A 56,553-nucleotide genomic window follows, 5' to 3' on the forward strand; every position below is an offset into this window, starting at 1 on the left:
TTTTGGTGTTCTCCGGGTGGGTGTTCACCGCCCCGGCCGGCGCCCCGTGGAGCCCCCCCACCACCCCCGCCCCCCCAATCGGTCGCTTTTCGTGCGCTAAGCCGTGCGTTTCTCTGTGACGTTCGCTACGCGGTCTGATGCGCCAGCAGCGCCACGGCGGCGATCAGTACCGCCAGCAGCCCGATCAGCGCCATCGGGTTCAGCCCGCCCAGGAAGTTCTCCTGCTGCAGACGCTCGCGGTTGGCGCGGCACACGGGGCACCGGCCTTCGCTCACGGGCGCCGCGCAGTTCGCGCACACCAACCGGTCGTACGTCATGCGCTCGCCCTCCTTGCACCGGCCATTACCTACACAACGCTCAGCGGAACGAGAACGTTCCCCCTCCACTGTGCCAGGTTCCCCCGGAAAGGGCGCGGCCGTCCGTAGACCTCGCCCCGGCGTTCCGGAAAGACTGCCCCGGAACAAAAGCGCACAAGCCTCACCCAACCGTGACCGGCGCCTGCGCTTCCTCACCCGACTCGCGTATGGTCACGCTCATCTACCCCCGGCGACCCGTGGTGCATCCGTGATCCGATTCGACAATGTCTCCAAGGTCTACCCCAAGCAGACCCACCCCGCACTCAGGGATGTGTCCCTGGAAGTGGAGAAGGGCGAGTTCGTGTTCCTCGTGGGGTCCTCCGGCTCCGGGAAGTCCACCTTCCTGCGGCTGATCCTCCGAGAGGAGCGGTGCAGTCACGGCCAGGTGCACGTCCTGGGCAAGGACCTCGCCCGTCTCTCCAACTGGAAGGTGCCGCAGATGCGCCGCCAGCTCGGGACGGTCTTCCAGGACTTCCGCCTGCTGCCCAACAAGACGGTCGCCGAGAACGTGGCCTTCGCCCAGGAGGTCATCGGCAAGTCCAAGGGCGAGATCCGCAAGTCGGTGCCGCAGGTGCTCGACCTCGTCGGGCTCGGCGGCAAGGAGGACCGCAGGCCGGGCGAACTCTCCGGTGGTGAGCAGCAGCGCGTGGCCATCGCGCGGGCCTTCGTCAACCGGCCCAAGCTGCTGATCGCCGACGAACCGACCGGCAACCTCGACCCGCAGACCTCCGTCGGCATCATGAAGCTGCTCGACCGGATCAACCGGACGGGCACCACTGTGGTGATGGCGACGCACGACCAGAACATCGTGGACCAGATGCGCAAGCGCGTCATCGAGCTGGAGAAGGGTCGACTCGTCCGCGACCAGACCCGCGGCGTCTACGGCTACCAGCACTGACACCGATGCACACGTTCCCGACGCATCACGCGCTCCACGACGGAAAGGCATAACCCGACGCCATGCGCGCCCAGTTCGTACTGTCGGAGATCGGAGTCGGTCTCCGCCGCAATCTGACGATGACCTTCGCGGTCGTCGTCTCGGTCGCCCTGTCCCTGGCGCTCTTCGGTGGCTCGCTCCTCATGAGCGACCAGGTCACCACCATGAAGGGCTACTGGTACGACAAGGTCAACGTCTCGATCTTCCTCTGCAACAAGAGCGACGCCGAGTCCGACCCCAACTGTGCCAAGGGCGCGGTCACCGAGGACCAGAAGAAGCAGATCCAGGCGGACCTCGGCAAGATGTCGGTGGTCGAGAAGGTCACCTACGAGTCGCAGGACGACGCGTACAAGCACTACAAGGAGCAGTTCGGCGACTCGCCGCTGGCCGACTCCCTCACGCCGGACCAGATGCAGGAGTCGTACCGGATCAAGCTGAAGGACCCGCAGAAGTACCAGGTGGTCGCGACGGCGTTCGACGGCCGTGACGGCGTCCAGTCCGTCCAGGACCAGAAGGGCATCCTGGACAACCTCTTCGGGCTGCTGAACGGTATGAACTGGGCGGCGCGCGCGGTCATGGCGATGATGCTGGTGGTCGCCCTGATGCTGATCGTCAACACGGTGCGCGTCTCCGCGTTCAGCCGTCGGCGCGAGACCGGCATCATGCGCCTGGTCGGCGCCTCCGGCTTCTACATCCAGGCCCCGTTCATCGCGGAGGCCGCCGTCGCCGGCCTGATCGGCGGCACGGTCGCCTGTGGATTCCTGGTGATCGCCCGCTACTTCATCATCGACCACGGCCTGGCCCTCTCCCAGAAGCTGAACCTGATCAACTTCATCGGCTGGGACGCGGTGTTGACCAAGCTCCCGCTCATCCTCGCAACGAGCCTCCTGATGCCCGCGCTTGCGGCGTTCTTCGCCCTGCGCAAGTACCTGAAGGTGTGACCGCTCCCCTCCCGGGAGGGAGGGGAGTCCAGGCTCGGGCCGCCTCCTGGAGCGGCGCTCCAGGAGATCTTGCGGCGATCTCCGAACATCTGGGCGCAGTTGAGTCGCCGCAACTCTCACGAGTGAATGCTTGATCGTCCGGTGGACGCCGTGTTCCCCAAGGGGCTGCGACGCGTGACGGATGCCACGAGGGCCGTACGGACAACCTCCCGTACGGCCCTCCGGGTTGTCCTAGACTCACCGGCATGTCAGGCCGAGAGCTGTTCTGTCAGCCCCGCCGGGTTCGCCGGGGGGCGGCTCTGACGTTGGTGTTCGCAGGGTTGTTGGTGACCGGGGCGGCCACCGGGGCGTTTCCCGACCCGGGGCAGGCCGACCGGAAGACGTCGGACGGAGCCGCTCGTGCGGCCGCCGGGCACGACGAAGTCGCCAGGGCGGCCGCCGAGGCGATGGCCGACGGCAAGTCGCCCATGGAGGCGGCGGAACGAGCCGTGAGCCGCAGCGGGGACCGGTGGGCCGCGGTCTACTCCGAGGGCGAGTACCAGGAGTTCGAGGAAGCGCTCGACGGCCAGTACACCGGCGTCGGGCTGTGGGCCCGGCGGGAGCGGGACGGCCGGATCGAGGTGACCAAGGTGCAGGCCGGGTCGCCCGCGGCCACCGCCGGCATCAGGAAGGGCGACCGGCTGCGCAGTGTCGACGGGGCGGACGTCGACGGGCGGCCCGTCACCGACGTCGTCTCGTTACTGCGCGGTGACGCCACCGACGCCCGCGCCGGTACGACCGTCACCCTCGGCCTCGAACGCGGCACGCACGCGTGGACCGAGACCCTGCGCCGGGCGCTGCTGTCCACCGACTCGGTGACCGCCCGCAAGCTGTCCGCCGGTATCACCGTCATCAGGATCTCCGCCTTCACCAAGGGCTCCGGCGAACTCGTCCGCGACGCCGTACGGCAGGCCCCCGCCGACGGCGGGATCGTCCTCGACCTGCGGGGCAACTCCGGCGGCCTGGTCAGCGAGGCCGTCACCGCCGCCTCCGCCTTCCTCGACGGCGGCCTGGTCGCCACCTACGACGTCGACGGCGCCCAGCGCGCCCTGCACGCCGACGCCGGCGGCGACACCGCCAGACCCCTGGTCGCGCTCGTCGACGGCGGCACGATGAGCGCGGCCGAGATGCTCACCGGCGCCCTCCAGGACCGCGGCCGTGCGGTCGTCCTCGGCTCCCGCACCTTCGGCAAGGGCTCCATCCAGATGCCCACCCGGCTCCCCGACGGCTCCGTCGCCGAGCTCACCGTCGGCCACTACCGCACCCCCTCGGGCCACACCGTCGACGGCCGGGGCATCACGCCCGACCTGGAGGTGGGCTCCGGGGCGCTGGAGCGGGCCGAGACGGTCCTCAGCGGCCTGGGCGACCCGTCGTAGCCCGCCGTGGGTGCCCCTGTGGGACCCGCCGCTAATCCGCTTCCCTCGCACCCCCTCCGTAGTGCGAAAATGGAGGGCACTATGGCCAAGGGAATGTACGTACCGAAAGAGTCCCAGCAGAAGCAGCAGGGGACGGCCGCCAAAGCCAGGGACGGCGAGAAGGGCGGCAAGCGCAAGATCGTCGCGCAGAACAAGAAGGCGCGGCACGACTACGCGATCATCGACACCTACGAGGCCGGCATCGTGCTGTCCGGCACCGAGGTGAAGTCGCTGCGTCAGGGCCGCACCTCGCTGGCCGACGGCTTCGTGCAGATCGACGGGAACGAGGCGTGGCTGCACAACGCCCACATCCCCGAGTACAGCCAGGGCACCTGGACCAACCACTCGGTGCGCCGCAAGCGCAAGCTGCTGCTGCACCGGGAGGAGATCGACAAGCTGGAGGCCAAGTCCCAGGAGACGGGCCACACGATCGTGCCGCTCGCCATCTACTTCAAGGACGGCCGAGCCAAGGCGGAGATCGCGCTCGCCCGCGGCAAGAAGGAGTACGACAAGCGGCAGACCCTGCGCGAGCAGCAGGACCGGCGGGAGTCGGACCGAGCGATCGCGGCGGCGAAGCGGAAGCAGCGCGGCCAGTAGGGCGAAGCCGCCGGGAATACGGTGGCATCGGCGTGCGTTGGTCGCGTACGATGGCACCAACACTTGGGGAAGCCCGGGTGGGCGCATTGAAAAATCAACATGGGGATGATCGGTTTCGACAGCGGATGTTGAAACAGGGGAAGCGTGTCGAGGAAGCGGCAATGATCTCGTTAACCATATGTCGCAACCAATAATCGCCAATTCCAAGAGCGATTCCCGCGCCTTCGCCCTCGCTGCCTAATAAGCAGTGAGTGAAGGCCCTTAACGGGTGTCAGCCCGGGGATGTTCCCGACCCGGACCCTGGCATAATCTAGGGGACTAAACCATCGAGCCCGGTCACGGGGTCCGATGGGAAATCAAACAGTGACTGGGCCCGTCGGCGACTTGTTCGCGTGATCGCCGGGGCCGAGAAAATCACAGCGAACTGCACACGGAGAAGCCCTGCTTTTGCACCGTTGGACGCGGGTTCGATTCCCGCCATCTCCACGATCAGGAGGTCCCCGGACCTCCATATCCCATGTGGGCGAAGGCCCCGACGCTTCCGAGCGGCGGGGCCTTCGTCATGCCGCCGGTGGAGTACGCGAGGCCGCGCCGGTCCCCGAGGCCGTCCGCGCCGACAGGACCGTGGCCGGCGACGGACACGTGATCGGAGTGAACCCCGGATGACCCACCACGAACCGCGGGACCTGCTCGTGCAGGCCCGCGGCGAGCCGTCTCCGCTGTACGTGCCGCAGGACTCCGGGACTCACGAGGATCCCGCCGCCTTCACCCGCAACGTCCCGCTGGACGACGGCCGGCTGGCCCTTCCGGCAGAGCTGGCGGACGCGCTGGGCTCCTGGTCACTGTCGCGCCCGCCGGAGGGCTTCACCTCCCGCCCGGAGCTGCGCAGGCACGTCGCGCGGGGTCTGGTGAACGCCCGGCGACTGGCCGTGCGGCTCGGGCCGTCGTGGCCGGTGCGCTTCTGGGACGAGCGCCACCGGACGTCGAAGTGGGTGTGCTGGAGCTGCGACCGCCTGCACTGGGAACGCGACAGCCACGGCGCACCCGCGTACCCGGTCGACCTCACGGTCGAGGGCGAGTTCCGGTTCGGCCCGCTGCGCGCCGAGGGATTCGGGGACTTCTTCCCCGACGATCCCGCCGCCGGGCTGGACCTGTCCGAAGAACTCGTAGCCGACCTGTACGCGTGGGCGGAGGCCATCGACACCACGCTGAACCTGGACCTGCGGGACCGGGAGGAGGGCAGGTACGACGACGCGTGGCAGCGGCTGTTCCACGACGGGAAGGAGCTGGCCGGACGCGTCGCCCACGAGGTCGGCCCCGCTCGGAGGGTGACCTACCGGGGCCTGGCCCATGGCGGCCTGTCCATGATGACGGCCCTCACCTGGCAGGGCGAAAGGAAGTTGTAGGCGATAGGGGGGCACGCACCCGGGTGCGGGCCTTACCTTGTCCCAGCACCGGTACGAGTCCGTGGTCCGGTGGCGTTCCCACTGCCCTCGTTGGCCGACTCCGTGAAGGACCCGTCCGCCCATGTTCCTGCTCCGCCTCCTGCCTCCGCTGCCCCGCGAGATATCCCTCGCCCTCGTCGGGCTCGTCTTCGGGCTGTTCCTGACCGTGCACGGTGTCCAGCAGGCCTACGCCGAGGCGACCGGCGTCCCCGGCACGGTCACCGTCACCGACTGCACGCCCGCGACCGGCGGCCTGAGCGACCTGTGGCAGGACGGCTGGGCCTGCGAGGGCTCGTTCGCGGCCACCGACCGCACCGTCAGCGTCAGCGGCGTCACCGTCGACGGGGTCGTCGACACCCGCCCCGCCGACGGGACCCTGGCCGCCCTCGTCGACGGCCCCGGCGACCACACCGCCACCCGTGACGGCTCCGGCAGTTGGAAGATCCCGACCCTCACCGGCGTCGTCATCCTCGGCTTCACCGCCTGGCGGACACGTACCGTCAGGAACCTGCTGCGCGGACGCAGGCGCCGGGCCGTGCCGACCGCGGGGCCGGCGCTCTGACCGGGAAGGGGAGGCGGCGGCCATGACGGGACGTCAGGAACCGTATTACGTGGACTTCGGGCTCTCCCACCTCGCCGGCACGGCCCACCAGGACTGGTCCGGAAGCCGGGAGGAGATCCACAGCGCGGCCGACAGCGACTCCATCGGGCAGACCCCGGGCTCCGCGGCGGCCGTCCTCCTGGAGGACACACTCCGCCTGCTGCGGGGAGCGGCTGGCGGAGGCCGCACCCGTGTGCCTCCTACTTGACGGCGCCCACGGCGATGCCCCTGGTGAGCGTGCGCTGGAAGGCGAGGAAGAAGACGATGGCCGGGAGGACGCCGAGGGCGACGGACACCGTCTGCTTGTCGTTGGAGATCAGCATGACCAGCGGGAGCAGGAACTCGTTCCAGGTCCAGATGAAGAAGAAGACCAGCAGGACGCCCAGGGTGGGCCGGCTCACCGGGACGACGATCCGGACCAGGATCTGCCACGTGTTCGCGCCGTCGATCCGGGCTGCCTCGACGATCTCGCCATGTTCGCCGTTCGGCCGGCCGTGTTGACCAGAAGGGCTGTGACGGCCGCCGCGGCCGGGGCGGCGAAGGCGGCCGTCGGCGAGACGTGTTCCGCCGCCCAGCCGCCGAGTGCGGAGCCGGCCGCGATGCCGGTCAGCAGGGCGGTCACGACCAGGCTCATCCCCTCGTTGAGACGCTCCTCGGGAGTGCGGTCCTGGACCAGGGTCATCGCGGTCACCATGGTCGGTGCGGTCGCCATACCGGCCACGAGCAGGGCGGCCGCCAGCGCCCACAGGCTGTCGGCGGTGCGGGCCGCGAGGAGGGGGAGGAGCATCAGGGCCGCCATCGACAACAGGCAGACCGGCAGCCGCCGTTCGGCCGGTCCGCTCGGCCTGATCGCCCCGTACGCCAGTCCCGCCGCGCAGGAGCCGGCCGCCTGGAGGGCGAGGACGGCACCGGCGGCCGCGCGGTGGCCCTGAGCGTCGGCGTAGGCGATCGTGACCACCTCCATCGAGCCGAACACCGCGCCGGTCGCGACGAAGCAGGCGAGCAGGGACGGGATGGGCAGGGGGCCCTTTCCGGTGCGGGTGGGCCGGGGCGGCGGCTCAGTGGCCCGCTGGGCGGTGAACAGCAGCATGCCGGACAGCAGCAGGACCGCGCCGACCAGCGTGCCGGCCTCCGGGAAGAAGGTGCCGGTCAGGAAGGACGCCAGCACCGGGCCGAGCATGAAACAGAGCTCGTCCGCGGCCTGTTCGAAGGAGTTCGCGGTGTGCAGGGCGTCCGGGTCCGCGCGCAGCAGGTGGGCCCAGCGGGCACGGGACATGCCGCCGAGGTTGGGCGTGGTGGCGGTGGCCGCATAGGCGGCGAAGAGGGTCCAGTCCGGGGCGCCGAAGCGGACGCAGAGCAGCAGGGCGAGGCTGCCGAGCACCGCGGTGACGGTGGTGGGTACGGCGACCCGCGCCTGGCCGTACCGGTCGACCAGCCGTGCCACCCAGGGCCCGGCCACCCCGGTCGCCGCGAGGCCGGTCGCGGTGACGGCACCGGCGAGGGCGTACGAGCCACGGGCACCGGCGATCATCACGACCGCGCTGACACTGAACATGCCCATGGGCAGCCGGGCCAGCAGGTTCCCGGCGGTGAAGGCACGGGTGCCGGGGAGGGCGAAGAGCCGGCGGTAGGGGCCGGGTGGGCGGCGGGGACGGCGGGAGAGGGCGGTGGTGCGGGAGCCGGAGCGACCGCCGGTGCGGTCGCGGGTGCGGGGGCTGAAGTCGACCGCGACGAGGATGTCGGCGGTGACGGTGTAGAGGACGTGCGGAGGGTCCTGCGGGTGCGGCCTCGGAGGGGTCTGTGGGCGGGGCTTCGGGTGGGCCTGCGGGTGGGGCCTCGGGGGAGTCGGCTCGGTCGGATGCGGCATGTCCATCACCGTCGCCCAGGGCCGATCAAGGGGTCCAACACCTGCTCGGTGCCGATTCACGCACCCGTGTTGTAAGTTCGCGTGATGTCAGCGCCCGCCCACATCGATCCCCGGTTGCTGCGTGTCTTCGTGACCGTCGCCGAGGAGCTGCACTTCACCCGCGCCGCCACCCGGCTGTACGTCGCCCAGCAGGCCCTGAGCCGTGATGTACGGCGACTGGAACGGGAGTTGGGCGCCGAGCTGTTCCTCCGGACCACCCGGCAGGTCGCCCTGACCGCCGACGGTGTCCGGCTGCTGCCGTACGCCCGCCGGGTGCTGGCCGCCCAGGACGCGCTGCTCGCCGCGTTCGGGCAGGCCCGGCCGCTGCTGGTGGACCTCAACTCCCCGGGTCTGGAGACCGGCCGCCGGGTGCTGCACCGCGCCCGTGAACTCGCCCCCGACGGTGAGCTGATGGCCCGCTACGAGAGCGGGCTGACCGGAGCGGCGGCCGAACTCCTCGCCGGGCGGCTCGACGCGTCCTTCGGACGGTTCGCGGGACTGGATCCGGCACTGCGCTCCGGGCTCGAACAACAGCCCGTACGGCTCGAACGAATGGCCGTAATCATTCCCTCCGATCACCGGCTGGCGGGCCTGGCGGAGGTGCCGTTGGCCGCGCTGGCGGGCGAGACGGTGTACGCCGGCGCGGGGAACGAGCGCACGCTGGAATGGACTGACCTGGCGTTCTGTCTCTTCGAGGGGCGGGATATCGCGGTCGCCCCGCCCCTGCCGCTGGCCGTCGGGGAGGAGGAGTTCGAGCGCATCATGGCCAAGAACCGGAATCCGATCCTCGGGGTAGTGGGATTTCCGGCCATACCTGGGACGGTCTCGCGGCCCCTGGTCGATCCCGTCCCCTTGTCGCCCGTGTCGCTCGTGTGGCGAAAGGGGCTGGTCCATCCGGGAGTGGACGCGCTGCGGCGGGCGGCCGCCGAGATCGGGCAGGCGGAGGGCTGGCTTCGGTGGCCGTCCGATGGATGGATTCCAGCCAGTGATCAAGATGTGATGGACGACCACAAATGACACATCGGGAACGTGGCCTCCCCCCGTGCGCTAGCTTCATGGCCCCGAGTGCGGAGAGCTAGAAGGGGGCGTTCGGAACCGGGTGGGGGTCCGGATCCGGTGACGTGTGCTCGGGTTCGTCAGCGCGCCCGGAACACTCCCGTGGGGGGATGCGTGCGCGTGAAAAATTGGCGAGAAGAAACCCAACCGGAATTGCCCCAGGTGGCCCTGGATGCCCGGGACGTGCCACTGGCGGGAGGAGACACACCGGAGGAGGCCGCTCAGGGAGCCGACGGCTCCGGGGCGACCGGGACGACCGGGGCGACCGGGGCGCCCAGGGCGCCCGGGGCGCCCGGGGCGCCCGGGATGAGCGGGACGACCGAGGCGACCGGGATGACCGAGGTGCTGCGGGTCGGTGCGCTGCGGGATCCGTGGGGCGTGGTCCCCGACGGCGTGGCTCGCACGGTCCCGGCCGGTGCGGAGGCCCCGTTCTTCGCGGAGGACCCGTTCTCCGTCGAGGACCCGGACTCCGTCCAGGGCCCGGACCGGGCGCCCGGCCCGGTCGACGTCGGTGCGGTACGGATACGGCCCACCGGTGCGGCGGAGGTCTCCGACGCGCCGGTCTTCGTCGACGAGTCGGGGCGCCGCAGCCGCCGGTTCCGCCGGATCGGGATGGCCGTCGGCCTCGCCTGCGCGGTCTACGCGGTCGTCATCGTCGTAACCCTGCTGTCCGGCAGTTCCGACGCGCCCTGGCTGCCGGTGCCCGGGCAGAACCACGACCGGCCGGCCGGCAAGGTCGACGACTCGCCGCAGCCCGCCCCGGGCGCCCGGTCCTCGGGGGACGGCGCCTCGGTGGCCGGTCCGGCCGTGAGCGGCGACGGCAGGACCCCGTCGGCCCGCGCCTCCTCCCGGGCGCCCGGGGCGGGGAAGAAGGGGGCCGGCGGGCCGAGCGCGTCGACGTCCGCGCAGCCGACGTCGTCCGCCGGGACGGCGGGCTCCTCGCCGAAGCCCGGGTCGTCGTCCGTGCCGCCCTCGCCGTCCGCCTCGGTGCTCACGTCGGAAACCCCGACCCCGCCCGCGTCGTCGGCCCCGCCCTCGCCCAGCGATTCGGCCGGGCCGACCGGTGGCCCGGTCGCGGAGGGCGCGGCCCCCCGGACCGGGACCGGCACCTCTCCCACCCCCGTCCTGTGATGGCGCCCCGCACCCGCAGCGGTACCCGGACCGGCACCCGTACCAGCAGTACCCGGACCGGCACCCGTACCCGTCGTCATGGGACCGCCCCCGCACCACTCACCGAGGGCTCCCGGCGCCGCCGCCTGTCCATGCGCCTGACGCTGCCCGTGCTGGTGCTCGGCGCCGTGATGGCGATGCTGATGCTGCGCGGCTACGTCCACAGCGAGATCCTCGCCGACCACCGCGTCCGCCCCGAGGCCTCCTCCGACAAGGTGCCGGAGAAGATCCTGGACGGCGGCCCGGTCATCGACACCCGGGGCGGCCGTACGACGTCACTGCGCATCCCCGACCACCACCTGGTCCTCACCTTCGACGACGGCCCCGACCCGACCTGGACCCCGAAGGTCCTGGACGTCCTGAAGAAGCACCACGCGCACGCCGTCTTCTTCGTCACCGGCACCATGACCTCGCGCTATCCGCAGTTGGTCCGGCGCATAGTGGCCGAGGGCCACGAGGTCGGCGTGCACACCTTCAGCCACCCCGACCTGTCGTACCAGTCGAAGAAGCGCATCGACTGGGAGCTGTCCCAGACCCAGCTGGCGATCACCGGCGCGGCCGGCATCCGGACGTCGCTGTTCCGGCCGCCGTACTCCTCCTTCGCCGACGCCATGGACAACCGTTCCTGGCCGGTGACGCGGTACATCGGCAGCCGCGGCTACATCACGGTCGTCAACAACACGGACAGCGAGGACTGGCGCAAGCCGGGCGTCGCCGCCATCGTCCGCAACGCGACCCCGCACGACGGCAAGGGCGCGATCGTCCTGATGCACGACTCGGGCGGCGACCGCCACCAGACGGTCCAGGCCCTGGACCGCTTCATTCCACAGCTCCAGCACCGCGGCTACACCTTCGGCAGCCTCACCGAGGCCCTGAACGCGCCGAGCGCCCACACCCCGGTCACCGGCCCCGACCTCTGGCAGGGCAGGGCGTGGATCTCCCTGGTCCAGGCGGCGGACGGCGTCACGAACGTGCTGGTGGCCGGGCTTGCGGTGATCGGCGTGGCGGTGCTGGCCCGGTTCGCCCTGATGCTCTGGCTCTCCTTCGTGCACACCCGCAGGGTCCGCCGCAGGGGCTTCAGCTGGGGCCGGCCGGTGACGGAGCCGGTCTCCGTCCTGGTCCCCGCGTACAACGAGGCCAAGTGCATCGAGAACACGGTCCGTTCACTGACCGCGAGCGAGCACCCGATCGAGATCCTCGTCGTCGACGACGGTTCGACGGACGGCACGGCGGGGATCGTGGCGGACCTGGACCTGCCCGACGTCCGGGTGATCCGCCAGGTGAACGCGGGCAAGCCCGCCGCCCTCAACAGGGGCCTGGCCAACGCCCGTCACGACATCGTCGTGATGATGGACGGCGACACGGTCTTCGAACCGGCCACGGTACGGGAGCTGGTCCAGCCCTTCGGCGATCCGCGGGTCGGCGCCGTCGCAGGCAACGCGAAGGTCGGCAACCGGGACTCGCTGATCGGCGCCTGGCAGCACATCGAGTACGTGATGGGCTTCAACCTGGACCGCCGGATGTACGACGTACTGCGCTGCATGCCGACGATCCCGGGCGCGGTGGGCGCGTTCCGCCGTACCGCCCTGGAACGGGTCGGCGGCATGAGCGACGACACCCTCGCCGAGGACACCGACATCACGATGGCCATCCACCGGGACGGCTGGCGGGTGGTGTACGCGGAGCGGGCACGGGCCTGGACCGAGGCCCCGGAGTCGGTCTCCCAGCTCTGGTCCCAGCGCTACCGCTGGTCGTACGGCACCATGCAGGCGATCTGGAAACACCGCGGGGCGCTCCTCGACCGGGGCCCGTCGGGCCGCTTCGGCAGAGTGGGCCTCCCCCTGGTCTCGCTCTTCATGGTGGTGGCCCCTCTCCTGGCCCCTCTGATCGACGCGTTCCTCCTCTACGGCATCGTCTTCGGCCCGACGGAGAAGACGATCGGCGCCTGGCTGGGCGTACTGGCCGTGCAGGCGGTCTGCGCGGCCTACGCCTTCCGCCTGGACCGCGAACGCATGACCCACCTCGTCTCGCTCCCCCTCCAGCAGATCCTCTACCGCCAGCTGATGTACGTCGTACTCCTCCAGTCCTGGATCACCGCCCTCACCGGCGGCCGGCTGCGCTGGCAGAAGCTGCGGCGCACGGGGGTGGTGGAGGCGCCGGGCGGCGGAGCCGGCGGCCAGGCGAAGGGGAGGCAGGCGGCATGACACAGGCCGAGGCGGCCCCGGTCGGAACGGGGAAGCGGTCCGGAACCGGCGGCCGGGACCGCTACCTGGACCTGCTCCGCTCCCTGGCCCTGCTCCGCGTGGTGGTCTACCACCTGTTCGGCTGGCCCTGGCTGACCATCCTCTTCCCCTCCATGGGCGTGATGTTCGCGCTGGCCGGCTCGCTGATGGCGCGCAGCCTGGACCGCCCGGCGGCGAACGTGATCCGGAGCAGGCTCCGCCGCCTCCTGCCCCCGCTCTGGCTGTTCAGCGCGGTCCTGCTGACCATGATGCTGACGGCCGGCTGGCACCCGCTGAACGACCCTGACGTGGGGAGCGGTTGGGCCGGCTGGGGCAGGCTGATCGACTACTTCCTGCCGATCGGCGCCCCGCCGTACCCCGAACACCTCGGCTCGGCCTCGGGCCTGCTCGACGACACGTGGGCGGAACAGGCGGCGGGACCGCTGTGGTACCTGCGCGCCTACCTCTGGTTCGTGCTCCTGTCCCCGCCCCTCCTGTGGGCGTTCCGCAGGGCGCCGCTGCCGACGGTGCTGGCGCCGCTGGCGCTGACGGCGGTGCTGGGCACGGGAGTGGTGTCCGTCCCCGGCGAAACGGGCGACGCGGTGACCGACTTCGCGGTGTACGGCGGCTGCTGGATCCTGGGCTTCGCCCACCACGAGGGCGCCCTGGCGCGGGTTCCGCGGTACGCGGCGGTCTCGCTGTCCTGCCTGGTGATGGCGGTGGGCCTGTGGTGGGCGTCGGGCCACCCGGGCCCCGAGGGCTGGGACCTGAACGACATTCCCCTGGCACAGGCGTGCTGGTCGTTCGGGGCCGTGGTGCTGCTGTTGCAGTACTCCCCGTCCTGGCGGGAGCTGCCGGGCCGGCTGCGCCGCTGGGACAGACCGATCACCCTCGCCAACAACCGTGCGGTGACCATCTACCTATGGCACAACATGCTGATCATGGCAACGTTCCCGATCATCGACGAGGCCTACAACCTGCCGTTCATGGCCTCCGACCGGGCGGCGTCCCTGCTGGACTCGACGTACGGCTTCTGGACGTTCGTGGTGGTCTGGCCACTGCTCGCGGCGGCGGTGCTGGCCTTCGGGTGGGTGGAGGACGTGGCGGCGGGGAGGCGGGCGCGGGTGTGGCCGGACGGGAGGCAACGGGGGCGGGCTCGCCGACGGGCGACCTGAGAAGCGGCGGCCTCAGGGCTCTCTCAATGCCATTCCTCGGGATTGAGCGCGGCCCCCACGAAGCCGTCCCCTGTGGTGACGATCAGGTCGGACTGTTCGACGCGGGCGGCGATCTTCTCGGGGTCGAAGTCACGGAATTCGAGGACGAAGTGTTCGACGACGGCGGGTCGGTTCTTGGACCAAGGTCGCGGCGATCAGCTCCCCGGAACGAGCGATGAAAAGGAGTTCTCCTCCCTTGAGTGATCACTGAAGTGAGGCAGTCCTCCGGGTCCCACTCGTACTGCCACGTCGCAGGCTTGCGGGATGGCCGGGGCTTCTGACGCAAGGTCATGCGACCGAGAGCGTCGTGTTCGTATCGGACCCGGCCCGCAGGGACGATGCGAGTGCCTTCGTATTCACGGGTGCCCACAGCTTCCTGGCCGGGATGGCTCTCCGGCCAAGAAGCCGCCACCTGGCGTCGAAGCCGCCGACGACGGTCAGGAAGTGGCCCTCGGTGATCAGCTCCGACTCGTGCGCGTGGGCGAAGGCCAGGACCGCACCCGCCAGCGCATCGTCGCGCCGACGCACCTGGTTCATCTGGAGAAGCCGGGTGCCGTCGCCGGTCAGCGCCCCCGCGAAGTTCAGCACCGGGTTCAGCCGCCACGTCCAGGCACGGTCGAGGCCGTCGATCGGCGTGGCCCGCGGGAACGCGGTGACGGTGGCCCGGAGATCCATGGTCCCTTGTTTGTGGGGTGTCCGGGGTCGGTTACGAGTCGTCCGGACCGTCGGGCCGCATGCCACTCGATCAGTTGCCTCCCATGTGCGCCTTGAGGAAGGGCGGTCAGGTCCCGAGCGTCCAGTAGGGCGAGTCCGTCGGAGGCGCGGGGCGGACGCGCAGGGCGGACATGTCGAAGCCCTCGTCGTCGTCCTCGTCACCGGTCGGCAGGCGTCCGGACTCGTTCGGGTAGTAGTACAGGCCGTACGACCAGTACTCCGGGAACTCGTGGCACATGAGATCGGGGTACGCAGAGATCTCCGAGTCGTGATACCGCTCGTTGATCCTGGCCACCGCTTCCGCCCGAGAAATACCGAACCGCGAGATCATCTCGTTCGCGATGTCGCGGAAGTACTCGACCATTCCCTCGTCGAGATCCATCAAGAATTCCGTTGTCATGGTGTCGGAGGTCCTACTCGTCGGAAAACGGAGCCAGTGAAGAGCTCGGCGGCCCTGTCACCGAAGATCGCGATCTGGTGCCCGTTCAGCACGGGGGGCTTCCCTTCCCTCAGGAATCCCTTGAGGTTACGCAGCATCGGCCCCTCAACCAGCTCGTAGTTGTGCATGGCGCCACCGTTGCGGTTATGCCGGATGAACTCGGCCACGTCGTCCCCCGGCCCGCTGAAGATCTTGCTCCGCAACCCCTCCAGCTGAGCCTTGGGTACCTTGAAGTGGATGACGGCCGGCACCCCGCCCCTGTCGTTCGCCAGCTTCTTCGCCCAGTCCAGGGCCTGCCGGGCATCGTTCGTGACGTAGAAGCCGCCCCTCCCGAAGTCCATCTTGCGGGCCGAGGCCGTCATGTCGATCCCGTTCGCCATGATGCTGTCCGCGTGCTGGCCGAGCGTCCCATGGTAGAGATCGACGAGACACGGAGCCTTGAGCCCCAGCGGGTCCTTCCACTGGAGCGGGTTCTTCACATAGGCGTGAGGGTTTGGGGCCGGGGTCCGCCCCAGCGGGTCAGGGCTGAGGTAACGGGCGGTGCCGGGCTCGTAGTAGCGGTGGTGGTTGTAGTGGAGCCCCGTCTCCGCGTCGACGTACTGCCCGGGAAAGCGCAGCGGGCAGTCGACCTGCGGGGCTGCCGTCGAGACGACGGGGACCCCCCAGAGCGTGGACGACTGCGTCCATACGACACCGCCCTCGGTGTCCACCATTTCCGTCGGGGTGCCCAGAAGATCCGTGACGATGGCGTAGAAGCGCTCGTCGATCTCCTCCTGGGACGTCCCAGGGCCGAGCGGACGGGCCTCACGCACGCGCTGCCCCACCGGCGCCGGGCCACCGGCCCAGTCCCAGACCGTACTGACGGTCCCGACGGCCTGCTCGGCGAGATCGTCCTCGTCCCAGTAGAACCGCGTCTCGTCGAGGACGGTCCCATCGGCGGCGAGCATCTGTTTCGCCACCCGCCTGCCGACGGGGTCGTAGACGTAGTGCCAGCGACGGCCGTCCGGTGTCAGTACGTCCGTGAGCTGGTCCTCGGCGTTCCACGCGTAGTGCCACTCGCGCCTGCCGCCGGAGATGAGCCCGGTGACCCTGCGGACGACCCGGCCCTGATCGTCATGGTGATAGCGGGTTCGGCCGGCACGCTCGATGAGGGTGCCCGAGTAGCTGCGATCGCCGGGCCCCGTCTCCTCGTCCCGGACGGCTGCCGATGTGGTGAAGGCGGTGAGGTTGCCGACCGCGTCGTATCGGTAGGTCTCCTCCCGGCCGACGCCGGCGTGCACCGCTGTCACCCTTCCGGAGCGGTCGAAGGTGAAGGTCCGCGGGCCATGGCGGGAGTCGTGGATCTCGGTGAGCGCGCCGTCGGCACGGTGCTGGAAGATCCGCTGCCGGGTGTCACCGGCTGCGGTCAGTATTCGCTGGGTGGTACGCAGCCCCTCGCTGTCCCAGTCCTGTGTCAAGCGGGCGGCCTCCCCCATCACCCGCTCGATCTCACGCCCCGCGACGTCGTACCGGAAGGTGAGATCGTGTTCCCCGATCCGCTGGACGACCTCTCGCCTCCCGAGCTGGTAGGCCCATCGGGTGACCGCGCCGCTCGGCGTCCTGCGCAGTACCCGGCGGCCCGCGGCGTCGTACTCGGAGCGGACCTCCCGGCCGTTCCACGACTCGGCGAGCAGACGGCCCGCCGCGTCGAGTTCCCGGCGCAGCTCGACCTCGGTGTTCCTGGCCCCGACGAGTCTGCCGCGCAGGTCGTACTCGTACGTGGTGGTGGCGCCGTCGGCATCCATGGCGACGACGTTTCCGAGGACGTCGTGGCGCAGACGCGTGATCTCACCCGCCCCGTTGGTCCGTTGGACGAGCCGCCCCGCCGCGTCGTAGCCGTAGCTGAGGGCACGACCGTTGAAGTCCGTCTCGGCGACCAGCCGGCCGACCCCGTCGTACTCGTAACTCCAGCTCATCCCCGCGCCGTTGGTCACGCTGCGGAGTCTGAGCTCGCTGTCGTACACGAAGCGTTCGACGCTCCCGTCCTCGTCCTCCCGCAAGGTGCAGAGATCGAAGTGGGTGTTCTCGTACCTGGTGTGCCTGCCGTTCGAGGAGCGGTATTCCAGGGGGTTGCCCTCGGCGTCGTACGTCCACTGCTCGGTGCTCCCATTGGGGAGGTGGCGCCACGCGAGCTGCCCTTCCAGGGTCCAGCCCACTCGCGTGACCGCGCCGAAGCCGTCAGTGAGTTCGGTGATACGGCCGAAGGCGTCCCGAGAGAGTCTCTCGGTCGCCCCCAGGACGTCGGTGACGCCGACGACCAGGCCCGCGGCATCGTTGACGAGCGTCTGCTGGCGCTCGCCGAGTGCGTCGACGATGCCGGTGAGGCCGCCTCGTTCGTCGAAGGTGAAGGCCGTCGTGGCGCCCAGGGGGTCGATGACCGCCACCCGGTTGCCCCACTCGTCGTAGACCGACTCCCACACGCTGCCGTCGGGCTGCGTCACCTTGGTGACGTGGCCGAAGTCGTCGTACTCCAACGACACCACGGCGCCGTCCGGGCGCACGGTCCGAGTCAGGTTTCCAGCAGCGTCGTAACCGTGGCGCGTGGTGTGACCGAGCGGATCGGTCTGTGCCACGAGCCGACCGAGATCGTCCCAGTCGCGCAGGGTGCTGTGCCCCAACGGGTCGGTCTCGCGCAGGGGACGGTGGTTCTCGTCGAACACGTAGGTGATCGAGTGGCCCAGGGAGTCCGTGGCCATCGTGGTGCGGGTGTCGGTGTCGTAGTTGTAGTGGTAGGCGAGTACGCCGTCGTCACCGCCCGTGCGGACGCAGCGGTCTTCGTCGTCGTATGCGTAGCGGTACCAGTCGCCTGTTCTGCTCTGCCAGCCCGTGACGCGCAGCCGCTCGTCGTAGCTGTAGCGCTGAGGTACGGAAGAGGAGTCGACGACGTCCGTGAGACGGCCGTCCGCGTCGTATCCGTATCTCAGGAGTGTGGGCTCGCCGGGCGCGCTGAGGAGAGCCAGGGCCGTCACCCGGCCGCCCGCCGTGCTGATGCTGACGCGGTACCCCCCGTGATGGATCAGTTCCGCCGGGGAGCCGTCCTCGGCGTGGTGCAGGGTGAGTGTGTTGCCGTGGCGGTCCTGCACACCGACCAGGGGGAGTTCATTCGCCGGGCTGCCCGGTACGCGGCGGAACCGCAGCGTCGTGTCCGTCTCCGGCTGCCGCAGTGCGAAGCCCGCGTCGGGCAAACCGCCCTGCGTGAGCGGCCAGTGGGGGCCGAGTACCGGACCCGTCGTTTCGCCCGGCTCCGGGATCGCGTAGTACAGGACAGTGCCGTCGGACGCGACGAACCGGATGCCGTCATCGTCGAAGATCAGTCGTTGATCAAGCGTCGAGGTCCAATTCGGTCCGAACCAGCCGCCGGCCTGAACTCCGGTGCGGTGGCTACGCTCGACGACGACCGGCAGGACACCGGGCAGGGACAGGTCCGCGATCGACATGACCATCTGCCCGGTGGCCATGTCGATGGGGTCGCCGCAGGTGAAGAGACTCTTCATCTCCCGGCCCAGACCCTTGAGCCTTGGCCCCATCCCCTTCAGGGCCAGAGCCATGCCTTTCAGACCGCCCTTGCCCAAGGTCTTCAATCCCTTGGCGAGTTTGCCGAGGCTGGTGATGCCCTTGCCGCCGGGTATGCAGTCCAGGGCGGCGAACGCGACATCCCATAGCGAGGCTTGGCCTTTGGAGTATTTGTAGAGCGTGTCGGCGAGGACGACGAGGGCGGCGACGAGGACGATCGCGCCGAGGATGGGCCCGCCGATGATCATCGCGATGATCCCGACGACCGCGACGACGACCTTGCAGACGGTGACGATGGTGTCCCAGTTGTCCTCGAACCAGTGGCCGACGTCCTGCCACCAGTGCCGGTTCGGGATCCCCGCGTCGGAGGCCTCGTCGATCTTCCGCTTCGCCTCACCCGCCGCGTCGTCCCGCATCTTCCGGGCGTCCTCGGCCATCTTCTTCGCCGCGTCGAGGGCGTTCTGCGCGCTGGTGACGTCCGACTGCGCCTTGGTGTGCGCGGACTTGGCGCTCTGCACGTCCCGGGTGGCGGCCCGCACCTTCGCCTCGTCCGGCTTGTCACCGTTGGACTTGCTGCCGGTGGGATCGTCCTTGTACTTGTCCGCTTCCTTGCCGGCCCGGGTCACCCACGAATCGGCAGACGACAGCCGGGACTTGGCCGAGCTCAGGTCGGACTGCGCTTCCTTCGCCTTGGCGAGCGCCTTGTCAGCCAGGGCCTGCGCCCGCTCCAGCTTCGGCCAGTAGTCCGCGAGCGCGTCGCCGCACATCTCGTACGACTTCTTCAGCTTCTTCAGGTTCTTCGGAACGTCCTTGAACTGCTCCTTGAACACCTCCGCCGACTTGCCCGCCCACTGGAGAAGGGTGTCCTCGCCGGCCATGCCCTTGACCAGGCGCAGGGCGCCGGAGACGTCGTCGGCGAAATCGTGCAGCTGGGCGGCGAGGGTGCGGACGCGTTGCGGGTCACCCGGGGTCGGGTCCTTGTCGAGGTCGAGTGGATGCCAGTCCGCCGGCCGATACCCCGCCATAACCCCGCAACCCCCGTCGCGTACGCCTCATCAACAAACCTGTGCACACGTGAAGTTACAGGCGTTGCCGGTTTGAGGCGAAGGGCGGTCCGTGATCGGCCGGCTGGAGCCGTCATTGCCTTTAAGGTGCCTATTGCTGTGCCGAGGAAGGGTTTGTCTGGGCTTGGGCGTCCTTTGCGTGGGCCAACTGAGAGGCGCCGCGATGTCACGGGATGGCACCAAACTTGTGACGGGGGCGCCGAGTTGTCTGACTATGATCTGCCGTGCACGTTTCGTGTGGTCCGGGCGCAGCAAATCGCTCTGGTGCGTTCCGGATGGACCCCGATACCGTATTCGCTGCTTCGCAGACCCCAACCGCCCCACCAGGAGCCCACCGTGACCCGCCGTTCTCGCCTGCTCACGACAGCCACCGCCGGTGTGACGGCCGCGCTCCTGCTCGCCGGCTGCGGCGGAGGCGACGGAGACAAGTCCGACTCGAACGGCAAGATCGCGGGGGCGGACACGGGGGCTTCGACTTCGGCATCGCCGAGTGCTTCGGCTTCGTCATCCGAGCCTGCGGGGCGTCCGAAGATCACGTTCCCGTCTTATGCCTCAAATGTTTTCGAAGACCAGAAGTCCGGCGATGCCACCAAGGACGCGATCCTCGCGGACAGTGCCCTGAGCGTGAACTCCATGGATGAGGCTATCTTCGAGGGAAGCACGAGCACGAAGGCCCTCGGTTTCTACAACGCGGACAAGGCCCTGGGCGCGGCGATCACGTTCGTACAGGGGTATATCGACAAGGGTGACACGTGGATCGGCAAGACCCGGTACTTCGACCGCAGCGTGACGCTGTCCGGGGTCAAGAACGCGTACGTCACCTACTGTTCTGACGAGAGCAAGTCGTTTCTGAAGAACAGGAAGACCGGCAAGGTCAAGAACACGCCAACGACTGCGGACAGTTACGTGCTGTACCACACCAAGCTCACGAAGAATGCCAAGGGTGTTTGGCAGACTACTGACATCGTGTCGAATCGGGGGGACAAGGCGTGCCAGCCGTAAGGAAGTTGGCGAGAGGCGCAGCGATCATTTCGCTCGCATGGGTGTCGGTTTTCGTCTCGCAGACCGCTTATGCGGGTGGGCGAGGGGATGACGGGACGACGACCAGCGAGACGCAGGAGCACGGGAACTCGTCCCCGGACGGCAAGCTTTCCTCGACCGTCGGTGTGATCCGGTATGACCTTTCCAAGAACGGCTTGGGTGATTCCGCCGGCCCTGTCGCTCCCATCACGTCCTGGACCCCGCCGGCGTGCTGGTACGCCCCGAAGTACTCCCCGGCGGATTTGCAGGCGTACCTGGAGCCGATCTGGGAGGCCGGTTCGACCGGTGACGCGTGGGATGCGACTCAGCGCGACCGGTATGTCAACGGCCACCCCTACAAGGACTTCAACAAGGACGAGACCGGCAAGGGCTACTGGTGGGACTCGTACGTCAACAAGTCCTTCCCGCCAGGCTGGGACAAATGCAATGAGCCCTACTTCTGGGTGGCTACCGGCGACGACCCGCCGGCCAACATCGCGAACACCGTCACGCCTGAGATTCTTGCCAAACTGGCGTACAACGAAATCCGCGTGCCCTCCAAGGACGTGAGTCTGGCGCCCGCGAACACGACAAAGGTCAACCTCCCCACGTGGGCGTGGTTGGACGGGGCGACGTTCAGGCCGGTGTCGGTAACCGCGCGCATCGACGCCCTGGGCATGTGGGCGACGACGACCGCCAAACCCGTCGCCCTCGAGATCGACCCGGGTACGTCCGACGCGGTCACCTACCCGGCGTCGGGTGCCTGCGAGATCAACAACGGCACGGTGGGGGAGAAGTACAGCGCGGGTGACGCCGACAGGACGCCACCCTGTGGAGTGAAGTACCTCCACTCGTCCGGCGACGGCTCGTACCAGCTGAAGGCCACGGTCACCTGGCAGATCACCTGGACCGGCAGCGACGGCAATGGCGACAAACTGCCCGACGGCACCTTCGGCCGGTCTCAGGATGTCGTCGTGCAGGAGATCCAGTCCGTCAACCGTTGAGGGACGTGACGTCGGGCGTCGTCGTGCCTGAGTGATGTGCCGATTTGCTCTGGTGTGCTTCAGGCGGGTGTGGCCCGGGTTGGTCCCGGTGTCGCATTCGCCGCCTCAACTGCCGTGTCCCGGGCGAAAGCGGCCTGTTCCGGAACGGACAGGCCGCCCGTTGCCCGGCCGGTAACCCTTTGCGGTAGCCAACCCTGCCCCGCTACCGTGTCCGCTGTTTTCTTTGACCTCATCCGCCCCACCAGGAGCTCCTCGTGACCCGCCGTTCCCGCCTGCTCACGACAACTGCCGCCGGGGTGACGGCCGCAATGCTGCTGGCCGGCTGCGGCTCAGGCGACGAAGAGAGTAACGGCTCCAAGTCGAACGCCAAGGGCGAGGACGCGGGTGCACCGGCGTCCGTTTCAGCGAGCGCGTCGGCGTCCGCTTCGGCTGGCCGTCCCCAGATCACGCTTCCGTCGGACGTGACGGACAAGTACGTCGGCTGGAAGACAGGCGATGCCGTGAAAGACGCCGTCCTCACCGACACCGCCGCGCGCATCGATGCGACGAACGACGCCATCCTGCGCGGCGACACGAGCGCGCCGGGCCTGTCCTTCTACTACCGGGACAAGGCGTTGAGCGGCGCCGTCTCCTGGATCCAGGCGTACCTGGACGCCGACCTCTCCTTCACCGGCACCACCCGCTACTACGCGCCCAAGGTCACCCTGTCGTCCGGAGAGACCAAGGCGACGGCCCTCTACTGCTCGGACGAGAGCAAGGGCTTCAACAAGAACCGTAAGACCGGAAAGGTAGACCGGACACCGTCGGACCAGAGTCCGTTCGTGCTGTACAACACGCGTCTGGTGAAGAACGGTTCGGGCGTGTGGCAGACCGCGGCCCTGACTTCCCACCGCGGTGACAAGGCCTGCACCGGATAGCCGATGAGCCGAGCGCACGCGATCCTCATGACACATCTCAGCCCCCCGACCAGGAGCCCCTCGTGGACAGTCGTTCCCGTCTGTCCACGACAGCCGCAGTCGGCCTGACAGCCGTACTCTTACTCGCCGGGTGCGGCGGGAAGGGCGGCGGCGGAGCGGAAGCCGCGGACAAGGCCTCGCCGTCGGCCACAAAGACCGGGGCTTCGGTCTCACCCAGCGTTTCGGCGTCCGAGATCACGACCGGACGTCCGAGGATCGAACTGCCCGCTGATCTCACCCTGACCTTCGAGGGTTCTCGGACGGGTGATCCCCTGAAGGGCGCGGTGCTCGCGGACGGCGAGGAAAGGGCGCGGGCGGAGGACGCCGCTATCACCGGGACAGACCCCAAGGGCGAGGGACTCGCCTACTACAACACGGGTAAGGCCCTTGAGGCCACGCTGTCCTGGGTCGCTCAGTTCAAGAAGGCCAACGCCACGATCACCGGCGTTGCCCGGTACTACGACCGCAAGGTGACACTCACGAGCAAGACGTCAGCGATCCTCACGTTCTGTGGTGATGAGAGCGAGGGTTTCAGCAGGGACAAGAAGACCAAAGAGATCAACGGTCATCATCGCCAAGGCGTCGACCATGGCCCCGTCCGAGCAGTCGTACGCCGATGCCAGTGAACGGACGCGGTCGGCACTGAGAGAGCTGCGACCTGTCTCGATCATGCTGACGCGCCCTTGGTTGACGCCCAGAAGCGCGGCGGCCTGGGTGACGGTGAGGCCGGATCGCTCACGGAGTTTGCGCAGCTCGGTGCCGAGACGTCGTTGACGCAGCGTGGGGTTGCTGGTGGGCGGCACGGCATGTCCTTCCCGGCCGATGTGCGGCGCTCTCGTAACCCACATGAGGTAAGTGCGGGCACATCTCCCCGATTGCAGAGATGTATCTCCCATTTGAGGCCTACTGCAGTGCCTGTACCGCCCAACTCTCTGCGCCCATAAGCCGGAAGCGCACCCCCCACGGCAGAGCCACCGCCCGGCGCGGTCGTTGAGCCCGATCCGCCTCCCCCTCTCTCGCTGGAAGTCACCATGGGAACCGTATCCCTGCCCGACACCTGGGCGTACGCCCTTCGCCTGCCCCGTGATCCGCGCGCGGCATGCGTCGCACGTAAGACCGTACGGGCGGCACTCGGCGGCCATGGCAGGCACGAAATCCTCGACGTGGTCGAGCTGCTGACGTCCGAACTGGTCACCAATGCCTATCGGCACACGAACGACCCCGCCTCCCTCCGGCTGACCGCCCTGCCCGACGGGCGGTTGCGGGTCGGTGTCTGGGACAGTCATCCGCGCGTCCCGGCGCCCTTCGGCACACCGCCATGGGACCGTGTCCCACTCGCCCCGGCGGACACCGAAGAAGGGCGCGGACTGCATCTCGTGCAGGAGTACGCCGACTCGTGGGGCGGCTGGCCCGTCGGGGACGGCGGCCCGCTGGACCGCGGGGCCGGGAAGCTGCTGTGGTTCGAGGTGAGTGGATGCCGCGTGAATGCGTGAGTACCGATCAGCGAGCGTTGACGGCAGGTCAAGGTCCGGTCAATCCGCCAGGTAGCCGTCCCCTCGTGGCATGCCGCATGGAAAAATTCCCTGGTTGCAGAAGTTAAAAGAGTGGCTCAGCCGACGGGGAGTGGATGCTGTGAGCGCGCGGCAAGTGCGGAAGATGTTCCAGTTGATGGCCGGTGGCGAGCCCGTCGAGCTCACCAACGCCTGGTCCTCCGTGAAGAAGCTGGCCCGGCTGGCCTTCATCGCCCAGCAGTTCGGGTACGAATACGCCGACGCCCGCCACACCGGCTCCCGCAACAACGTCCTCAAGATGCTGATCGTCCCCGACCACAGCCCGCAGGGCCGGGCCCGCGCCGCGCAGAACTGGGCGCAGTATCCGAACGCCGGCGACGGGGTCTCCCTGCCGCCCCTCGTTCCCGACGCCGTCGAACTCCTCAAGGCCCGTATCCAGTTCGACCTCACCGGCAAGAACGCCGAGAAGCGGATGCTGCTCGGGGCCGGCGGTATCACCCTCGGGCTGGTGCTGGCCGCGGCGCGGGCCGGGGGCGGTGCCGGAGCCTTCGTCATCTCCGGTGTCGTATGGGTCGTTCTCATGGCCGTCATGGGGCTCGGGTTCTTCGTCACCCGTGGCCGCAACGCCAAGTTCGCGCAGCGCCTCCAGGCCGCCGGGTTCATGCCGGTGACGGGGGAGAACGGCCGGGTGCGGTATCTGCCGCCCGGCGCGTCCATGCCCATGCCCGCGCCCATGCCGACTCCGGTCCAGCAGCCGCAGTACCAACCGCCCCAGCAGCAGGCCGGTCCCTATGGCGCGTACGGCCCGTACGGCGGCCACGGCGGCCAAGGTGGCCAAGGCGCCGCCCCCGCCGGTTACGGCCAGCAGCCGCCCGCGCCCTACCCGCCCGGCCCCTACGCCCCACCCCAGCAGCCCTCCGGTCCCTACGCCCCCGGTCCCTATCAACAGCAGCCCGCGCCCTCCTACCCGCCCCAGCAGCCTCCGCAGTTCCCGCCGTCCCGGCGCTGATCTCCTGCCCTGCCGTCAGTACGGCATCAAGGCGCGGTCAACCAGGCGTTAAACAAGCACGCTTGGGGATCTGTCCCCGGAACGTTTGTGATCGATTGGTGGTTTCGATCGAGCGTTACGGGGGCGCACGTGGGCAGCGGCAGCGGTGATCTGGCCGTCGACGACCGGCTGTTGGTGAAAACGGCCAAGACCTTGTCGAAGATCCAGTACGAGTTCGAGCACACCGAGGATCACCAGGGCGACCTCAGGAAGATCTGGGGATCCGGCGACGTCGCCGGTGCCATGGACCACTTCGCCGACAACTGGAGCTACCACCGCAAGCAGCTCCTCTCCTCCGTCAGGACCGTCGGCGAGCTGGCCGAGAAGTGCCATGAGGCCTTTCGGGAGCTCGATCAGAAGCTGGCGAAGACCGCCCAGGGCCCGAAGGGCGGGAAGTAGTGGGGGCGAGGCGGCCCGTCGAGTGGCGGCCGCTCGCCGAGCAGGACCCCGCACCCGGTGACGTGGACGGCATTCGTACGGAGTCCCGACGGCTGGGCAAGCTCGCCACGATGATCAGTGAGCAGGTCGAGCGGCTCACCGCCATCGGGCGGGACACGACCGAGCTCAAGGGGCAGTACGCCGGCGCCCTGCGCGACAAGGCGCAGGAGCTGTCGGGACGGCTGGCCAGGACGCACCACCGGTACGACCACGTCTCCGGCTACCTCGGGCACTGGGCCGAGGACCTGGCGGACTGCCAGCAACAGGCCGACTCCGCGCTGGACGACGCGAAGGAGGCACAGGGGCGGATCGACGCCCATCAGCCTCCGCAGGGAACGTCCAAGAAGCCCGAGAAGGACCTGACCGACGCGGAGAGGTCCGCGGAGACGGCCCGGCAGCACGCCCTCTCCCGCGCCGAGGACGCGCTCGGGGCGGCCCGGAACAAGCTCGACAGGGCCGTACGGCACCGGGACGAGCGGGGCTCGCACTGGGCCGGGAAGATCGAGCGGGCGATCAGCAGGGACGGGCTGCACGACTCGCGCTGGGACAAGTTCAAGAACTGGGTGAGCGATCATGCGCGGTTGCTCAACGATCTCGCCAACCTGCTGGTCTGGGTGGCCACGGTGTGTGCCGTCATCGCGCTGTTCATCCCCGGCCTCAACATCCTCGCCATGATCGCCCTCGGGGCGACGATCGGCTCGCTGCTGCTGCATACGACGACCGCCGTGGCCGGCGCCGGCAGTTGGATCGACGTGGGGCTGGACGTCTTCGCCCTCGCCACCTTCGGCCTCGGACGGCTGGCGGCACCCGGGATGCGGGCCGCGGAGGACGGGGTGCGGGGGGCGATGCGGGGCGCCGGGGCGACGGGCCTGGGAAAGGCCGCGTTCAAGGGGGCCGTGACCCAGGGGATGCGGGATGCCGGGCGGGTCTTCAAGACGGGGGTCAGGGGCAGCCAGGAGTGGGTGGCCGCGCAGAAGGCGATGAGCGACGGGGCCAAAGCCATGTACGGGGCCAAGAGGGAGGCGCTGGAGGCCGCCCGGCAGTTGTCGGGACAGGCCTTGCCGAAGCTCGGTGCGTGGAAGAACGCCTTGCGCGGTGGCCCGGAAGCGGCCTCCCTCAAGGCCTACTTCGAGCACGTGGCCACACGGTTCCCCGGCTCGGCGCGGATCGCGGACGAGATCGCGAAGGGGGCCGGGGCGATGCGGCTCAGCCGGGGTGGGTTCGCGGCGGGCATGGGCGTGGACGCGTTCGACAAGATGTTCGGCATGACGGGGCCGTGGCTGGAAGGGAGGCTCGGGGGCGACGGCACCAACGCGTGGACCGACGCCAAGACCTGGGCCACCGTGGGGGTGGGATCGACATGGTGAACGACGCATCCCGGGATCCGGAACGGACCGGGGGCGCCCGGGTGCTTCCGGTGCTGATCCGCGTCCGTGCCTACTCGCTGCTGACGGGCGGCTTCTTCGCCTTCTGGGCCTGGTGCGGGCTCGTGGCGCTGACCGTGCTGCTGCTCCCCGGCGCCCAGTGGCTCGGCACGGCGCTGGTCGCGGGCTGGGCCCTCAGTTGGCTCACGGTGCTACCGGCGACGTACCTGTGGCACGCCCCCGAACTGCTGGGACGTCCTCTGGGACCGTGGCCCGAGCACGTCGGCGGCTTCACCGGGCACCTCGTCCGCAACGCCGACAAGGGTACGTTCGACGGCTCAAGGCCTCTGGTTCTCGGGGGTTCCGCCCCGCCGGAGCAGTTCTGGTTCGTGGCATGCCTGAACACCGTCGAAACCGGGTTCATCCTGCTGTCCGCCTTCCTTGGAGACGCCGCGATCCCGCAGGAGAACATCGCGTCCGTCGTCCTCGTCGGCCTCGGCTTCCTCGCCTCCGCCCTCTCCCTCACCCTCCTCGTCCACGGCTCCGTCACCCGCCGCCGCTCCCGCCGGAAAGCGACCCCCACCCCATGACCACCACCTCGGCCCCCACCTCCTACACTCTCGTCCTCCCGCCCGGCTGGGCCCGGATCCCCCTCCGGCACGGCACCGACGCCGCCGTCCGCCGGATTCTGGACCGGTCCTTCGCGGGGCTGCCCCGGGACGAGGTCTTCGCGTACCGCAGGGAGCTGGAGGACGGGCTGCGGCAGCGGATCGCCGAAGCCCGGAAGGCGAACGGGCTCGATCTGTATCTGCCCGTGGAACTGGTGCACGGCATGGCCCTGCCCGCGTCCTTCCTGGTCTCCGAGACCCGCACCCCGGCCGCCCCCGACGTCGACCCCCGGGAGGTGGCGCTCTTCCTGGCGAGCGAGGAAGACGGCCGTGAGGTCGTCGGCCTCGACGGCGCCCCCTCCGTAAGGACCGAGCGCAGCGCCCCCGCCGACCCGGCCCGCGGCCTCGACTTCCGCTCCCGGCGCGTCGACTACCAGGTCCCCGTCCCAGGTGACCCGGGCCGCTGGCTGACCCTCGCCTTCGCGACGGTCGCCGCCGAGGACGCCGACGGTGAGCTGCCCGTCCTGCTGGTCGATCTGTTCGACGCCGTCATGACCACCTTCCGATGGAGGACACGATGAGCCTCTTCGGCCCCGCCGCCGGGGACCGGCCTCTCACCCCTTCCCCCTACTGGGCCCGCACGCCCGAGGCCGGGCCCGAGTGGGTCGCCCTGCCCGCCGGCTTCCGTGGCACGCCCTGGGCCGACGAGCGGGAGTACGCCGATGCCGTCGGCAGCGCGCTGGTCGTCCTGCACGAGCGCGTCGACCCGGGCGGCGAGCTGCGCACCCGTGTCGCCGACACGGTCCTGGACACGTACGAGCGGCTCCTCGGTATGTTCCCGGCGCACTACCACCTCCTCCACTGGCCGGATCTCGACCGTCCTCCGGTCCCGGTCTTCCTCGCCCTCTGGCAGCCCGAGCCCGAGCCCGAGCCCGAGGCCGAGAAGGGGCCCGCCGCCCGGTTCTTCCCCGGCGACGACGTCGAGTACGTGGCCCGGGAGGAGTCCGCCACCGAGCACCTCGGCGCCGGTACCCGCCTCCTCGGTCTCCTCCGCCTTGGCCCGGAGGACCCCGCCGGCCTTCTCGGCGTGGCCGTCTACCACTGGCGTACGACCACCCGCCCCACCGATGTCCATTTCCTCGCCCTCACCCACGAGTTGGGTCGTCTGTACGCCGTCCTTCCCGCTCTCGACGCCTTCGCCCGCGAAATCGCCCTCACCGACGACCCCACGGCCGAGTGAGAGCAACGTTCCCTTCCGGTCACCCACAGCCACAGTGCGGAAACTCTGTCTCCCTACCTTCGGGCTCAGTCACTCATCCGGAGTCGGAAGACCGAGCACGCGGAGCACCGTGGAGGCGTCATGACAGCCCCGGCCCCTACCCCCCGTAATCGCTGGATCCAGCATTGGGATCCCGAGAACGAGACCTTCTGGAAGGAGACCGGGGAGAAGATCGCCCGGCGCAACCTGTTCTTCTCGGTGCTCTCCGAGCACATCGGGTTCTCGATCTGGACCCTGTGGTCCGTGCTGGTCCTCTTCATGGGGCCGGAGTACGGGCTGACACCGGCGGACAAGTTCCTGCTCACGTCGATGGTGACGCTGGTCGGCGCCGTCGTCCGGGTCCCCTACACCTTCGCGGTCGCGATCTTCGGCGGGCGGAACTGGACGATCATCTCGGCCGGTCTGCTCCTCATCCCGACGATCGCCGCGTTCGCGGTGACGAAGCCGGGGACCTCCTTCGACACCTTCCTGTGGATCGGGCTCCTGGCCGGTATCGGCGGTGGCAACTTCGCCTCCTCCATGACCAACATCAACGCCTTCTTCCCGTTGAAGAAGAAGGGGTGGGCCCTGGGGCTCAACGCCGGCGGCGGGAACATCGGCGTTGCCGCCATCCAGCTCGTGGCCCTCGCCGTGATCGGCGCGAACGGCGGGCCTCGGGTGCTGCTCGGGATCTACATCCCGCTGATCGTCGTCGCGGCCGCCCTCGCCGCGCTGTTCATGGACAACATCGAGAACGTCAGGAACGACACCGGCGCCGCCAGGGACGCCGCGAAGGACGCCCACACCTGGATCATGTCCTTCCTCTACGTCGGCACGTTCGGTTCGTTCATCGGCTACAGCTTCGCCTTCGGGCAGGTGCTCACCAACCAGTTCGGGCGTACGCCGCTTCAGGCCACGTACCTCACCTTCATGGGCCCGTTGCTCGGCTCGCTGGTCCGCCCCGTGGGCGGCCGGCTCGCCGACAAGTACGGCGGCGCGAAGATCACCCTCTACAACTACATCGCCATGGCCGCCGCCACCGCCGTCCTGGTCGCCGCCAGCACCGAGAAGTCGCTGCCGCTGTTCGTCGTCGCGTTCGTCGTCCTGTTCGCGCTCACGGGGATCGGCAACGGCTCCACGTTCAAAATGATCCCCGGCATCTTCCACGCCAAGGCCCTCGCCGAAGGGCTGGAGGGCGAGGAGGCGGTCAAGTACGGTCGGCGGCTGTCCGGCGCCTCCATGGGCCTCATCGGCGCGGTCGGCGCGCTCGGCGGCGTCGGCATCAACCTCGCCTTCCGGCAGTCCTTCCTCTCCTACGGCTCCGGCACCGGCGCCTTCGTCGCGTTCCTGGTCTTCTACGGCCTCTGCTTCGCCGTCACCTGGGCCGTATACCTTCGCCGGTCCGCCGCACAGGGGCACCCCACAGCCGCCACCGAGACAAAGGCGCAGCTCAGCTACGCCGAGGTGTGACGTAACACTGGTGACACGGAGCCGAACCGAGCCTGTCACGCGCCGTTGACAGGCTCGTTCGGCATGCGGGCCAGCTAGGAGAGCAGTCATGGACGAGGAACAGCAGCGGCCGGATCCCGGCCGGCCCGGCCCTCTCGCGGGGTTCACCGTGGGGGTCACGGCCGCGCGCCGGGCCGACGAGCTCGGGGCGCTGCTCCAGCGGCGCGGCGCCGCCGTGCTGCACGCGCCCGCCCTGCGTATCGTGCCGCTCGCCGACGACGGGGAACTCCTCGCCGCCACGAAGGAGATCATCGACCAGGCGCCGGACGTGGCCGTGGCGACCACCGCGATCGGGTTCCGGGGGTGGATCGAGGCCGCCGACGGCTGGGGCTTCGGCGAGCAGCTGCTGGACCGGCTGCGCCATGTCGAGTTGCTGGCCCGTGGTCCCAAGGTCAAGGGGGCGGTGCGGGCCGCCGGGCTCACCGAGCAGTGGTCGCCGTCCTCCGAGTCCATGGCCGAGGTCCTCGACCGGCTCCTGGAGGAGGGCGTCGAGGGCCGCCGGATCGCCGTACAGCTGCACGGGGAGCCGTTGCCGGGGTTCGTGGAGTCGTTGCGGGCGGCGGGGGCGGAGGTCGTGCTGGTGCCGGTGTACCGGTGGATGCCGCCGGAGGACCTCGGGCCGGTGGACCGGCTGCTGGACGCCGTCGTCTCCCGCTCGGTCGACGCGGTCACCTTCACCAGCGCGCCCGCCGCGGCCTCCCTCCTCTCCCGCGCAGAGAAACGGGGTCTCCAGGCCGACCTGCTCGCCGCCCTCCACCACGACGTCGTTCCGGCCTGCGTCGGCCCCGTCACCGCGCTCCCGCTCCAGGCCCTCGGCGTCGACACCATCCAGCCCGAACGCTTCCGGCTGGGTCCCCTCGTACAGCTGCTCTGCCAGGAACTCCCTTCGCGCGCACGGGCGTTGCCCATCGCCGGCCACCGGGTGGAGATCCGGGGGCATGCCGTGCTCGTCGACGGCGCGCTGAAGCCGGTGCCGCCGGCCGGCATGTCCCTGCTGCGGGCGCTGTCGCGGCGGCCGGGGTGGGTGGTGGCCCGCGCCGAACTCCTGCGGGCCCTGCCGGGCGCGGGCCGCGACGAACACGCGGTGGAGACGGCGATGGCCCGCCTGCGTACGGCCCTGGGCGCGCCGAAGCTGATCCAGACGGTGGTCAAGCGGGGCTACCGCCTCGCCCTGGACCCGGCGGCGGACGCCAAGTACGCGGACGTGTGAGACTCCGGCCATGGAGGCCATGGAGGCCATGGAGCCCGTGGAGGCCATGGGGTGGTACGGCGTTCGGTGTGTGTTCCGGCACCGTTCCGGTTCTTCGCCACGGGGGATGAGCGGTCCGGCTGACCGTCGTACGACGTTCTGGGGACCGTCTCCCGGCAACCGGCCGTAACCGGCGGCTCCCGGACCGCCCCTCGGGTCCGTTCCTCCCCGCCCGCGCCGGGTCGTCCCGCGCGGACGCGTGCGCGCGACCGTGTGTGCCCCGGTCCGCGAGCGTGCGCTCTGCCGGATCCGGCCGGGCGGGCGGCACGCTGACGCCGGACCGAGGCACACAGGGGGAACGGGACATGACACGCTGGCAGCCGTTGCCGGCCACACTGCCGGGAGAGGCCCGGCACCTGGTCGAGCAACTGCGCGTCCTGAAGGGCCGTACCGGGCTCAGCCTGGCCGGTCTGGCCCGGCGCACCGCGTACAGCAAGTCGTCGTGGCAGCGCTATCTGAGCGGGGACAGACTGCCGCCGAGGAGTGCGGCCCAGGTGCTGTGCCGGCTGGGCGGCGGGGACCAGATGCGGCTGCTGGCACTGTGGGAGCTGGCCGAACAGGCGTGGCCGCAGGGCGCGTCGGAGCCACCGGAGGAAGCGCTACTGGCACCGGGACCGCCTCCGGTACGGGAACCGCTTCCCGTACCGGGACCGCTTCCCGTACCGGGACCGCTTCCCGTACCGGGACCGCCTCCCGCGCCGGGACCGCCTCCCGTGCCGGGACCGGAAACGCGGCGGTGGCGGACGGCCGCCCTCGCCGCGTTCGGTGTCATCGTGCTGCTGACCGCGGGGCTGCTGTGGGCGCTGCCCCGCGGGGTGCTCAGCCGAGCTTGTCGTAGTACGCGATCCTGTAGGAGCCGGTGCCCTTGATCCGGACCCGGTACTTGCCGCTGATCCGCTTGAGCGGGGCGTTGTGTGCGGTGCCGTGGTACGTGACGGTCTGGAACGAGGTCGGGCCGGTGAGCCGTTGCTGGGCGAACGTCCACGTCTGGTCGGTGACGACGCCGTCGTTGTCCGAAAGGCCGAAGTGCTCCTGCCACCACTGGGTGGCCGATTCGGTCTCGGGGCCGAACGAGCCGTCGATCTGGCTCTTGGTGAAGGGGTGCCAGTCGCCGTCGTCGTCCTGCCACTGGGCGCCGTCCGCCCACAGCACGGTCTCCCACAGGGCCGTCGCGTCGCTCGTGGCGTAGTCGTCGACGCCGAGGTTCTCCTCGTCCTGCCAGTCGTCGGTGACGCCGCCGCCGCCGTCGATGCCGTGGTACGGCGCGGCGGCGCTCGCGGCCGATGCCAGGGCCAGGCCGCCGGCGCCCAGCAGTACGGCCGTCGCCACCGCGACGACCCGGGTGCGCATGCTCATGAACGTGTCCTTTCTGAACCGCCGTCCCCCGTGGGTCCCCCTTGGGGCGGCTCGCTGTGCGTTCGCAGGACAAAGGGTCACGGCCACGGGCGGCCGCGGCGAGGCCCGCCGGGGTATCCGGACCCAACGGGGACGGCCCGCGCCGTACGCACCGGCGTCCCCGCCCGGTGCGGGTCGGACGGGAACCTCGCGGAACACGGGTACGAGGGGTTCCGGCCGCCCGCCGGGCCGGGCACTGTGAGAGGACACGGTTCCCTGTCCTAGGCGGTGGCGGGCACATGGCACTGGGTACGGCGACGGCCCCGTACGAGCTGCGCTTCGATGCCGGGCGGATCTGCCTGGATCTGCTGGCGACCACGCATCCCGGCGAACGGCTCGACGCGCTGGAGCCGTTGCGGGCCTGGATCACCGGCTCCGGACTCGTACCGCCGGGCACCCCGCTGGCCCACGCCGACACCGGCTGGCTGGTCGCGTTCCGTGAACTGAGGGGACATGTGGCTCAGTTGGTGCGCGAACGGAACACCAGCCGGAACGGCGTCCGGAGTAACGCCCGTCCCCGGTCGTACGACTTCGCGCTCGACGGCGTCAACGACCTCGCCCGTGCCGCCGCACCCCCGGCCCCGCGTGCCGTACCCGGCGCGGACGGCCTCCTGGTACGGGAGTTGGCGGGGCCGCCCGAGTGCGCCGCGCTGCTCGCGGCCGTCGCCAGGGACGCCGTGGAACTGCTCACCGACCCCGTCGCACGGGCGGCCGTCCGGGAGTGCGAGGGCGACAACTGCCCCATCGTCTACCTGGACACCTCCCGCGGACGCAGACGCCGCTGGTGCTCCAGCGAGATCTGCGGCAACCGTGAACGAGTAGCCCGCCACCGCCGCCGCGCGGCCCTCGCCCGAGCATGACCGCCAAGCGGTCCTCGCCCGGCCCGGTCTCCTCAACCCCCGTCCCATTTGCGGTATCTGCCGGATCTTCATCGAAGCTCCCCGAAAGTGATTTCGACAACATTCGGTTTGTCCGTGGCAACCCTCGGGCACCGCCCGGGCGTTCGACGATGTGTCGGAAATGTAAAGATCACGCGGTGGGAATGTGGGGTCATGTCCCGCTCGTCATGTCACCTCGCGGAAAAATGTGAGGTCTTGTTGAACACACCGCGAGTCACTTCCGTACCGGTGGGGGAGCGACCGACTGGGGGAACCCCCGGACACCGGAGGTGGGCGTGCGCAAGGATGCGGCCGTGGCCAATGAACGTGGATCGAGGGCCCGACATCGCATGTCCCAGCCCTCGGAGCCCGATGAGGAGCTGATGCGTGCCCTCTACCGAGAGCACGCCGGACCTCTCCTTGCGTATGTCCTTCGGCTGGTCGCCGGTGATCGGCAACGCGCCGAGGACGTCGTGCAAGAGACACTCATCCGTGCCTGGAAGAACGCCGGCCAGCTCAATCGAGCGACCGGATCGGTACGCCCCTGGCTGGTGACGGTCGCTCGCCGCATCGTCATCGACGGTCACCGCAGCCGGCAGGCCCGGCCGCAGGAGGTCGATCCGTCGCCGCTGGAGGTCATCCCCGCGGAGGACGAGATCGACAAGGCGCTGTGGCTGATGACGCTGTCTGACGCGCTCGACGACCTGACCCCGGCCCACCGGGAGGTGCTCGTCGAGACGTATTTCAAGGGGCGTACCGTCAACGAGGCGGCCGAAACGCTGGGTATACCCAGCGGCACCGTGCGCTCACGGGTGTTCTATGCCCTGCGGTCCATGAAGCTGGCACTGGAGGAGCGGGGGGTGACGGCGTGATGAGTGTGTACGGGGGACACGGCGGGTTCGGCACAGGTGGTTCGGGTATGTCTGGTGCTATGCAGGAATCTCCGGTTCCCAATGAGCACGAGACGGTCGGCGCGTATGCGCTGGGGATTCTCGACGACGCCGAGGCAACCGCTTTCGAGGCCCATCTGGCCGGGTGCGAGTGGTGCGCCCAGCAGCTCGACGAGCTGGCCGGAATGGAGCCCATGCTGGCGGCCCTGGCCGATCTGCCGGGTTCCGGATCCACGCCGTCCATCGGCGAGTCGCTGTCCGCCAAACCCAGCCCTCGGATGGTCGAGAAGCTGGTCGTGGAGGTCGCCGACAAGCGGAAGGTCCGCACCCGGCGCAGCCTCTTCGGCCTGGCGGCCTCGGTCGTGCTGATCGCCGGCGGCACCGTGGCCGGCGTGGCGCTGAGCGGCTCGGACAGCGGCGGCGGCACGGACATGGCCATGGGGCCGGCCCAGACGGCCTTCCAGACGATGTCCGACAAGAAGACGGCCACGGACCCGGCGACCCACGTCACCGCGACCGTCGCCGTCGAGAAGAAGGACTGGGGCACCCACGCGGTCCTCCAGCTCAAGAACGTCGCCGGACCGAAGAAGTGCTCGCTGATCGCCGTCGGCAAGAACGGCGAGCGCGAGACGGTGACCTCCTGGTCCGTTCCGACCTGGGGATACGGCATCACGGACGCCAAGTCGGAGAAGGCCAAGGAGCCCCTCTACGTACACGGCGGCGCGGCCTTCGCCCCCAACCAGATCGACCACTTCGAAGTCATGACGTTCGACGGCAAGAAGCTGGTCTCGGTCAGCGCGTAGCTTCAGCGGGCCCCCTTCGCGTACGGTTGACGGCTGCCCAGCACGTCAGAAGGGGGCCCGGTGGCCGCTCAGGCTCAACAATCCGCGGTCGGCCCTCACGGCTCGGAACAGGACTCCGCTCAGGACTCCGTTCGGGACCGTGAGATCAGCGTCGAACAGGAACACCTCGACCGGGTGTACCAGCGGCTCGAGGAGAAGATCCACGAGGCGGAATTCCTCATGAACGACGCGGCCAAGCGCGGCCAGGTGGGCACGCCCGGCGCGCTCGCCGAGCGGGACGCGCAGGTGTTCCGCGCCGGCGTCCACCTCAACCGGCTCAACAACGAGTTCGAGGACTTCCTCTTCGGCCGGATCGACCTGCTCCTCGGCAAGGACGGCAAGAAGGGCCCGGACGGCGCCTACACCGCCGTGGAGCCCGCCGAGGGCGCGGTCCGCGCGGACCACACCGCCGACATCGCCGAGACCCTGCACATCGGCCGGATCGGCGTCCTCGACCGGGACTACGCCCCACTGGTCATCGACTGGCGGGCACCGGCCGCCGCGCCGTTCTACAGGTCCACTCCGGTGGATCCCGGGCGTGTCGTACGACGCCGGGTGATCCGTTCCAAGGGCCGCCGGGTCCTCGGGGTCGAGGACGACCTGATGCGCCCGGAGCTGACCGCCTTCCTCGACGGCGACACCCTGCCCGTCATCGGCGACGGCGCCCTGATGGCCGCCCTCGGCCAGGCCCGCACCCACTCCATGCGGGACATCGTCGCCTCCATCCAGGCCGAGCAGGACCTGGTCATCCGTGCCCCCGCCGCCTCCGTGACCTACGTCGAGGGCGGCCCCGGGACGGGCAAGACGGCCGTGGCGCTGCACCGCGCCGCCTACCTGCTCTACCAGGACCGGCGCCGGTACGCGGGCGGCATCCTGATCGTCTCCCCGACCCCGCTGCTGGTCGCGTACACCGAAGGGGTCCTCCCGTCCCTCGGCGAGGAGGGCCAGGTCGCCATCCGCGCCATCGGCTCCCTCGTCGACGGCGCCGAGGCGACCCTGTACGACACGCCGGCCAACGCCCGTGCCAAGGGCTCCTCCCGGATGCTCCGGGTGCTGCGCAAGGCCGCCCGCGGAGCCCTGGAGGTGAACGGTTCCCCGGCCCGGCTCAGAGTCGTCGCCTTCGGCCGCCGCCTGGAGCTGGAGGCCGAGGAACTCGACCGCATCAGACAGAACGCGCTCGGCGGCACGGCCCCCGTCAACCTGCTGCGGCCCCGCGCCCGCAGGCTCCTGCTGGACGCCCTGTGGGCCCGCTCCGGCGCGGCCGGCCGGCACAGCGACCCGGAGCTGGCCGCCGAACTGCGTTCCTCCTTCGACGAGGACATCGTCACGGAGGACTCCTTCATCGGGTTCCTCGACGCCTGGTGGCCCGAGCTGACCCCGCGGGCGGTCCTCACCGCGATGGCCGACGAGCGCCGCCTCGGCCGCTGGGCCCGCCGCATCCTCAACCCCGGCGAGGTCCGCAGGGTCGCCCGCTCCCTGCGCCGGGACGGCCACTCCGTGCACGACATCGCCATGCTCGACGAACTCGAGGCCATCCTCGGCGCCCCGGTCCGCCCCAGGAAGAAGCGCGAACTGGACCCGTTGGACCAGCTCACCGGCCTGGAGGAGCTGATGCCGACGCGCGAGGAGTCCCAGCGCGAGCGCGCCGAACGGCTCGCCCAGGAGCGCGTCGAGTACGCCCACGTCATCGTCGACGAGGCGCAGGACCTCACCCCCATGCAGTGGCGGATGGTCGGCCGCCGCGGCCGGCACGCCACCTGGACGGTGGTCGGCGACCCCGCCCAGTCCTCCTGGTCCGACCCGGACGAGGCGGCCGAGGCGCGGGACGAGGCCCTCGGCAGCCGCCCGCGGCGCCGCTTCGAGCTCACCGTGAACTACCGCAACCCGGCGGAGATCGCCGAGCTCGCGGCCAGGGTGCTGGCCCTTGCCATGCCCGGCTCCAAGTCCCCCTCGGCGGTCCGCTCCACCGGGGTCGAGCCTCGTTTTGTGGCAACGAACAATGGACACAGCACGGTCGTCCGCGACTCGCTGGAGAAGACCGTGCGGGCCGAGGCCGAGCGGCTTCTCGACCTGGTCGACGGCACGGTCGGCGTGGTCGTGGCCATGGACCGGCGCGCCGAGGCCGCCCGCTGGCTCGCCGGGCTCGGCGACCGGGTGGTGGCTCTGGGCAGCCTGGAGGCCAAGGGCCTGGAGTACGACGCGACGGTCGTCGTGTCGCCCGCCGAGATCGCCGACGAGTCCCCGGCCGGGCTGCGCGTGCTGTACGTGGCCCTCACCCGGGCGACCCAGCAGCTGACGGTGGTCTCAGGGGAGCGGGACGAGCCGGACGCGGCCGGGGTGCCGGACCTGCTCAGGGAGTGAATGCGGGGCCGTTCGGCTGGAGGTTTCCTGTGAAGTCCGCGGACGGGAATGGCCTTACGGGATCTGTTTGTTAGCCTTGTCGTGACACCGGCTCGATCCAAGCCCCCGGGCCCAACCTTCGTCGCTACGAGCGACCACTTGCCGCGAGGCGAGCATGGCGGGTCGGTGTCATGAACGTCGAAGAGGCCCACATCACCATGTGATGTGGGCCTCTTTTTCGCGCGAACAATAGGCACGAAAGCAGGCCCCGCTACCGCCTACCCGGCGGTAGGTGCGACGATCGGACGGCACAACTCGCTACACGGTGAAACGAAGGAAGTCGGCCATGGCAACGGCGCCCAGCGTCTCCTACTCGATGACCATCCGGCTGGAGGTGCCCGCGAGCGGAACCGCCGTCTCGCAGCTCACCACCGCCGTGGAGTCCTCCGGAGGCTCGGTGACCGGCCTCGACGTCACCGCGTCGGGCCACGAGAAGCTCCGCATCGACGTCACCATCGCGGCCAGCTCGACCGCCCACGCCGACCAGATCGTCGGGCAGCTCCGCGAGATCGAGGGCGTCACCCTCGGCAAGGTCTCGGACCGTACGTTCCTCATGCACCTCGGCGGCAAGATCGAGATGCAGTCCAAGCACCCCATCCGCAACCGTGACGACCTCTCCATGATCTACACCCCGGGTGTGGCCCGCGTGTGCATGGCGATCGCGGAGAACCCCGAGGACGCGCGCCGCCTCACCATCAAGCGCAACTCCGTTGCGGTCGTGACGGACGGCTCGGCGGTCCTGGGCCTCGGCAACATCGGCCCGAAGGCCGCGCTGCCCGTCATGGAGGGCAAGGCGGCCCTCTTCAAGCGGTTCGCCGGCATCGACGCCTGGCCGCTGTGCCTGGACACCCAGGACACCGACGCGATCGTCGAGATCGTCAAGGCGATCGCCCCCGGGTTCGCCGGTATCAACCTGGAGGACATCTCCGCGCCGCGCTGCTTCGAGATCGAGGCGCGCCTGCGCGAGGCCCTCGACATCCCCGTCTTCCACGACGACCAGCACGGCACCGCGATCGTCGTCCTCGCCGCCCTGACCAACGCACTTCGCTGCACCGGCAAGGCGATTGAGAACATCCGGGTCGTCATGTCCGGCGCCGGCGCGGCAGGTACGGCCATCCTCAAGCTGCTGATCGCGGCCGGCGTGAAGAACGCCGTAGTCGCCGACATCCGCGGTGTCGTGCACTCCGCCCGCGAGGACCTGGTGGAGGCCCCGGCCGACTCGCCGCTGCGCTGGATCGCCGACAACACCAACCCCGAGGACCTCACCGGCACGCTGAAGGAGGCCGTGCGGGGCGCGGACGTCTTCATCGGCGTCTCGGCCCCGAACGTCCTCGACGGCGACGACGTGGCCGCCATGGCCGACGACGCGATCGTGTTCGCACTCGCGAATCCGGACCCCGAGGTGGATCCGGCGATCGCCCGCCAGACGGCCGCCGTGGTCGCCACCGGCCGCTCCGACTTCCCCAACCAGATCAACAACGTGCTGGTCTTCCCGGGCGTCTTCCGCGGCCTCCTGGACGCGCAGTCCCGGACGGTGAACACGGACATGATGCTCGCGGCCGCGAAGGCCCTCGCCGACGTGGTCACCGAGGACGAGCTGAACCCGAACTACATCATTCCGAGCGTCTTCAACGAGAAGGTCGCGGGAGCGGTGGCGGGCGCGGTACGGGAGGCCGCGAAGGGCGCCTGAAAACGCCCTCGCCGGGAGCGCCCCGTAAGGGGCGCGGGGAACTGCGCGACAAGCCCCCACCGACCGGCAGCCGAAAGCGACGCGCCCGCATGATGCGGGGGTCTGGGGGCAGCAGCCCCCAGTAAACGTCTGTGAAACTTGCCACGCCATCCGATCGGCGCGTCGTGAAACCCCCCCTTCGGCCCCCCCGTAGGGTATGGGCGGCAACGGATTGGCGTTCCCGCCGCAGGTGGGGGCAGGATGCGTCCCGGCCCAACATGCGGCTCCGCCGCGTGGCACGCCTCCATGGCAAGAAGAACACGGGAGTAACAACATGAACCGCAGTGAGCTGGTGGCCGCGCTGGCCGACCGTGCCGAGGTGACTCGCAAGGACGCCGACGCCGTGCTGGCCGCGTTCGCCGACGTCGTCGGCGACATCGTCTCCAAGGGCGACGAGAAGGTCACCATCCCCGGCTTCCTGACCTTCGAGCGCACCCACCGTGCCGCTCGCACCGCGCGCAACCCGCAGACCGGCGAGCCGATCAACATCCCCGCCGGCTACAGCGTGAAGGTCTCCGCGGGCTCGAAGCTGAAGGAATCCGCGAAGGGCAAGTGACCTTGCCTTCCGTAGGCCACGGGACGGCGTACGGCGTGTAACACGACGATGGGGCGGCCCCTCCACCAGGGGCCGCCCCATCGTCGTACCTTCTGTGCGGGCGTCAGCCGAGTGCCTTGCCCGGCAGTTCCACCTTCGCGCCCAGTTCGACGAGCTTCTCCATGAAGTTCTCGTAGCCGCGGTTGATGAGGTCGATGCCGTGGACCCGGGACGTGCCCTGGGCCGCCAGGGCCGCGATCAGGTACGAGAAGCCGCCGCGCAGGTCGGGGATGACCAGGTCGGCGCCCTGGAGCTTGGTCGGGCCGGAGACGACCGCGGAGTGCAGGAAGTTGCGCTGGCCGAAGCGGCAGGCCGAGCCGCCCAGGCACTCGCGGTAGAGCTGGATGTGCGCACCCATCTGGTTCAGCGCCGAGGTGAAGCCGAGCCGCGACTCGTACACCGTCTCGTGCACGATCGACAGGCCCGTCGCCTGGGTCAGGGCGACCACCAGCGGCTGCTGCCAGTCGGTCTGGAAGCCGGGGTGCACGTCCGTCTCCAGGGCGATCGACTTCAACTGGCCGCCCGGGTGCCAGAAGCGGATGCCCTCGTCGTCGATCTCGAAGGCACCGCCGACCTTGCGGTAGGTGTTCAGGAACGTCATCATCGAGCGCTGCTGGGCGCCCTTGACGTAGATGTTGCCCTCGGTCGCCAGCGCCGCCGACGCCCAGGACGCGGCCTCCAGGCGGTCCGGGAGGGCGCCGTGGTTGTAGCCGCCGAGTTCGTCCACACCGGTGATGCGGATGGTCCGGTCGGTGTCCATCGCGATGATCGCGCCCATCTTCTGCAGCACGCAGATGAGGTCCTCGATCTCCGGCTCGACGGCCGCGTTGGACAACTCCGTGACGCCCTCGGCGAGTACGGCCGTCAGCAGCACCTGCTCGGTCGCGCCGACGGACGGGTACGGCAGCCGGATCTTCGTACCGCGCAGGCGGGTCGGCGCCTCCAGGTACTGCCCGTCGGCCCGCTTCTCGATGGTCGCGCCGAACTGCCGCAGCACGTCGAAGTGGAAGTCGATGGGGCGGCCACCGATGTCGCAGCCGCCCAGACCGGGGATGAAGGCGTGCCCGAGCCGGTGCAGCAGCGGGCCGCAGAACAGGATCGGGATACGGCTCGAACCCGCGTGGGCATCGATGTCAGCGACGTTCGCGCTCTCCACGTACGTCGGATCCAGCACCAGCTCGCCGGGCTCCTCACCCGGACGGACCGTCACCCCGTGCAACTGGAGCAGGCCGCGTACGACACGCACGTCACGGATGTCCGGAACGTTGCGCAGCCGACTCGGCGCACTGCCCAGCAGGGCGGCGACCATGGCCTTCGGTACGAGGTTCTTCGCACCGCGGACCCGGATCTCGCCCTCCAGCGGGGTGCCGCCGTGGACAAGCAGGACATCGTCGTTGACGGTCATGAATCTCGCGTTCCGTGGAGTGGGGCAGGGCCGGAAAGACAGAGTAATCGCCCATCGGCCCCCCGCCGTAAGCCCAAGGACCGCCCAGCTACGTCATAGCTGTGTCACAACACGAACGGTTCCTAATCGGGCACATGGGGTCACCGGGCGTCATCGTGCGCCGGGGGGTGCTTCCTTCCTCCCTGAGCTGCATTCACTCCCACACCCCCGTTGGCTCCCCATGCGGGGGGAAGATGCGGGATCATGTCAGGCATGACCGAGGTGTCCTCGCTCACAGGGCGGCTGCTCGTGGCCACGCCCGCCCTGGCGGACCCGAACTTCGACCGCGCGGTGGTGCTCCTTCTCGACCACGACGAGGAGGGCTCCCTCGGTGTCGTCCTCAACCGTCCCACCCCGGTGGACGTCCGGGACATCCTGGAGGGCTGGGCCGCTCTCGCCGGCGACCCCGGGGTCGTCTTCCAGGGCGGCCCGGTGTCGTTGGACTCCGCGCTGGGCGTCGCGGTCATCCCGGGCGGCGGCAACGGCGACCGGGCCCCGCTCGGCTGGCGCCGGGTGCACGGCGCGATCGGCCTGGTCGACCTGGAGGCCCCGCCGGAGCTGCTCGCCTCGGCCCTCGGCTCCCTGCGGATCTTCGCCGGTTACGCCGGCTGGGGCCCCGGCCAGCTGGAGGACGAACTGGTGGAGGGCGCCTGGTACGTCGTCGAGTCGGAGCCCGGCGACGTCTCCTCACCGGCCCCCGAAAGGCTCTGGCGCGAGGTGCTCCGCCGCCAGCGCAACGAGCTGGCGATGGTGGCCACCTACCCGGACGACGCCTCGCTCAACTGACGGTGGGCCTTCTCTCAACCGTTGCCCGGGCGCTTCAGTACCCTTGGCACTTATGAGCACTCTTGAGCCCGAGCGCGGGACTGGTACGGGGACCCTCGTAGAGCCGACGCCACAGGTGTCCCACGGCGACGGCGACCACGAGCGCTTCGCCCACTACGTCCAGAAGGACAAGATCATGGCGAGCGCCCTCGACGGCACCCCCGTCGTGGCGCTGTGCGGCAAGGTGTGGGTGCCGGGCCGCGACCCGAAGAAGTACCCCGTGTGCCCCATGTGCAAGGAGATCTACGACTCCATGGGCAGCGGCGGCGACGGCGAGGGCGGCAAGGACAAGTAACACCCCCGGATCCTCCGAGGCCCCGGGCGCGCTTTGGCGCGCTCCGGGGCCTTTGTCGTACCCGTGCGTTGCACAGGGTGCGTCCGCCGGTCACAGAGTGGTCGAGACGTGGTCGAGACCTCTTGTCGGCATGTTCATGTTGTCCCTACCCTCCGTGGTGTTGTGCAGAGCGAAACCACCGTTGCATATATTGCAACGGATGCAGTGCCTGCAGTGCCGTGAACGCTTACGCTTCAGCGCGCCCCGGAGGGTCACTCCATGAAGCTCCCCGTCCCCGCATTCCTCGTCGCCGCCCTGTTCCTGGCGGCCTGCGCCCCGCAGACCTCCTCCGACTCCGCCTCCGACAAGGACGACAAGAGCGGCACCCTGCGGGTGTGGCTCTTCCAGGAGGTCGGCAACGACCCCAAGCAGAAGGTCGTCGACTCGGTCGTCGCCGACTTCGAGAAGGCGCACTCCGGCACGAAGGTCGACGTGGAGTACATCCCGGTCGACACGCGCGCGCAGCGGGTCAAGTCCGCGTTCAACGATCCCGGGTCGGCTCCGGACGTCATGGAGTACGGCAACACCGACACCGCCGGTTACGTACGGGACGGCGGACTGCTCGACGTCACCAAGGACTTCGAGGCGTGGCCGGAGGCCAAGGACACCGATCCGACCGCCCGCCAGTCGGTCACCGTCGCCGGCAAGGTCTACGGCGCCCCCTTCTACGTCGGCGTCCGCGCCCTCTACTACCGCACGGACGTCTTCAGGGAACTCGGCCTGAAGCCGCCGGCGACCCTGGCCGCGCTGGCGTCCACGGCCCGTGCCGTCCGCAAGGCGAAACCCGACCTGTACGGCCTGGTCGTCGGCGGCGCCTACACCTACGGCGCGATGCCCTTCATCTGGGCCGACGGCGGCGACCTCGCCAACGTCAAGGGCGGCTCGTACACCTCGGCGATCGACAGCGCGGCCGCCCAGAAGGGCATCAAGGAGTACACGTCGCTCTTCGGCGACGACAACTGCCCAGCCGCCAAGTGCGCGGGCTTCGGCGGCAACGACACGGTCACCGCGTTCGCCGCGGGCAAGGCGGGCATGGCGATCGGGGGCGACTTCAGCCATGCGGCCGTGGAGGCGGGCGCGGTCAAGGGCAAGTACGCGGTGGTGCCGCTGCCGGGGGCCACGGCCGGATCCGTCGCGCCGGCCTTCGCGGGCGGCAACAACATCGGGGTGCTGAAGAGCACGAACCATCGCACGCTGGCCGTCGAGCTGATGGAGGCGTTGGCCTCGAAGAAGACACAGGCTGCGCTCTTCGACGCGATGGGTTTCCTGCCGACGTTCAAGGACGTGCGGGACCAGGCGGCGGCGAAGGAGCCGTTCGTGAAGCCGTTCGTGCAGACGCTGGCCGCGGGGACGAAGTTCGTGCCGGCTTCGGCCGGGTGGTCGCAGATCGACTCGTCGCTGGTGCTGCCGACGATGTTCCAGGAGGTCATCAGCGGCAAGAAGAGTGTGAGGGCGGCTTCGGGGGAGGCGGCGGAGAAGATGGATGCGGCGTTTGGCTCCGCCGGATGACGCCGAATGCGGTGGTGGGTGCGGAGCGTGGGCAGGTGCGGGTGCGCCGTGGCTGGTCGCGCAGTTCCCCGCGCACCTTGGCGAGTTGGGGTGTGCCTTGGCTTTATCTCGCGCCCGCTCTCGTCGTCCTCGGCGGGCTGCTCGTCTACCCCATCTACCAGCTCGGGCTGATCTCGGTCTTCCGGTATACCCAGGCCCAGGTCAGCGGTGGGGAACCGACTGCCTTCGTGGGGCTGGGCAACTACTCGGACGTCTTCTCCGACGACCAGTTCTGGTCGGTGCTGCTGGCCACCGTCGGCTTCGCCGCCGCCTGTGTCGTGTCGACGCTCGCCGTCGGGTGTGCGCTGGCCGTGCTGCTGACCCGGGTGCGTGCGGTGCCGCGGGTGGCGTTGATGCTGGCCGCGCTCGGGGCCTGGGCGACCCCTGCGGTCACCGGGTCGACCGTCTGGCTGTTCCTCTTCGACCCGGACTTCGGTCCCGTCAACCGCGTCCTCGGGCTCGGTGACCACTCCTGGACGTACGGGAAGTACAGCGCCTTCCTCCTCGTGCTGCTCGAAGTGGTCTGGTGCTCCTTCCCGTTTGTCATGGTCACCGTGTACGCCGGGATCCGCGCCGTGCCGTCCGAGGTGCTGGAGGCCGCCGCGCTGGACGGGGCGTCGCACTGGCGGATCTGGCGGTCGGTGCTGGCGCCGATGCTCCGGCCGATCCTCATGGTCGTCACCATCCAGTCGGTGATCTGGGACTTCAAGATCTTCACGCAGATCTACGTGATGACCGGCGGGGGCGGGATCGCGGGACAGAACCTGGTGCTCAACGTGTACGCCTATCAGCAGGCCTTCGCCTCCTCGCAGTACGGGCTCGGCGCCGCCATCGGCGTGGTGACGCTGCTGGTCCTGCTCGGCGTGACCCTCGGCTATCTGCGGCTGCTGCGCCGACAGGGGGAGGAGCTGTGACCGTCGTGAATCTTGTGCGCGGGTCGATACGTCGGCCGGGGCGGCTGGCCGCCGAGGCGGCGGCGCTGGCGATCGCCGTCGTGGTCGCCTTTCCGCTGTACTGGATGGTGCTGGGCGCCTTCAAACCGGCCGGTGAGATCGAGTCCGACCGGCCCCGGCCATGGACTCTCGCGCCCTCTGTGGACTCCTTCCGGCGGGTCTTCGGGCAGCAGGAATTCGGCCGCTACTTCGTCAACAGCCTTGTCGTCGCGGGCACTGTGGTCATCGTCTCGGCGCTGATCGCCTTTCTCGCCGCGACCGCCGTGACACGATTCCGGTTCCGCTTCCGGACCACCCTGTTGATCATGTTTCTGGTGGCCCAGATGGTCCCCGTGGAGGCCCTCACCATCCCCTTGTTCTTCCAGATGCGGGACTTCGGTCTGCTCAACACGCTGGGCTCGCTGATCCTGCCCCACATCGCCTTCTCGCTGCCCTTCGCGATCTGGATGCTGCGGGGGTTCGTGAAAGGGGTGCCTCAGGCGCTGGAGGAGGCCGCCCACATCGACGGGGCGAGCCGGTCGCGCTTTCTCTGGCAGATCCTTTTTCCGCTCGTGCTGCCCGGTCTGGTGGCCACGAGCGTGTTTTCCTTCATCTCCGCCTGGAACGACTTCCTCTTCGCCAAGTCCTTCATCATCAGCGACACTTCGCAGTCCACGCTGCCGATGGCGCTGCTGGTGTTCTTCAAGCCCGACGACCCGGACTGGGGCGGGGTCATGGCGGCCTCCACGGTGATGACGATTCCGGTGCTGGTGTTCTTCGTACTCGTACAGCGACGGCTGGTCTCCGGACTGGGCGGAGCGGTCAAGGACTGACATGACTTCCGAAGCGGATCTGATTCCGGCGCCGCGCGCGATCGAGGGGCCGATGCGATGCGGTGTCCTGTTCGACGCGGACACCACCCTGTGGGCCGCCCCGGGCACCGAGGGGACCGAACGCTGGCTGCGCTCGACTCTCGGTGCGGCCCTCGGGCTGCCGCTGCGGCCCGGCACCGAGGACGCCCGTGACTCCCTACGGCTGTGCCTGGACGACTCGCTGGAGCCCGAGGCGTACCGGCTGAGCGTGATCGCCAACTGGGGGGTCGAGATCCGCGGCGGTGGTCCGGCCGGGGTCTTCTGGGGCGCCCAGACCCTGCGCCAGCTGCTGGGTCCTGAGGCCTTCCGCCGTGCGCCCGTACGCCCCGGGATCCGGTACGGAATCCCGCACCAGATCGTCGAGGACGCCCCCCGATTCCGCTGGCGCGGCCTCATGCTCGACGTCGCCCGGCACTTCATGCCCAAGGAAGGCGTCCTGCGCTACCTGGATCTCATGGCGGCGCACAAACTCAACGTCTTCCACTTCCATCTGACGGACGACCAGGGCTGGCGCATCCAGATCGAACGCCACCCCCGGCTCACCGAGGCCGGCTCCTGGCGGGCCCGCACGAAATTCGGCCACCGCGCCTCACCGCTGTGGGAGGAGAAGCCGCACGGCGGCCACTACACACCGGACGACATCCGGGAGATCGTCGCCTACGCGGCCGAGCGGCATATCACGGTCGTCCCCGAAATCGACGTGCCCGGCCACTCGCAGGCAGCCGTCGCCGCGTATCCGGAACTCGGCAACACCGACGTCATCGACACCTCCGCCCTCTCGGTCTGGGACTCCTGGGGGATCTCTCCGAACGTACTCGCCCCCACTGACAACACCCTGCGCTTCTACGAGGGGGTGTTCGAGGAAGTGCTGGAGCTGTTCGCCGCCGATGCCGCCGAGTTCTCGGCGTTCATTCACATCGGCGGCGACGAATGCCCCAAGGACCAGTGGCGGGCCTCGCCGACCGCCCAGGCGCGGATGAAGGAACTCGGGCTCGCCGACGAGGACGCGTTGCAGTCGTGGTTCATCGGTCACTTCGCCAAGTGGCTTTCCGCGCGCGGGCGCAGGCCGATCGGCTGGGACGAGATCCTGGAGGGCGGGATCGCCGAGGGAGCGGCCGTGTCGTCGTGGCGCGGCTACGGCGGCGGGATCGCGGCCGCACGGGCCGGGCACGACGTCGTCATGTGCCCCGAGCAGCATGTGTACCTGGACCACCGGCAGGCCGCCGGCGCGGACGAGCCCGTGCCGATCGGATACGTCCGCACCCTGGAGGACGTGTACCGGTTCGAGCCCGTTCCGCCGGGCCTCGACGCGTCCGAGGCAGCCCATGTGCTGGGCACCCAGGCCAACCTCTGGACCGAGGTGATGGAGGACCACGCGCGCGTGGACTACCAGGCCTTCCCCCGGCTCGCCGCCTTCGCCGAGGTCGCCTGGAGCGCTCTCCCGGCCCCGGAGGAACGGGACTTCGCCGGCTTCGAGCGCCGTATGGCCGCCCATTACCGGCGTCTCGACGCCCTGGGCGTGGCCTACCGCCCGCCGGCCGGCCCGCTGCCGTGGCAGCGGCGCCCCGGGGTGCCGGGCCGCCCGATCGACGGCCCGCCTCCGAAGCGCTAGCCCCCTGTCCCGGACCCTCCCGGGCCCAGTCCCGGACCCTCCCGGACCCCTCTCCGGCTCCCCTCGCGGCTCCTCCGGCCCCGCTCCCCGCTCCGAACGCGGAAGGGAAAAAGACCTCAAGGGTCACCGAAGAGTGTCAATCGGTATGCATTGGCGACAGCGTACGAAAACGGACCAAGTCGCCGGTGAGGTGGGCGAATGCCTCCTAGCGGACCCGTGCGTTCGAGGCTTGCGAAGATGTGCCAGAGTTGCCACGTCCGCCCTGTGAGCACGTACCGTACGGCCACACAGGTGGGACCAGGTGGGGGCAGCGGGAAGGGGCAGCCGGTTTTGACCACGCACGCACCGCAGGCGGCGCAGTCCGTCACGCTGCCCACGACACTGAACGAAGCAGTGGCGGCCCTCACCGCCATGCCCGCCGCGGTCCCCGTGGCGGGCGGTACCGACCTGATGGCCGCCGTCAACTCCGGACAGCTCCGGCCCGCCGCCCTGGTCGGCCTCGGCCGGATCAGCGAGATCCGCGGCTGGCAGTACCAGGACGGCAACGCGCTGCTCGGCGCCGGACTCACCCATGCGCGCATGGGCCGTCCCGACTTCGCGGCCCTGATCCCGGCGCTCGCCGCCGCCGCGCGGGCCGCCGGTCCGCCGCACATCCGCAACGCGGGCACCCTGGGCGGCAACATCGCCACGGCCGCGCCCACCGGCGACGCGCTGCCGGTGCTCGCCGCCCTGGAGGCGACGCTGATCATCGCGGGGCCGGGCGGCTCCCGCCGGGAGATCCCGGTGTCGCACCTGCTGGCCGGCGTGGAGATGCTCCGCGGCGGCGAGCTGATCGCCTTCGTGCGCGTGCCGCTGCTGCACGCCCCGCAGGTCTTCCTGAAGGCCACCGGCCGCACCGGTCCCGGCCGCTCGGTGGCCTCCGTGGCGCTCGTCCTCGACCCCGCGCGGCGCGGGGTCAGATGCGCTGTCGGAGCCATAGCGCCGATGCCGCTGCGGCCGCTGGAGGCCGAGCAGTGGGTGGCCCGGCTGATCGACTGGGACAACGACCGCGCGCTCGTCCCGGAGGCGCTGCACGCCTTCGGCGAGTACGTCGCGGCCGCCTGCATCCCCGACCCGGCACCCGAGCCGGACGGCTCGGTGCCCCCGCTTCCGCCTGCCGTACTGCACCTGCGGCGCACCGTCGCCGCGCTGGCCCGACGAGCACTGGGGAGGGCGCTGTCATGACCGACGAACAGCACGGAGAGGGCGCGCCCTCGGGTGGCGGCCGCTGGGACCCGCTGCCCCAGGGCGACTACGACGACGGCGCGACCGCCTTCGTGAAACTCCCCGAGGGCGGCATCGAGGCCCTGCTGTCCGGTGACAGCCCCCTGGCCGCGCCCGGGCACGGCTATGTGCCGCCGCAGATAGCGGTCGCCCCCGACAGCGAGACCTGGGGCGCGCCGGCCGACGGCGCCCAGTGGCCCGACCCGAACGCGGTCCCCCGGGAGCGGCCCGCCGACGACCGGTTCACGTACCAGCCGGCGGCGACCCAGCAGTGGACGTACGAGGAGCCGCCGCCCGCTCCCGGTCACGATGTGACCGGGCAGTGGTCCATCCCGGTCGCGAGCGGTGATGTTCCGGATGAATCGGGCGAGTTCACCACATCCGCGCTCATGGAGCAGTGGGGCGGCACACCGCCGGCGACCCTGCCGGGTGGCGCGTCCGCACCCTGGGCGGCCGAGGTCCAGGCCTGGGAGCACCCCGCGGAGGCCCCAGGGGCGCCCTCAGGCGCCTCGGAGGGCCACGGTGACGCTCAGGCCCCCGCCTTCGCCTCCGGGCCCGCTGGCGCGGCATCTGGGCCCAGCGTACCCGCGGTGGACGAACCGGGCGAACCGGCCGATACGGGCGAACTGCACCGGGGTGGCGAGTCACTTGACGCCGCCGCACGCCGCGACTTCGGCGAGTCGCCCGACACCGGCGCTCTGCACGGGAGCGGCGGACCGCCCGACACCGGCGCCCCGCCCGGGGTCGGCCGGCTGCGCGCGGTCGGCCTGCCCGCCGCGCCCGGAGATCCGGCCGGCACCGGTGAACAGTCCGCAGCCGGGCACGAGGCCGCGGCCGGCCACGCGGGCGACGCGCCCCCACAGGGGCCACCCGCACCCGACGACGAAAGCCGCACGCCTGGTGCGGACGGGACGGAACACGCCGAAGGCGAAGCCGAGGCGGTCGACGACCACCCCCTCGCCTCCTACGTCCTCCGCGTCAACGCCACCGACCGCCCCGTCACCGACGCCTGGATCGGCGAGTCGCTCCTCTATGTCCTCCGTGAACGCCTCGGCCTGGCCGGCGCCAAGGACGGCTGCTCCCAGGGTGAATGCGGCGCCTGCAACGTCCAGGTCGACGGCCGCCTGGTCGCCTCCTGCCTGGTCCCCGCGGTCACCGCGGCCGGCAGCGAGGTCCGCACGGTCGAGGGCCTCGCCCAGGACGGCCGGCCCTCCGACGTCCAACGCGCGCTCGCCCTCCGCGGAGCCGTCCAGTGCGGCTTCTGCGTCCCGGGCATGGCCATGACCGTCCACGACCTGCTGGAAGGCAACCCGGCCCCCACCGAGATGGAGACCCGCCAGGCCCTGTGCGGCAACCTCTGCCGCTGCTCGGGCTACCGGGGTGTCCTGGACGCCGTCCAGGAGGTCGTCGCCGAACGCGAGGCGCACGCCGCCGCCGACACTGAGACGGACGGCGACGAGCCCCGTATTCCGCATCAGGCGGGACCGGGAGCCGGCGGCGTCAACGCGTCGGCGTTCGACTCCCCGGGCACCTTCGCGTCCCCCGCCCAGCGCGAGCAGTCGTCGTACGACGCCCGGCGCGAGCAGTCGTACGACCAGTCGTTCGGCGGTGACCAGTCGTTCGGCGGTGACCAGTCGTTCGGCGGTGACCAGTCGTTCGGCGGTGACCAGTCGTTCGGCGGTGACCAGTCGTTCGGCGACCAGAGTCAGAGCTACGGCGACCAGCCCTACGGCTCGGACGGAGGCCAGGCGTGACCAACGAGACCGTCACCACGACCACCGCCGCGGAGAGCGCCGTCCCCGCCCCCGAGCCGCTGCCGCACGGCCTCGGCGTGTCGCTGCCGCCCGCCGACGCGCGCGCGAAGACCGAGGGCACCTTCCCGTACGCGGCCGACCTGTGGGCCGAGGGCCTCCTCTGGGCGGCCGTACTGCGCTCCCCGCACCCGCACGCGCGCATCGTGTCGATCGACACCAGCCACGCGCGCGAGATGCCCGGCGTACGGGCCGTCGTCACCCACGAGGACGTGCCCGGCACCCCCCGCCACGGCCGGGGCACCCCGGACCGCCCGGTGTTCGCCGCCGAGGTCGTACGGCACCACGGCGAACCCATCGCCGCCGTCGCCGCCGACCACCCCGACACGGCCCGGATGGCCGCCGCCGCCGTCATCGTCGAGTACGAGGTGCTCGACCCGGTCATCGACCCCGAGCAGGCCTTCGAAGCCGAGCCGCTGCACCCCGACGGCAACCTGATCCGGCACATCCCGCTGCGCCACGGCGACCCGGACGCGGCCGGCGAGATCGTCGTCGAGGGCCAGTACCGCATCGGCCGCGCCGACCCGGCCCCCATCGGCGCCGAGGCCGGACTCGCCGTGCCCCGCCCCGACGGCGGGGTCGAGCTGTACCTGGCATCCACCGACCCGCACACCGACCGCAACACGGCCGCCGCCTGCTTCGGCCTGTCGCTCGAACAGGTGAAGATCGTCGTCACCGGCGTGCCGGGCGCCACCGCCGACCGCGAGGACCAGGGCTTCCAGCTGCCGCTCGGCCTGCTCGCCCTGAAGACCGGCTGCCCGGTCAAACTCACCGCCACGCGCGAGGAGTCCTTCCTCGGCCACGCCCACCGCCACCCCACCCTGCTCCGCTACCGGCACCACGCCGACGCCGACGGCAAGCTGGTCAAGGTCGAGGCCCAGATCCTGCTCGACGCCGGCGCCTACGCCGACACCTCCGCCGAGTCCCTGGCCGCCGCCGTCTCCTTCGCCTGCGGCCCCTACGTCGTCCCGAACGCCTTCATCGAGGGCTGGGCCGTACGCACCAACAACCCGCCCTCCGGCCACGTCCGCGGCGAGGGCGCCATGCAGGTGTGCGCCGCCTACGAGGCGCAGATGGACAAGCTGGCGAAGAAGCTCGGCATCGACCCCGCCGAGATCCGCCTGCGCAACGCCCTCGCAACCGGCGACGTGCTGCCCATCGGCCAGACGGTGACCTGCCCGGCCCCCGTCGCCGAGCTGCTCCAGGCGGTACGGGACTTCCCGCTGCCCGCGCTCCCCAAGGACACCCCCGAGGACGAGTGGCTGCTGCCCGGCGGCCCCGAGGGCGCGGGCGAGCCGGGCGCGGTGCGCCGGGGCGTCGGCTACGGCCTCGGCATGGTCCACATGCTCGGCGCCGAGGGCGCCGACGAGGTCTCGACGGCCACCGTCAAGGTCCACGACGGCATCGCGACCGTGCTCTGCGCGGCCGTGGAGACCGGCCAGGGGTTCACCACCCTGGCCCGCCAGATCGTCCAGGACACCCTCGGTATCGACGAGGTCCACGTGGCGCCCGTCGACACCGACCAGCCGCCGGCCGGCCCCGGCTGCCGCGGCCGCCACACCTGGGTCTCCGGCGGAGCCGTCGAACGCGCGGCCAAGATGGTCCGCACCCAGCTCCTCCAGCCCCTCGCCCACAAGTTCGGCATGTCCACCGAACTGCTCCAGATCACCGACGGCAAGATCACGTCGTACGACGGCGTCCTGTCGACCACCGTCACCGAGGCGATGGACGGCAAGGAACTGTGGGCCACCGCACAGTGCCGCCCGCACCCGACCGAGCCGCTGAACGCGGAAGGCCAGGGCGACGCCTTCGTCGGCCTCGCCTTCTGCGCGATCCGCGCGGTCGTCGACGTCGACATCGAACTCGGCTCGGTACGGGTCGTGGAGCTGGCCGTCGCCCAGGACGTGGGCCGGGTCCTCAACCCGGCGCAGCTCAACGCGCGGATCGAGGCCGGTGTCACCCAGGGCGTCGGCATCGCGCTCACGGAGAACCTGCGCACCCCGCGCGGGCTGATCCGCCACCCCGACCTCACCGGATACGCCCTGCCGACCGCCCTCGACGCGCCGGACATCCGGATCGTCAAGCTCGTCGAGGAGCGGGACGTGGTCGCCCCCTTCGGCGCCAAGTCGGTCAGCGCGGTACCGGTCGTGACCTCTCCCGCGGCCATCGCGTCCGCCGTCCGCGCGGCCACCGGCCGCCCGGTCAACCGCCTCCCGATCCGCCCGCAGGCGGCGGTGGTCACCGGCCAGTGAGCCTGTCCGGGGTCGTCGTGATCGCCGGGATCATGGCGTCGGGCAAGTCGACGGTCGCCCAGGCGCTCGCCGAGAGGCTTCCGCGGGCGGCCCACGTGCGCGGTGACGTCTTCCGCCGGATGATCGTCTCCGGCCGGGCGGAGTACACGCCCGCGGCCTCCGCGGAGGCGATCGCCCAACTCCACCTCCGTTACGACCTGTCGGCGGCGACGGCGGACGCCTACGCGGCGGCCGGCTTCACGGCGATCGTCCAGGACGTGCTGCTGGGCCCCGAGCTGACGTCGTACGTCGAACGGATCCGCACCCGCCCGCTGCACGTCGTCGTCCTCGCCCCCAGCCCCGAGGCGGTGGCGGAGCGGGAGGCGGGGCGGCCGAAGACCGGGTACGGACCCGCGTGGACGATCGCCGACCTGGACGCCGAACTACGGCTGAACACCGAGGCGTTGGGGCTGTGGCTGGACACCTCGGCGTTGACCGTGGAACAGACGGTGGCGGCGATTCTCACCGGGACGGAACGGGCGAGGGTCGCCTGACGTCCTTTTCAACGGGGCGTTGTCAGTGGCGCGGCGTAGTGTTCTGGGCAGTGGGGACGGCCGTTTCGGAGGGGAAGCCCGAACGGCACACCATGCCCTGCTCAGGACGGCCTACGGCACACCACTCCGACCCACTTGCATTTCCTGAACACTTTGATCGCGGGGGCAGCGATGAGCACGACCAGCACGACCGGCAGCGGTGCGGCGGCGATCACGCTGACCGAGGCAGAACTGGACCGTTACATCACGCACGAACCGACCCGCATGTGGCTCACCGGCCCCGGACTCCCCGACACCGGCGGCCTGTTGACGTTCGAACCGCTCCGCACGGCCGGCCTGCGCACGCTCGCGGACGTCGCGGACATCACGGCCGGCCCGTCCCGGCTGGCGGAGGAGCTCCGGGACCGGCTGGTGATAGGCGAACTGCTGGCCCCGGCCGGCCTGGACACGGAGTCGATCCTCCTCGACGGCGGCACCGGTGAGATCAGCACGGCGTACCTGGTCGACCCGGCCGACCCGCGCCCGCTGGCGCCCTCGCTGGAGACGCTGCTGCGCTTCGCCGCGGTCACCGAGGAACTGACGGGCCTGCGCGGCCGTTTCGCCTCCCTCGCCGGGACCTACGGCACCAAGGCGGCCACCGAGGCCTCCCGCAAGCTCCTGGAGCTCTTCGAGGAGGGCACCGCCGGCCGGGTCCCGCCGTACTGGAAGGCCACGGCACTGATCCGCCCGCTCAGCCTGATCGCGGGCCCCGGCACGGACTCCGGGCTCGCCGTCGACCTGCCGGCCCGGCTCCTGGACCAGGAGTTCGGGCAGGGCCGGGTGGCCCGCTTCGAGGAGGTCGACTTCCCGCCGACGCTCACCCACCAGCCGACCCGCCGCTTCCTGCGCGAGACGGGCCTGCCGGAGAACGCGGTGCTGTTCCACCTCGACCCGGACGCCCCGCTGCCCACCCTCAAGGAGTACTTCACCGACATGCAGCCGGGCGGCTTCCCCCTGGACGCCCTGCCGCCCCACGCCGACCACCTCATACGCCTCGGCTACCTGGTCGAGGACAACAGCCTGGTCGTGGACGGCACCACGGGCGCGATCCTCAACTTCTCCGAGCCCGAGGCGACCCTCTACCCCCTCAACACGGACATCTCCACGCTCGCCTTCACCCTGTGGCTCCTCCACCACGAGCGCACCATCGACGAGCACCTGGGCCACGAACTCACCACGGAGGCCTACGACCAGCTCGCCGCGACCATGCTCCACACCCTCGCGACGATCGACCCGACCCCCACGACGATGGACGCCGACTGGCACTACTGGACCGAACTCTTCCAGGACGAGGCGGGCGGGGTGCTCTGAGCGGCCGGAGGCAAGCGGGGACCGGGGGAGGTCAGACCACCAGCCCCTGGCGGTAGGCGTAGACGACCGCTTGGACGCGGTCGCGCAGGCCGAGCTTGGTGAGGATGCGGGAGACGAAGGTCTTGACGGTCTCCGGGCTGATCAGAAGGGTTGCGGCGATCTCGCTGTTGGAGAGGCCGTCCGCGATCAGGCGCAGGACCTCCAGTTCGCGCGGGGTCAGCGGGATGTCTTCAGGGGTGCCGCCGTCGGCGGGGCGGATCCGGGCGGCGTACCGGCCGACCAGCCGGCGGGTCACCTCGGGATCCAGCAGGGCCGCGCCGGTGGCGACGGTCCGGATGCCGTGCAGTAGCCGGTCCGGCGGCGCGTCCTTGAGCAGAAAGCCGCTCGCGCCCGCGCGAAGGGCCTCGTAGACGTACTCGTCCAGGTTGAACGTCGTCACCACGAGCACCTTCACCGGATGCGGCACCCCGGCCCCGGCCAGCAGCCGGGTGGCCTCGATGCCGTCGAGCACCGGCATACGGACGTCCATGACGACGACGTCCGGGCGCAGCCGGCCGGCGAGGTCGACCGCGGCCTGCCCGTCCCCGCACTCACCGGCCACCTCAAGGTCGGGCTGGGCGTCGATGATCGTCGCCAGCCCGGTGCGGATCAGCACCTGGTCGTCACAGACCAGGACCCGGATCGGTGCCCCGCCCGCGGCGCTCACGACGGCCTCCCCGCGGACGGGGTCACGACGGGTTCCCGGCGGGTATCCGGGCCCGTACGACGAAGCCGCCGTCGGCCGCGCGCCCCGCGCTGAACTCGCCGCCCAGCACGTCCACGCGTTCCCGGAGGCCGGCCAGGCCCCGCCCGCTCCCGCCGGGGGACGCGGTGGCCGAGCCCGACCCGTCCGTGCCGACCTCCACCGTGATCTCCTTCTCACCATGGTGCACCAGTACCGAAGTGCGGCTGCCATGGGCGTACTTGAGAGCGTTCGTCAGAGCCTCCTGCACCACCCGGTAGGCCACCAGGTCGGCACTGCCCGCCGGCTTCGTGGGGGCGCCCTCCTCGGTGAACTCCACCGGCTGCCCGGCCCCGCGCGTCTGCTCCACCAGCGTGAGCAGCCGGTCGGCGGGCGGCGTCCTGACGCCGGTGCCGACACCGTGGTCGGGGTTGAGCAGGTCGAGCAGATGGCGTAGGTCGGAGATGGCCCGCCGCCCGGTGTCGGTGACGGCGGTCAGCGTCTGGTCGAGCCGGTCGGGCGCGGCGGTCAGATACCGGGCCGCCTCCGCCTGCACCACCATCGCCGTCACATGGTGGGTCACCACGTCGTGCAACTCGCGGGCGATCCGGGTGCGTTCGGCGGTGCGGGTGTCCTCGGCGACCCGCCGCCGGCGTTCGGCCTCCGCGGCCCGGGTGGCCCGCAGCCACGCCCC

General features: G+C 70.3%; 51 protein-coding genes, 1 other RNA gene and 2 pseudogenes (1 of these 54 only partly in view). 43 read left to right on the forward strand and 11 right to left on the reverse strand.

Annotation, left to right across the window (positions count from 1 at the left end; translation table 11 throughout):
* Positions 1-125 precede the first annotated feature (125 nt).
* Positions 126-317: a hypothetical protein gene (locus ACWGJB_RS32770; RefSeq protein ID WP_351701422.1), complete on the reverse strand. Its 192-nt coding sequence runs from the start codon at positions 315-317 to the stop codon at positions 126-128.
* A 247-nt stretch (positions 318-564) separates the two neighbouring features.
* Between ACWGJB_RS32770 and ftsE the strand changes: the two genes are divergently transcribed.
* From ftsE to ACWGJB_RS32810, 8 genes are all read left to right on the forward strand, one after another.
* A complete protein-coding gene (gene ftsE, locus ACWGJB_RS32775; protein WP_360489516.1) occupies positions 565-1,254 on the forward strand; it encodes a cell division ATP-binding protein FtsE in 690 nt (229 codons plus the stop codon).
* 62 nt (positions 1,255-1,316) lie between these two features.
* Entirely contained in the window at positions 1,317-2,234 is a 918-nt protein-coding gene (ftsX, locus tag ACWGJB_RS32780; RefSeq protein WP_453383676.1) for a permease-like cell division protein FtsX, read from the forward strand.
* Positions 2,235-2,479: 245 nt separating this feature from the next.
* Complete coding sequence (locus ACWGJB_RS32785) at positions 2,480-3,649, forward strand: S41 family peptidase (RefSeq protein ID WP_453383677.1); 1,170 nt, start codon at positions 2,480-2,482, stop codon at positions 3,647-3,649.
* Between the two features lie 93 nt (positions 3,650-3,742).
* Positions 3,743-4,285: an SsrA-binding protein SmpB gene (gene smpB / locus ACWGJB_RS32790; protein ID WP_453383796.1), complete on the forward strand. Its 543-nt coding sequence runs from the start codon at positions 3,743-3,745 to the stop codon at positions 4,283-4,285.
* A 101-nt stretch (positions 4,286-4,386) separates the two neighbouring features.
* Positions 4,387-4,774, forward strand: a transfer-messenger RNA (tmRNA) gene (gene ssrA / locus ACWGJB_RS32795).
* Positions 4,775-4,947: 173 nt separating this feature from the next.
* On the forward strand, positions 4,948-5,691 hold the full coding sequence (locus ACWGJB_RS32800) for a hypothetical protein (protein WP_453383678.1): 744 nt from the start codon (positions 4,948-4,950) through the stop codon (positions 5,689-5,691).
* Between the two features lie 121 nt (positions 5,692-5,812).
* Positions 5,813-6,292: a hypothetical protein gene (locus ACWGJB_RS32805; RefSeq protein WP_453383679.1), complete on the forward strand. Its 480-nt coding sequence runs from the start codon at positions 5,813-5,815 to the stop codon at positions 6,290-6,292.
* 22 nt (positions 6,293-6,314) lie between these two features.
* Positions 6,315-6,539 carry a hypothetical protein gene (locus ACWGJB_RS32810; RefSeq protein ID WP_453383680.1) on the forward strand — a complete coding sequence of 75 codons (225 nt, stop codon included), beginning with the start codon at positions 6,315-6,317 and terminating at the stop codon, positions 6,537-6,539.
* On the opposite strand, the pseudogene ACWGJB_RS32815 reads toward ACWGJB_RS32810, so the two are convergent.
* Positions 6,532-6,801: pseudogene (locus ACWGJB_RS32815) on the reverse strand (ABC transporter permease subunit); the annotation flags it as partial. The gene ACWGJB_RS32810 and the pseudogene ACWGJB_RS32815 sit on opposite strands and share 8 nt — an antisense overlap.
* Positions 6,729-8,198: an MFS transporter gene (locus tag ACWGJB_RS32820; RefSeq protein ID WP_453383681.1), complete on the reverse strand. Its 1,470-nt coding sequence runs from the start codon at positions 8,196-8,198 to the stop codon at positions 6,729-6,731. The pseudogene ACWGJB_RS32815 and the gene ACWGJB_RS32820, both read right to left, overlap by 73 nt.
* 84 nt (positions 8,199-8,282) lie before the next feature.
* Here ACWGJB_RS32820 and ACWGJB_RS32825 point away from each other — a divergent pair, with 84 nt between their 5' ends.
* The 4 genes from ACWGJB_RS32825 (at position 8,283) to ACWGJB_RS32840 (ending at position 13,860) form a co-directional block, all read left to right on the forward strand.
* A complete protein-coding gene (locus tag ACWGJB_RS32825; protein WP_453383682.1) occupies positions 8,283-9,254 on the forward strand; it encodes a LysR family transcriptional regulator in 972 nt (323 codons plus the stop codon).
* Positions 9,255-9,599: 345 nt separating this feature from the next.
* Positions 9,600-10,424 carry a hypothetical protein gene (locus ACWGJB_RS32830; RefSeq protein WP_453383683.1) on the forward strand — a complete coding sequence of 275 codons (825 nt, stop codon included), beginning with the start codon at positions 9,600-9,602 and terminating at the stop codon, positions 10,422-10,424.
* 131 nt (positions 10,425-10,555) lie between these two features.
* The gene (locus ACWGJB_RS32835; protein WP_453383797.1) at positions 10,556-12,667 is read left to right on the forward strand and encodes a glycosyltransferase; all 2,112 of its coding nucleotides are present in this window, start codon (positions 10,556-10,558) and stop codon (positions 12,665-12,667) included.
* The gene (locus ACWGJB_RS32840; RefSeq protein ID WP_453383684.1) at positions 12,664-13,860 is read left to right on the forward strand and encodes an acyltransferase family protein; all 1,197 of its coding nucleotides are present in this window, start codon (positions 12,664-12,666) and stop codon (positions 13,858-13,860) included. The genes ACWGJB_RS32835 and ACWGJB_RS32840 overlap by 4 nt, the downstream gene beginning before the upstream one ends.
* Before the next feature lie 327 nt (positions 13,861-14,187).
* Here the strand turns inward: ACWGJB_RS32840 and ACWGJB_RS32845 are convergent, their stop codons facing one another.
* The 3 genes from ACWGJB_RS32845 to ACWGJB_RS32855 all read right to left on the reverse strand — a co-directional run bounded on the left by ACWGJB_RS32845 (position 14,188) and on the right by ACWGJB_RS32855 (position 19,629).
* A complete protein-coding gene (locus tag ACWGJB_RS32845) occupies positions 14,188-14,574 on the reverse strand; it encodes a hypothetical protein (protein WP_453383685.1) in 387 nt (128 codons plus the stop codon).
* Between the two features lie 106 nt (positions 14,575-14,680).
* Positions 14,681-15,013, reverse strand: a complete 333-nt coding sequence (locus ACWGJB_RS32850; RefSeq protein WP_453383686.1) for a hypothetical protein — start codon at positions 15,011-15,013, stop codon at positions 14,681-14,683.
* Complete coding sequence (locus tag ACWGJB_RS32855; RefSeq protein ID WP_453383687.1) at positions 15,010-19,629, reverse strand: RHS repeat-associated core domain-containing protein; 4,620 nt, start codon at positions 19,627-19,629, stop codon at positions 15,010-15,012. The genes ACWGJB_RS32850 and ACWGJB_RS32855 overlap by 4 nt, the downstream gene beginning before the upstream one ends.
* Before the next feature lie 375 nt (positions 19,630-20,004).
* On the opposite strand from ACWGJB_RS32855, the gene ACWGJB_RS32860 reads away from it, so the two are divergent.
* From ACWGJB_RS32860 to ACWGJB_RS32875, 4 genes are all read left to right on the forward strand, one after another.
* Positions 20,005-20,670, forward strand: coding sequence for a hypothetical protein (locus ACWGJB_RS32860; RefSeq protein ID WP_453383688.1), 666 nt, complete (start codon positions 20,005-20,007; stop codon positions 20,668-20,670).
* Positions 20,658-21,692 (forward strand): hypothetical protein, encoded by a 1,035-nt coding sequence (locus ACWGJB_RS32865; RefSeq protein ID WP_453383689.1) that lies wholly within the window; start codon positions 20,658-20,660, stop codon positions 21,690-21,692. The genes ACWGJB_RS32860 and ACWGJB_RS32865 overlap by 13 nt, the downstream gene beginning before the upstream one ends.
* Positions 21,693-21,946: 254 nt before the next feature.
* Positions 21,947-22,609, forward strand: a complete 663-nt coding sequence (locus ACWGJB_RS32870) for a hypothetical protein (RefSeq protein ID WP_453383690.1) — start codon at positions 21,947-21,949, stop codon at positions 22,607-22,609.
* A 62-nt stretch (positions 22,610-22,671) separates the two neighbouring features.
* Positions 22,672-23,274, forward strand: a complete 603-nt coding sequence (locus ACWGJB_RS32875) for a hypothetical protein (protein ID WP_453383691.1) — start codon at positions 22,672-22,674, stop codon at positions 23,272-23,274.
* A 9-nt stretch (positions 23,275-23,283) separates the two neighbouring features.
* Here ACWGJB_RS32875 and ACWGJB_RS32880 read toward each other — a convergent pair.
* Positions 23,284-23,790: pseudogene (locus ACWGJB_RS32880) on the reverse strand (helix-turn-helix domain-containing protein); the annotation flags it as partial.
* On the opposite strand from ACWGJB_RS32880, the gene ACWGJB_RS32885 reads away from it, so the two are divergent.
* The 10 genes from ACWGJB_RS32885 to ACWGJB_RS32930 all read left to right on the forward strand — a co-directional run bounded on the left by ACWGJB_RS32885 (position 23,680) and on the right by ACWGJB_RS32930 (position 32,502).
* A complete protein-coding gene (locus ACWGJB_RS32885) occupies positions 23,680-24,141 on the forward strand; it encodes an ATP-binding protein (RefSeq protein WP_453383692.1) in 462 nt (153 codons plus the stop codon). The pseudogene ACWGJB_RS32880 and the gene ACWGJB_RS32885 overlap by 111 nt on opposite strands.
* Positions 24,142-24,280: 139 nt before the next feature.
* Positions 24,281-25,168: a hypothetical protein gene (locus ACWGJB_RS32890; RefSeq protein WP_453383693.1), complete on the forward strand. Its 888-nt coding sequence runs from the start codon at positions 24,281-24,283 to the stop codon at positions 25,166-25,168.
* Between the two features lie 129 nt (positions 25,169-25,297).
* Complete coding sequence (locus ACWGJB_RS32895; RefSeq protein ID WP_453383694.1) at positions 25,298-25,606, forward strand: hypothetical protein; 309 nt, start codon at positions 25,298-25,300, stop codon at positions 25,604-25,606.
* The gene (locus ACWGJB_RS32900; protein WP_453383695.1) at positions 25,606-27,012 is read left to right on the forward strand and encodes a putative T7SS-secreted protein; all 1,407 of its coding nucleotides are present in this window, start codon (positions 25,606-25,608) and stop codon (positions 27,010-27,012) included. The genes ACWGJB_RS32895 and ACWGJB_RS32900 overlap by 1 nt, the downstream gene beginning before the upstream one ends.
* A complete protein-coding gene (locus ACWGJB_RS32905; RefSeq protein WP_453383696.1) occupies positions 27,006-27,599 on the forward strand; it encodes a hypothetical protein in 594 nt (197 codons plus the stop codon). Before ACWGJB_RS32900 ends, ACWGJB_RS32905 begins: the two co-directional genes overlap by 7 nt.
* Positions 27,596-28,198 (forward strand): hypothetical protein, encoded by a 603-nt coding sequence (locus tag ACWGJB_RS32910; RefSeq protein WP_453383697.1) that lies wholly within the window; start codon positions 27,596-27,598, stop codon positions 28,196-28,198. The genes ACWGJB_RS32905 and ACWGJB_RS32910 overlap by 4 nt, the downstream gene beginning before the upstream one ends.
* Positions 28,195-28,857, forward strand: coding sequence for a hypothetical protein (locus ACWGJB_RS32915; RefSeq protein WP_453383698.1), 663 nt, complete (start codon positions 28,195-28,197; stop codon positions 28,855-28,857). The genes ACWGJB_RS32910 and ACWGJB_RS32915 overlap by 4 nt, the downstream gene beginning before the upstream one ends.
* 120 nt (positions 28,858-28,977) lie before the next feature.
* Complete coding sequence (locus tag ACWGJB_RS32920) at positions 28,978-30,345, forward strand: nitrate/nitrite transporter (RefSeq protein ID WP_453383699.1); 1,368 nt, start codon at positions 28,978-28,980, stop codon at positions 30,343-30,345.
* Between the two features lie 88 nt (positions 30,346-30,433).
* Positions 30,434-31,594 (forward strand): uroporphyrinogen-III synthase, encoded by a 1,161-nt coding sequence (locus ACWGJB_RS32925; RefSeq protein ID WP_453383700.1) that lies wholly within the window; start codon positions 30,434-30,436, stop codon positions 31,592-31,594.
* A gap of 344 nt (positions 31,595-31,938) precedes the next feature.
* On the forward strand, positions 31,939-32,502 hold the full coding sequence (locus ACWGJB_RS32930) for a helix-turn-helix domain-containing protein (RefSeq protein ID WP_453383701.1): 564 nt from the start codon (positions 31,939-31,941) through the stop codon (positions 32,500-32,502).
* Here the strand turns inward: ACWGJB_RS32930 and ACWGJB_RS32935 are convergent.
* Positions 32,453-32,989, reverse strand: coding sequence for a peptidoglycan-binding domain-containing protein (locus ACWGJB_RS32935; RefSeq protein WP_453383702.1), 537 nt, complete (start codon positions 32,987-32,989; stop codon positions 32,453-32,455). The two genes, ACWGJB_RS32930 and ACWGJB_RS32935, sit on opposite strands and share 50 nt — an antisense overlap.
* A 278-nt stretch (positions 32,990-33,267) precedes the next feature.
* Between ACWGJB_RS32935 and ACWGJB_RS32940 the strand changes: the two genes are divergently transcribed.
* The 6 genes from ACWGJB_RS32940 to ACWGJB_RS32965 all read left to right on the forward strand — a co-directional run bounded on the left by ACWGJB_RS32940 (position 33,268) and on the right by ACWGJB_RS32965 (position 40,323).
* Positions 33,268-33,888, forward strand: coding sequence for a CGNR zinc finger domain-containing protein (locus tag ACWGJB_RS32940; RefSeq protein WP_453383703.1), 621 nt, complete (start codon positions 33,268-33,270; stop codon positions 33,886-33,888).
* Between the two features lie 368 nt (positions 33,889-34,256).
* The gene (locus ACWGJB_RS32945) at positions 34,257-34,778 is read left to right on the forward strand and encodes a sigma-70 family RNA polymerase sigma factor (RefSeq protein WP_010039908.1); all 522 of its coding nucleotides are present in this window, start codon (positions 34,257-34,259) and stop codon (positions 34,776-34,778) included.
* Positions 34,779-34,837: 59 nt separating this feature from the next.
* Positions 34,838-35,599 carry an anti-sigma factor family protein gene (locus tag ACWGJB_RS32950; protein ID WP_453383704.1) on the forward strand — a complete coding sequence of 254 codons (762 nt, stop codon included), beginning with the start codon at positions 34,838-34,840 and terminating at the stop codon, positions 35,597-35,599.
* 60 nt (positions 35,600-35,659) lie between these two features.
* Positions 35,660-37,999, forward strand: coding sequence for a HelD family protein (locus ACWGJB_RS32955; protein ID WP_453383705.1), 2,340 nt, complete (start codon positions 35,660-35,662; stop codon positions 37,997-37,999).
* Between the two features lie 325 nt (positions 38,000-38,324).
* The gene (locus tag ACWGJB_RS32960) at positions 38,325-39,728 is read left to right on the forward strand and encodes a malic enzyme-like NAD(P)-binding protein (protein WP_450756339.1); all 1,404 of its coding nucleotides are present in this window, start codon (positions 38,325-38,327) and stop codon (positions 39,726-39,728) included.
* Between the two features lie 313 nt (positions 39,729-40,041).
* Positions 40,042-40,323: an HU family DNA-binding protein gene (locus tag ACWGJB_RS32965; protein WP_089106629.1), complete on the forward strand. Its 282-nt coding sequence runs from the start codon at positions 40,042-40,044 to the stop codon at positions 40,321-40,323.
* A gap of 103 nt (positions 40,324-40,426) precedes the next feature.
* Here ACWGJB_RS32965 and murA read toward each other — a convergent pair whose 3' ends face one another.
* Positions 40,427-41,767 (reverse strand): UDP-N-acetylglucosamine 1-carboxyvinyltransferase, encoded by a 1,341-nt coding sequence (gene murA, locus ACWGJB_RS32970; RefSeq protein WP_453383706.1) that lies wholly within the window; start codon positions 41,765-41,767, stop codon positions 40,427-40,429.
* Between the two features lie 252 nt (positions 41,768-42,019).
* Between murA and ACWGJB_RS32975 the strand changes: the two genes are divergently transcribed.
* The 11 genes from ACWGJB_RS32975 (at position 42,020) to ACWGJB_RS33025 (ending at position 55,138) form a co-directional block, all read left to right on the forward strand.
* Positions 42,020-42,592 carry a YqgE/AlgH family protein gene (locus ACWGJB_RS32975; protein ID WP_453383707.1) on the forward strand — a complete coding sequence of 191 codons (573 nt, stop codon included), beginning with the start codon at positions 42,020-42,022 and terminating at the stop codon, positions 42,590-42,592.
* Positions 42,593-42,644: 52 nt separating this feature from the next.
* Complete coding sequence (locus tag ACWGJB_RS32980; RefSeq protein ID WP_351701319.1) at positions 42,645-42,926, forward strand: DUF3039 domain-containing protein; 282 nt, start codon at positions 42,645-42,647, stop codon at positions 42,924-42,926.
* Positions 42,927-43,184: 258 nt separating this feature from the next.
* Positions 43,185-44,474 (forward strand): extracellular solute-binding protein, encoded by a 1,290-nt coding sequence (locus ACWGJB_RS32985; RefSeq protein ID WP_453383708.1) that lies wholly within the window; start codon positions 43,185-43,187, stop codon positions 44,472-44,474.
* Positions 44,471-45,427 (forward strand): carbohydrate ABC transporter permease, encoded by a 957-nt coding sequence (locus tag ACWGJB_RS32990; protein WP_453383709.1) that lies wholly within the window; start codon positions 44,471-44,473, stop codon positions 45,425-45,427. Before ACWGJB_RS32985 ends, ACWGJB_RS32990 begins: the two co-directional genes overlap by 4 nt.
* A gap of 5 nt (positions 45,428-45,432) precedes the next feature.
* Entirely contained in the window at positions 45,433-46,278 is an 846-nt protein-coding gene (locus tag ACWGJB_RS32995; RefSeq protein WP_453383710.1) for a carbohydrate ABC transporter permease, read from the forward strand.
* A 1-nt stretch (position 46,279) separates the two neighbouring features.
* Positions 46,280-47,929 (forward strand): beta-N-acetylhexosaminidase, encoded by a 1,650-nt coding sequence (locus ACWGJB_RS33000; protein WP_453383711.1) that lies wholly within the window; start codon positions 46,280-46,282, stop codon positions 47,927-47,929.
* Positions 47,930-48,259: 330 nt separating this feature from the next.
* Complete coding sequence (locus tag ACWGJB_RS33005) at positions 48,260-49,153, forward strand: FAD binding domain-containing protein (RefSeq protein WP_453383712.1); 894 nt, start codon at positions 48,260-48,262, stop codon at positions 49,151-49,153.
* A complete protein-coding gene (locus ACWGJB_RS33010; RefSeq protein ID WP_453383713.1) occupies positions 49,150-50,946 on the forward strand; it encodes a 2Fe-2S iron-sulfur cluster-binding protein in 1,797 nt (598 codons plus the stop codon). Before ACWGJB_RS33005 ends, ACWGJB_RS33010 begins: the two co-directional genes overlap by 4 nt.
* Positions 50,943-53,255 carry a xanthine dehydrogenase family protein molybdopterin-binding subunit gene (locus ACWGJB_RS33015; RefSeq protein WP_453383714.1) on the forward strand — a complete coding sequence of 771 codons (2,313 nt, stop codon included), beginning with the start codon at positions 50,943-50,945 and terminating at the stop codon, positions 53,253-53,255. Before ACWGJB_RS33010 ends, ACWGJB_RS33015 begins: the two co-directional genes overlap by 4 nt.
* A gap of 2 nt (positions 53,256-53,257) precedes the next feature.
* Positions 53,258-53,788, forward strand: a complete 531-nt coding sequence (locus tag ACWGJB_RS33020) for an AAA family ATPase (protein WP_453383798.1) — start codon at positions 53,258-53,260, stop codon at positions 53,786-53,788.
* Positions 53,789-53,959: 171 nt separating this feature from the next.
* Entirely contained in the window at positions 53,960-55,138 is a 1,179-nt protein-coding gene (locus ACWGJB_RS33025; RefSeq protein ID WP_453383715.1) for an SUKH-4 family immunity protein, read from the forward strand.
* 31 nt (positions 55,139-55,169) lie between these two features.
* Here ACWGJB_RS33025 and ACWGJB_RS33030 read toward each other — a convergent pair whose 3' ends face one another.
* Both ACWGJB_RS33030 and ACWGJB_RS33035 read right to left on the reverse strand, forming a co-directional pair.
* Complete coding sequence (locus ACWGJB_RS33030) at positions 55,170-55,844, reverse strand: response regulator (RefSeq protein ID WP_453383716.1); 675 nt, start codon at positions 55,842-55,844, stop codon at positions 55,170-55,172.
* A 22-nt stretch (positions 55,845-55,866) separates the two neighbouring features.
* Positions 55,867-56,553: the 3' portion of a sensor histidine kinase gene (locus tag ACWGJB_RS33035; RefSeq protein WP_453383717.1), read on the reverse strand. Its footprint extends 477 nt past the window's final position; only the last 687 of its 1,164 coding nucleotides appear in the window; the start codon falls outside the window, past its right edge; the stop codon is at positions 55,867-55,869.

This window comes from Streptomyces sp. NPDC054813 (genome assembly GCF_053611365.1).

Excerpts from the sequence above, each read along its gene's own strand:
- ACWGJB_RS32770 (WP_351701422.1), bottom strand. The coding sequence starts at position 317 with ATGACGTACGACCGGTTGGTGTGCGCGAACTGCGCGGCGCCCGTGAGC.
- ftsX (WP_453383676.1), top strand. The coding sequence starts at position 1,317 with ATGCGCGCCCAGTTCGTACTGTCGGAGATCGGAGTCGGTCTCCGCCGC.
- ACWGJB_RS32785 (WP_453383677.1), top strand. The coding sequence starts at position 2,480 with ATGTCAGGCCGAGAGCTGTTCTGTCAGCCCCGCCGGGTTCGCCGGGGG.
- smpB (WP_453383796.1), top strand. The coding sequence starts at position 3,743 with ATGTACGTACCGAAAGAGTCCCAGCAGAAGCAGCAGGGGACGGCCGCC.
- ACWGJB_RS32800 (WP_453383678.1), top strand. The coding sequence starts at position 4,948 with ATGACCCACCACGAACCGCGGGACCTGCTCGTGCAGGCCCGCGGCGAG.
- ACWGJB_RS32805 (WP_453383679.1), top strand. The coding sequence starts at position 5,813 with ATGTTCCTGCTCCGCCTCCTGCCTCCGCTGCCCCGCGAGATATCCCTC.
- ACWGJB_RS32810 (WP_453383680.1), top strand. The coding sequence starts at position 6,315 with ATGACGGGACGTCAGGAACCGTATTACGTGGACTTCGGGCTCTCCCAC.
- ACWGJB_RS32820 (WP_453383681.1), bottom strand. The coding sequence starts at position 8,198 with ATGCCGCATCCGACCGAGCCGACTCCCCCGAGGCCCCACCCGCAGGCC.
- ACWGJB_RS32825 (WP_453383682.1), top strand. The coding sequence starts at position 8,283 with ATGTCAGCGCCCGCCCACATCGATCCCCGGTTGCTGCGTGTCTTCGTG.
- ACWGJB_RS32830 (WP_453383683.1), top strand. The coding sequence starts at position 9,600 with ATGAGCGGGACGACCGAGGCGACCGGGATGACCGAGGTGCTGCGGGTC.
- ACWGJB_RS32835 (WP_453383797.1), top strand. The coding sequence starts at position 10,556 with ATGCGCCTGACGCTGCCCGTGCTGGTGCTCGGCGCCGTGATGGCGATG.
- ACWGJB_RS32840 (WP_453383684.1), top strand. The coding sequence starts at position 12,664 with ATGACACAGGCCGAGGCGGCCCCGGTCGGAACGGGGAAGCGGTCCGGA.
- ACWGJB_RS32845 (WP_453383685.1), bottom strand. The coding sequence starts at position 14,574 with ATGGATCTCCGGGCCACCGTCACCGCGTTCCCGCGGGCCACGCCGATC.
- ACWGJB_RS32850 (WP_453383686.1), bottom strand. The coding sequence starts at position 15,013 with ATGACAACGGAATTCTTGATGGATCTCGACGAGGGAATGGTCGAGTAC.
- ACWGJB_RS32855 (WP_453383687.1), bottom strand. The coding sequence starts at position 19,629 with ATGGCGGGGTATCGGCCGGCGGACTGGCATCCACTCGACCTCGACAAG.
- ACWGJB_RS32885 (WP_453383692.1), top strand. The coding sequence starts at position 23,680 with ATGGGAACCGTATCCCTGCCCGACACCTGGGCGTACGCCCTTCGCCTG.
- ACWGJB_RS32905 (WP_453383696.1), top strand. The coding sequence starts at position 27,006 with ATGGTGAACGACGCATCCCGGGATCCGGAACGGACCGGGGGCGCCCGG.
- ACWGJB_RS32910 (WP_453383697.1), top strand. The coding sequence starts at position 27,596 with ATGACCACCACCTCGGCCCCCACCTCCTACACTCTCGTCCTCCCGCCC.
- ACWGJB_RS32915 (WP_453383698.1), top strand. The coding sequence starts at position 28,195 with ATGAGCCTCTTCGGCCCCGCCGCCGGGGACCGGCCTCTCACCCCTTCC.
- ACWGJB_RS32920 (WP_453383699.1), top strand. The coding sequence starts at position 28,978 with ATGACAGCCCCGGCCCCTACCCCCCGTAATCGCTGGATCCAGCATTGG.
- ACWGJB_RS32925 (WP_453383700.1), top strand. The coding sequence starts at position 30,434 with ATGGACGAGGAACAGCAGCGGCCGGATCCCGGCCGGCCCGGCCCTCTC.
- ACWGJB_RS32930 (WP_453383701.1), top strand. The coding sequence starts at position 31,939 with ATGACACGCTGGCAGCCGTTGCCGGCCACACTGCCGGGAGAGGCCCGG.
- ACWGJB_RS32935 (WP_453383702.1), bottom strand. The coding sequence starts at position 32,989 with ATGAGCATGCGCACCCGGGTCGTCGCGGTGGCGACGGCCGTACTGCTG.
- ACWGJB_RS32940 (WP_453383703.1), top strand. The coding sequence starts at position 33,268 with ATGGCACTGGGTACGGCGACGGCCCCGTACGAGCTGCGCTTCGATGCC.
- ACWGJB_RS32945 (WP_010039908.1), top strand. The coding sequence starts at position 34,257 with ATGTCCCAGCCCTCGGAGCCCGATGAGGAGCTGATGCGTGCCCTCTAC.
- ACWGJB_RS32950 (WP_453383704.1), top strand. The coding sequence starts at position 34,838 with ATGCAGGAATCTCCGGTTCCCAATGAGCACGAGACGGTCGGCGCGTAT.
- ACWGJB_RS32960 (WP_450756339.1), top strand. The coding sequence starts at position 38,325 with ATGGCAACGGCGCCCAGCGTCTCCTACTCGATGACCATCCGGCTGGAG.
- ACWGJB_RS32965 (WP_089106629.1), top strand. The coding sequence starts at position 40,042 with ATGAACCGCAGTGAGCTGGTGGCCGCGCTGGCCGACCGTGCCGAGGTG.
- murA (WP_453383706.1), bottom strand. The coding sequence starts at position 41,767 with ATGACCGTCAACGACGATGTCCTGCTTGTCCACGGCGGCACCCCGCTG.
- ACWGJB_RS32975 (WP_453383707.1), top strand. The coding sequence starts at position 42,020 with ATGACCGAGGTGTCCTCGCTCACAGGGCGGCTGCTCGTGGCCACGCCC.
- ACWGJB_RS32980 (WP_351701319.1), top strand. The coding sequence starts at position 42,645 with ATGAGCACTCTTGAGCCCGAGCGCGGGACTGGTACGGGGACCCTCGTA.
- ACWGJB_RS32985 (WP_453383708.1), top strand. The coding sequence starts at position 43,185 with ATGAAGCTCCCCGTCCCCGCATTCCTCGTCGCCGCCCTGTTCCTGGCG.
- ACWGJB_RS32990 (WP_453383709.1), top strand. The coding sequence starts at position 44,471 with ATGACGCCGAATGCGGTGGTGGGTGCGGAGCGTGGGCAGGTGCGGGTG.
- ACWGJB_RS33000 (WP_453383711.1), top strand. The coding sequence starts at position 46,280 with ATGACTTCCGAAGCGGATCTGATTCCGGCGCCGCGCGCGATCGAGGGG.
- ACWGJB_RS33010 (WP_453383713.1), top strand. The coding sequence starts at position 49,150 with ATGACCGACGAACAGCACGGAGAGGGCGCGCCCTCGGGTGGCGGCCGC.
- ACWGJB_RS33025 (WP_453383715.1), top strand. The coding sequence starts at position 53,960 with ATGAGCACGACCAGCACGACCGGCAGCGGTGCGGCGGCGATCACGCTG.